Annotated in this window: 48 protein-coding genes; 6 read left to right on the forward strand and 42 right to left on the reverse strand. The window is 57.2% G+C overall.

What is annotated here, in order from left to right; genetic code table 11:
- The first annotated feature begins 173 nt into the window (after positions 1 to 173).
- Positions 174 to 539, forward strand: coding sequence for an Mpo1-like protein (locus PMI23_RS07975; protein WP_007908547.1), 366 nt, complete (start codon positions 174 to 176; stop codon positions 537 to 539).
- A gap of 1 nt (position 540) precedes the next feature.
- Here PMI23_RS07975 and PMI23_RS07980 read toward each other — a convergent pair whose 3' ends face one another.
- The 3 genes from PMI23_RS07980 to PMI23_RS07990 form a co-directional block, all read right to left on the reverse strand.
- On the reverse strand, positions 541 to 1,335 hold the full coding sequence (locus PMI23_RS07980; protein WP_007908545.1) for an acyl-CoA thioesterase: 795 nt from the start codon (positions 1,333 to 1,335) through the stop codon (positions 541 to 543).
- Between the two features lie 234 nt (positions 1,336 to 1,569).
- Positions 1,570 to 2,334 (reverse strand): CHAD domain-containing protein, encoded by a 765-nt coding sequence (locus PMI23_RS07985; protein WP_007908544.1) that lies wholly within the window; start codon positions 2,332 to 2,334, stop codon positions 1,570 to 1,572.
- Positions 2,335 to 2,413: 79 nt separating this feature from the next.
- A complete protein-coding gene (locus PMI23_RS07990) occupies positions 2,414 to 2,692 on the reverse strand; it encodes a hypothetical protein (protein WP_007908543.1) in 279 nt (92 codons plus the stop codon).
- A 215-nt stretch (positions 2,693 to 2,907) separates the two neighbouring features.
- On the opposite strand from PMI23_RS07990, the gene PMI23_RS07995 reads away from it, so the two are divergent.
- On the forward strand, positions 2,908 to 3,957 hold the full coding sequence (locus PMI23_RS07995) for a patatin-like phospholipase family protein (RefSeq protein ID WP_007908542.1): 1,050 nt from the start codon (positions 2,908 to 2,910) through the stop codon (positions 3,955 to 3,957).
- A gap of 141 nt (positions 3,958 to 4,098) precedes the next feature.
- Here PMI23_RS07995 and PMI23_RS08000 read toward each other — a convergent pair whose 3' ends face one another.
- The 6 genes from PMI23_RS08000 to kdpF form a co-directional block, all read right to left on the reverse strand.
- Positions 4,099 to 4,797, reverse strand: a complete 699-nt coding sequence (locus PMI23_RS08000; protein ID WP_007908541.1) for a response regulator — start codon at positions 4,795 to 4,797, stop codon at positions 4,099 to 4,101.
- Positions 4,798 to 4,845: 48 nt separating this feature from the next.
- Positions 4,846 to 7,497, reverse strand: coding sequence for a sensor histidine kinase (locus tag PMI23_RS08005; RefSeq protein ID WP_007908532.1), 2,652 nt, complete (start codon positions 7,495 to 7,497; stop codon positions 4,846 to 4,848).
- A gap of 139 nt (positions 7,498 to 7,636) precedes the next feature.
- The gene (gene kdpC / locus PMI23_RS08010; RefSeq protein ID WP_007908524.1) at positions 7,637 to 8,182 is read right to left on the reverse strand and encodes a potassium-transporting ATPase subunit KdpC; all 546 of its coding nucleotides are present in this window, start codon (positions 8,180 to 8,182) and stop codon (positions 7,637 to 7,639) included.
- 229 nt (positions 8,183 to 8,411) lie between these two features.
- Positions 8,412 to 10,469: a potassium-transporting ATPase subunit KdpB gene (gene kdpB, locus PMI23_RS08015; protein WP_007949740.1), complete on the reverse strand. Its 2,058-nt coding sequence runs from the start codon at positions 10,467 to 10,469 to the stop codon at positions 8,412 to 8,414.
- Positions 10,470 to 10,493: 24 nt separating this feature from the next.
- Complete coding sequence (kdpA, locus tag PMI23_RS08020; protein ID WP_007908510.1) at positions 10,494 to 12,188, reverse strand: potassium-transporting ATPase subunit KdpA; 1,695 nt, start codon at positions 12,186 to 12,188, stop codon at positions 10,494 to 10,496.
- Positions 12,189 to 12,196: 8 nt separating this feature from the next.
- Positions 12,197 to 12,286 (reverse strand): K(+)-transporting ATPase subunit F, encoded by a 90-nt coding sequence (gene kdpF, locus PMI23_RS29220; protein WP_007899818.1) that lies wholly within the window; start codon positions 12,284 to 12,286, stop codon positions 12,197 to 12,199.
- A 384-nt stretch (positions 12,287 to 12,670) separates the two neighbouring features.
- Between kdpF and eat the strand changes: the two genes are divergently transcribed.
- The 3 genes from eat (at position 12,671) to PMI23_RS08030 (ending at position 15,024) form a co-directional block, all read left to right on the forward strand.
- The gene (gene eat / locus PMI23_RS08025) at positions 12,671 to 14,035 is read left to right on the forward strand and encodes an ethanolamine permease (protein ID WP_007908507.1); all 1,365 of its coding nucleotides are present in this window, start codon (positions 12,671 to 12,673) and stop codon (positions 14,033 to 14,035) included.
- Between the two features lie 129 nt (positions 14,036 to 14,164).
- Positions 14,165 to 14,332, forward strand: a complete 168-nt coding sequence (locus PMI23_RS29225) for a DUF2897 family protein (protein ID WP_007908505.1) — start codon at positions 14,165 to 14,167, stop codon at positions 14,330 to 14,332.
- 137 nt (positions 14,333 to 14,469) lie between these two features.
- Positions 14,470 to 15,024 (forward strand): TetR/AcrR family transcriptional regulator, encoded by a 555-nt coding sequence (locus PMI23_RS08030; RefSeq protein ID WP_007908503.1) that lies wholly within the window; start codon positions 14,470 to 14,472, stop codon positions 15,022 to 15,024.
- On the opposite strand, the gene fabF is transcribed toward PMI23_RS08030, so the two are convergent.
- The 4 genes from fabF to PMI23_RS08050 all read right to left on the reverse strand — a co-directional run bounded on the left by fabF (position 15,021) and on the right by PMI23_RS08050 (position 19,778).
- Positions 15,021 to 16,295, reverse strand: coding sequence for a beta-ketoacyl-ACP synthase II (gene fabF / locus PMI23_RS08035; RefSeq protein WP_007949741.1), 1,275 nt, complete (start codon positions 16,293 to 16,295; stop codon positions 15,021 to 15,023). The genes PMI23_RS08030 and fabF overlap by 4 nt on opposite strands.
- A gap of 22 nt (positions 16,296 to 16,317) precedes the next feature.
- Positions 16,318 to 17,121 (reverse strand): SDR family NAD(P)-dependent oxidoreductase, encoded by an 804-nt coding sequence (locus PMI23_RS08040; protein ID WP_007908497.1) that lies wholly within the window; start codon positions 17,119 to 17,121, stop codon positions 16,318 to 16,320.
- Positions 17,122 to 17,337: 216 nt separating this feature from the next.
- Positions 17,338 to 17,673, reverse strand: a complete 336-nt coding sequence (locus PMI23_RS08045) for a ComEA family DNA-binding protein (protein ID WP_007908495.1) — start codon at positions 17,671 to 17,673, stop codon at positions 17,338 to 17,340.
- Positions 17,674 to 17,783: 110 nt separating this feature from the next.
- Complete coding sequence (locus PMI23_RS08050; RefSeq protein WP_007908494.1) at positions 17,784 to 19,778, reverse strand: polysaccharide biosynthesis protein; 1,995 nt, start codon at positions 19,776 to 19,778, stop codon at positions 17,784 to 17,786.
- A gap of 188 nt (positions 19,779 to 19,966) precedes the next feature.
- Between PMI23_RS08050 and PMI23_RS08055 the strand changes: the two genes are divergently transcribed.
- Positions 19,967 to 20,731 (forward strand): SGNH/GDSL hydrolase family protein, encoded by a 765-nt coding sequence (locus PMI23_RS08055; RefSeq protein WP_007908493.1) that lies wholly within the window; start codon positions 19,967 to 19,969, stop codon positions 20,729 to 20,731.
- A 10-nt stretch (positions 20,732 to 20,741) separates the two neighbouring features.
- On the opposite strand, the gene PMI23_RS08060 is transcribed toward PMI23_RS08055, so the two are convergent.
- The 29 genes from PMI23_RS08060 to gyrA all read right to left on the reverse strand — a co-directional run bounded on the left by PMI23_RS08060 (position 20,742) and on the right by gyrA (position 55,454).
- Complete coding sequence (locus PMI23_RS08060) at positions 20,742 to 22,349, reverse strand: glycosyltransferase (RefSeq protein ID WP_007908492.1); 1,608 nt, start codon at positions 22,347 to 22,349, stop codon at positions 20,742 to 20,744.
- Positions 22,350 to 22,756: 407 nt separating this feature from the next.
- Positions 22,757 to 23,773 carry an MraY family glycosyltransferase gene (locus tag PMI23_RS08065; RefSeq protein WP_007908490.1) on the reverse strand — a complete coding sequence of 339 codons (1,017 nt, stop codon included), beginning with the start codon at positions 23,771 to 23,773 and terminating at the stop codon, positions 22,757 to 22,759.
- Positions 23,770 to 24,741, reverse strand: coding sequence for a UDP-glucose 4-epimerase family protein (locus PMI23_RS08070; protein WP_007908488.1), 972 nt, complete (start codon positions 24,739 to 24,741; stop codon positions 23,770 to 23,772). Before PMI23_RS08070 ends, PMI23_RS08065 begins: the two co-directional genes overlap by 4 nt.
- 173 nt (positions 24,742 to 24,914) lie before the next feature.
- Complete coding sequence (locus PMI23_RS08075) at positions 24,915 to 26,291, reverse strand: FAD/NAD(P)-binding protein (protein WP_007908486.1); 1,377 nt, start codon at positions 26,289 to 26,291, stop codon at positions 24,915 to 24,917.
- Complete coding sequence (gene cysC, locus PMI23_RS08080; protein WP_007908485.1) at positions 26,288 to 26,881, reverse strand: adenylyl-sulfate kinase; 594 nt, start codon at positions 26,879 to 26,881, stop codon at positions 26,288 to 26,290. The genes PMI23_RS08075 and cysC overlap by 4 nt, the downstream gene beginning before the upstream one ends.
- 169 nt (positions 26,882 to 27,050) lie before the next feature.
- The gene (locus tag PMI23_RS08085; RefSeq protein ID WP_007908484.1) at positions 27,051 to 28,397 is read right to left on the reverse strand and encodes a glycosyltransferase; all 1,347 of its coding nucleotides are present in this window, start codon (positions 28,395 to 28,397) and stop codon (positions 27,051 to 27,053) included.
- 48 nt (positions 28,398 to 28,445) lie between these two features.
- Positions 28,446 to 29,378 (reverse strand): NAD-dependent epimerase/dehydratase family protein, encoded by a 933-nt coding sequence (locus tag PMI23_RS08090; protein WP_007908483.1) that lies wholly within the window; start codon positions 29,376 to 29,378, stop codon positions 28,446 to 28,448.
- 95 nt (positions 29,379 to 29,473) lie between these two features.
- A complete protein-coding gene (locus tag PMI23_RS08095) occupies positions 29,474 to 31,687 on the reverse strand; it encodes a glycosyltransferase (RefSeq protein ID WP_238539522.1) in 2,214 nt (737 codons plus the stop codon).
- Between the two features lie 7 nt (positions 31,688 to 31,694).
- A complete protein-coding gene (locus tag PMI23_RS08100; RefSeq protein ID WP_177321048.1) occupies positions 31,695 to 32,858 on the reverse strand; it encodes an acyltransferase family protein in 1,164 nt (387 codons plus the stop codon).
- A complete protein-coding gene (locus PMI23_RS29975; protein ID WP_238539523.1) occupies positions 32,851 to 33,369 on the reverse strand; it encodes a hypothetical protein in 519 nt (172 codons plus the stop codon). The genes PMI23_RS08100 and PMI23_RS29975 overlap by 8 nt, the downstream gene beginning before the upstream one ends.
- Positions 33,370 to 33,426: 57 nt before the next feature.
- Complete coding sequence (locus PMI23_RS08110) at positions 33,427 to 34,488, reverse strand: glycosyltransferase family 2 protein (RefSeq protein ID WP_007908467.1); 1,062 nt, start codon at positions 34,486 to 34,488, stop codon at positions 33,427 to 33,429.
- A 1-nt stretch (position 34,489) separates the two neighbouring features.
- Positions 34,490 to 35,737: a sulfotransferase family 2 domain-containing protein gene (locus PMI23_RS08115; protein WP_007908465.1), complete on the reverse strand. Its 1,248-nt coding sequence runs from the start codon at positions 35,735 to 35,737 to the stop codon at positions 34,490 to 34,492.
- Between the two features lie 152 nt (positions 35,738 to 35,889).
- Positions 35,890 to 37,215 (reverse strand): ABC transporter ATP-binding protein, encoded by a 1,326-nt coding sequence (locus PMI23_RS08120; protein ID WP_007908462.1) that lies wholly within the window; start codon positions 37,213 to 37,215, stop codon positions 35,890 to 35,892.
- Positions 37,205 to 38,023, reverse strand: coding sequence for an ABC transporter permease (locus tag PMI23_RS08125; RefSeq protein ID WP_007908460.1), 819 nt, complete (start codon positions 38,021 to 38,023; stop codon positions 37,205 to 37,207). The genes PMI23_RS08120 and PMI23_RS08125 overlap by 11 nt, the downstream gene beginning before the upstream one ends.
- A gap of 54 nt (positions 38,024 to 38,077) precedes the next feature.
- Positions 38,078 to 39,067, reverse strand: coding sequence for a glycosyltransferase family 2 protein (locus tag PMI23_RS08130; protein ID WP_007908457.1), 990 nt, complete (start codon positions 39,065 to 39,067; stop codon positions 38,078 to 38,080).
- Positions 39,068 to 39,245: 178 nt separating this feature from the next.
- A complete protein-coding gene (locus PMI23_RS08135; RefSeq protein ID WP_007908455.1) occupies positions 39,246 to 40,166 on the reverse strand; it encodes a glycosyltransferase in 921 nt (306 codons plus the stop codon).
- A gap of 55 nt (positions 40,167 to 40,221) precedes the next feature.
- Positions 40,222 to 41,112, reverse strand: coding sequence for a glucose-1-phosphate thymidylyltransferase RfbA (rfbA, locus tag PMI23_RS08140; RefSeq protein WP_007908453.1), 891 nt, complete (start codon positions 41,110 to 41,112; stop codon positions 40,222 to 40,224).
- Positions 41,109 to 42,002: a dTDP-4-dehydrorhamnose reductase gene (rfbD, locus tag PMI23_RS08145; protein ID WP_007908452.1), complete on the reverse strand. Its 894-nt coding sequence runs from the start codon at positions 42,000 to 42,002 to the stop codon at positions 41,109 to 41,111. The genes rfbA and rfbD overlap by 4 nt, the downstream gene beginning before the upstream one ends.
- Positions 41,999 to 43,075, reverse strand: a complete 1,077-nt coding sequence (rfbB, locus tag PMI23_RS08150) for a dTDP-glucose 4,6-dehydratase (RefSeq protein ID WP_176472320.1) — start codon at positions 43,073 to 43,075, stop codon at positions 41,999 to 42,001. The genes rfbD and rfbB overlap by 4 nt, the downstream gene beginning before the upstream one ends.
- Positions 43,076 to 43,299: 224 nt before the next feature.
- Positions 43,300 to 43,539 (reverse strand): LapA family protein, encoded by a 240-nt coding sequence (locus tag PMI23_RS08155; protein WP_007908448.1) that lies wholly within the window; start codon positions 43,537 to 43,539, stop codon positions 43,300 to 43,302.
- Between the two features lie 27 nt (positions 43,540 to 43,566).
- The gene (gene ihfB / locus PMI23_RS08160; RefSeq protein ID WP_003189779.1) at positions 43,567 to 43,863 is read right to left on the reverse strand and encodes an integration host factor subunit beta; all 297 of its coding nucleotides are present in this window, start codon (positions 43,861 to 43,863) and stop codon (positions 43,567 to 43,569) included.
- A gap of 152 nt (positions 43,864 to 44,015) precedes the next feature.
- The gene (locus tag PMI23_RS08165; protein ID WP_007908433.1) at positions 44,016 to 44,294 is read right to left on the reverse strand and encodes a hypothetical protein; all 279 of its coding nucleotides are present in this window, start codon (positions 44,292 to 44,294) and stop codon (positions 44,016 to 44,018) included.
- A gap of 204 nt (positions 44,295 to 44,498) precedes the next feature.
- A complete protein-coding gene (gene rpsA, locus PMI23_RS08170) occupies positions 44,499 to 46,181 on the reverse strand; it encodes a 30S ribosomal protein S1 (protein WP_007908431.1) in 1,683 nt (560 codons plus the stop codon).
- A 119-nt stretch (positions 46,182 to 46,300) separates the two neighbouring features.
- Complete coding sequence (gene cmk, locus PMI23_RS08175) at positions 46,301 to 46,990, reverse strand: (d)CMP kinase (RefSeq protein ID WP_007908422.1); 690 nt, start codon at positions 46,988 to 46,990, stop codon at positions 46,301 to 46,303.
- Positions 46,987 to 49,194, reverse strand: a complete 2,208-nt coding sequence (locus PMI23_RS08180; protein WP_007908420.1) for a bifunctional prephenate dehydrogenase/3-phosphoshikimate 1-carboxyvinyltransferase — start codon at positions 49,192 to 49,194, stop codon at positions 46,987 to 46,989. The genes cmk and PMI23_RS08180 overlap by 4 nt, the downstream gene beginning before the upstream one ends.
- Positions 49,195 to 49,222: 28 nt before the next feature.
- Entirely contained in the window at positions 49,223 to 50,335 is a 1,113-nt protein-coding gene (gene hisC / locus PMI23_RS08185) for a histidinol-phosphate transaminase (RefSeq protein WP_007908418.1), read from the reverse strand.
- Positions 50,336 to 50,348: 13 nt separating this feature from the next.
- Positions 50,349 to 51,443 (reverse strand): prephenate dehydratase, encoded by a 1,095-nt coding sequence (pheA, locus tag PMI23_RS08190; protein WP_007908404.1) that lies wholly within the window; start codon positions 51,441 to 51,443, stop codon positions 50,349 to 50,351.
- On the reverse strand, positions 51,443 to 52,528 hold the full coding sequence (gene serC / locus PMI23_RS08195) for a 3-phosphoserine/phosphohydroxythreonine transaminase (protein ID WP_007908403.1): 1,086 nt from the start codon (positions 52,526 to 52,528) through the stop codon (positions 51,443 to 51,445). The genes pheA and serC overlap by 1 nt, the downstream gene beginning before the upstream one ends.
- A gap of 151 nt (positions 52,529 to 52,679) precedes the next feature.
- Positions 52,680 to 55,454 carry a DNA gyrase subunit A gene (gyrA, locus tag PMI23_RS08200; protein ID WP_007908402.1) on the reverse strand — a complete coding sequence of 925 codons (2,775 nt, stop codon included), beginning with the start codon at positions 55,452 to 55,454 and terminating at the stop codon, positions 52,680 to 52,682.
- Positions 55,455 to 55,853 lie beyond the last annotated feature (399 nt).

Genomic DNA, 55,853 nt, shown 5'->3' on the forward strand with positions numbered 1-55,853 from the left:
CAGCCTTCGGCAGCTCCTACAGGTGTACGCATTTAAATGCAGGAGCTGCCGAAGGCTGCGATCTTTTTTGTCCATCATGACTATGATGCCAATAGCCAACCTTGATTCGCCGCCCTCCACGCCCGGGCCTATTCTTCAAGCATGTGTTCAACATGGATCGAGGAGTAGAAAACATGGGCAAACGTCACCCCAATCTTCCCGCGTGGCAATGGCGCGCGTACCCGGGTAATCACCAGCACCCGACCAATCTGGTGCTGCACCTGATTGCCGTGCCGTTGTTTATCGTCGCGTTTCTGCTGATCGTGTCCGGGGTGTTCAGCCTGAGTCTGGCCAGCGTCGCCATCGGCGTGATCGGTATCGTTGCGGCGCTGGGTTTGCAGCGCCACGGCCACAGCCTGGAGGCGCAAGCCTCCGAGCCGTTCAGTGATCGTAAAGATGCCGTGTCGCGCTTATTGGTCGAGCAGTTTCTGACCTTTCCGCGCTTCTTTCTCAGCGGCGGCTGGTGGCGCGCTTGGCGTGAACGCCACCGTCGGCACTGACTCAGGCGAAGATCGTGACGGTCTGGCGACTCATCGCAATCAGTTCACCTTCTGCGCTCCACAGCTTGGCGGCGACATGGCCGTAGCCATCGGCGGCGTACTCGATGTCGGCCAGGTATTGGCACCAGTCCAGCGTGCTCAAATCGTGTAGCGGCTGCACAAATTCGATGGTCCAGGTCAGCGTACTGCCCGGTGCAGGCTTCTTCAGATACGGCAACAGCGCGGGCGGCCACGCATCGACCAAGGCCAGCAGATGCGCCTCGTTGACCGGTTCTTCTTTGACATCTCCACGCAAGCGCACCCAGCCGCCCATCAGCCGCGATTGAGTGCCGGTGAACGGCATGCCGCCGACGCTCCAGCGCATTGCCAGATGACGCATGAACTCCGGGGTCACGCCTTTGATATAGGGTAATTCCTGGCATTCATCCCAGTGTTTCATTGACGGCGCCGGATACGCTTCGACTGCCACCTCCGACGGCCGAGAGGCACCGAAACTACCCTGAACGATGGTCACCACCTGACCATTCTGGATCGCCCGGCCCATGACCTGGCTGACGGCCTTGCCTTCGCGCAGTACATCCACTTCGAAACTCACCGGGACTTCAGGCTCGACCGGGCCGACAAAGGTGATCGCCAGCGAACGTACCGGGCGATCCGCCGGGACCTTCGCGCGTATGGCTTCGTATTGCAGCGCAGCCACCAGACCACCGAAGCTCGCACGCCCCTGGCCCCATTCGGCAGGAATGGTCAGTTCTGGTTGGCGGCGGACCGCCTCGAGCAGATCGCTAAAGCGCATGGCAACCTCAAAAAACGAAAAAGGAATGCAGGGATCTTAACCAGACCTGCACAGCGCCGCAGCGTCTATTCCGGTCAAATGGGCTGACAGAAAGGCCTTAGCGTATTTCAAATACAGACACAAAACCCTGTAGGAGCTGCCGAAGGCTGCGATCTTTTGATTTTGATTTTTAACAACAAGATCAAAAGATCGCAGCCTTCGGCAGCTCCTGCAGGCGATATCGCGGGGCTCAGGTTATTTGAAACAGGCTGAACTGAGTTTTTCCAGCACACGATCAGCTTTGCTTTCGGCTTTGATCATGGTCGCCTGCCAAGTGGCGACACAGGGCTGAAGATCCGCCTCCAGTTCGGCTTTCGCCAGCCACTGCCAGCAATCGTGCCAGTCACCCAACGCGCCTTGGGCCGACTTCAATCGCGCCAGCGCCGCCTCGGGCAAGCGGTCCAGTTCGGGATAGGCTTCGATGCCGTAGCGCACGCGCTTGATCAGCAAACGTAAGCGGTGACGATCGTGAGCGGGATCGTGCAGCGCCTCGTCGAGTTTCTGCCATTGCTTGCCGAGGCGTTTCTCGATGCGCTTGTCCAAACCTTTGAGCAAGCCCTGACGCTGTGAGGCGCGCAGAAATCGCGGGAACGCGTCGAGAATCATCAGCAGCGAGGCCACTTCGGCACTCGCCGCCAGCGCCGGATAAGCCTCGGCCATCTGCGCCATGCGGCGTTGCGCGGCTTCAGGCTGATCATGCGCGAGCAGGTACGCCGCCAACACCTCGCGATCACGCCACGGGGTGGTCAATTGGCCGACCGCCGAGGCGGCATCTTCCAGTTGCTCGACACCGGGCAAGCCGCGCAATGGCCGCAACAGGCTGCGCAAGCGCCGCACCGTAGTGCGCAGATCGTGCAGCGCCTCGGGGTCGGTACGTGCCGTCAATCGCGCCTGACAGGCCAGCAGCCGCACCTCCAGACTCAGGACATGAGCCACCAACCGGTCAACCAACGCAGACATCACTTGCTCCTGATTCAAATGGCTCTGACGATCATTCTGCTGCCCAGCGAACGCAGCCTCCTTGCTTCACGTCAGCAGCTTAGCGGCCGGCGCGGGATTCGCGAATGTAGAAACGCGCTTTCTCGGCTTTCTTGCTGCAGCCTTCGAAACCCTCGAATTGTTGCTGAGTCTTCGCGGCAGTCAGCAGCGACAACGCTTTGGAGTAGCTGACGGTGCCGGCAAAGCCTTCGGCCTTGGCCAGATCCAGCTCATGCCAGGCCGCGTCGAGCTGGCTGCCGCAGCTGTCGCGGTAAGCGGTTTTACCGGCGCAACCGGCCAATGCCAGAGCCATCAACGGCACACAGATCCAGGCTTTCATCACTCACACCTCAAATAGGTCAACAATCGTGCAGGTAAGACGGCCTGGCTGCGAAAAAGTGCCTTGCCGGCGGGTGAAACCGCGCAACTGAGAAGGATAGCGCTGAAGGGTCATGCAGGAGCGAAAAAACGACGTCACTGGCGCACTGAACGACTTCGGCGATTGAGCCGGTCCGGCGATGGGTGCATTGTGGAACCTTGTCGGGAGGACGCTGGATGAAAAAAAAACGTGTCGCGCTGGTACTGGGCTCCGGTGGCGCCCGGGGCTATGCCCATATCGGGGTCATTGAAGAGATCGAGAAACGCGGGTACGAAATCGCCTGCATTGCCGGCTGTTCGATGGGCGCCGTGGTCGGCGGGATCTACGCCGCCGGCAAGCTCGATGAATACCGCAACTGGATCGAAAGTCTCGACTATCTGGACGTACTGCGCCTGGTCGACGTGAGTTTCCGCCTCGGCGCGATTCGCGGCGAAAAAGTCTTCGGCCAGATCCGCAAGATCGTCGGCGAAATCAACATCGAAGACTTGCGCATCCCCTACACCGCGGTCGCTGCCGACCTCACCAACCAACAGGAGATCTGGTTTCAGGAAGGCTGCCTGCATCAGGCGATGCGCGCCTCGGCGGCGATTCCTAGTCTGTTCACGCCAGTGATGCAAGGCAATCGCATGCTGGTCGACGGCGGCATTCTCAACCCGTTGCCGATCGTGCCGGTGGTGTCGAGTCACTGTGATCTGATCATTGCGGTCAACCTCAACTCGACCAACCAGCGTCACTACAAACTGCCGGTGATCCAGCGCCCCGCCGCGTTCCGCTCACGCTTCGACAACCTGATCAGATCACTGGGATCGAAGATGCCGTTCCGCCGTACACAGGCCGAGCAACTGTTGCGTCTCGAGCAGGAAGCGTTGCGTGCCGAAGCAGCAGACATCAACCCCTGGCTGGACGGCGCCGAGCCGGAGAGCCAGCAACCGGCCGCCGCGCCAGAGCGTGAAGGCGCGCCGAAATCGGCGACCGGTTCATTCATCATCGATAACGTCGGGCCGGCGTCGCTGCTGGATTTGATCAACCAGAGTTTCGAGGTGATGCAGACCTCGTTGGCGCAGTACAAGATCGCTGGGTATCCGCCGGACATCCTGATCAACGTGCCGAAGCGGGTGTGCCGGTTTTTCGAGTTTTACAAGGCGCCGGAGCTGATCGCGTTGGGGCGCGAGATTGCGCGGGATACGCTGGATCGGTATGACAGTGAGCAGAGCAGAGAGCCCTGAAGTTTTCCGCAGTCTTTAAGGGCCTCATCGCTGGCAAGCCAGCTCCCACAGTGATCGAGGTGATACACAGATTTCAATCACAGCTGAAAAACCTGTGGGAGCTGGCTTGCCAGCGATGGCGTCTGCCGGGACAACAAATGGCTAAAGAGTGTTGTCACTCAACAGCCGATAGCCAACCCCCGCCTCAGTCACGATAAACCGCGGCCGCGTCGGATCATCCGCGAGTTTCTGGCGCAAATGCCCCACCACAATCCGCAGATAATGGCTGTCCTCGGTGTGGGTCGGCCCCCAGATATCCTTGAGCAATTGCTGCTGGGTAATCACTCGCCCCGGATGCCGCGCCAGTTGCGCCAGCACTGCGTACTCCTTACGAGTCAGCGCCACTTCGACACCGTCGAGCAGCACCCGCCGATAGGCCAGATCCACGGTCAACGGGCCGAAACTCAACGCCGCCTGCTGCGCCTCCCCCGTCGGCGCCTGACGCAACAAGGCGCGGACCCGGGCGAGAAACTCCTGGATGCCGAACGGCTTGGTCACGTAGTCATTGGCGCCGCCATCCAACGCCTGGACTTTCTGCCCTTCGCTGGCGCGCACCGACAACACCAACACCGGCGCCGTGGCCCACTCGCGAAATTCGCGCAGCACTTGCTGGCCGTCCATGTCCGGCAGGCCGAGGTCGAGCACCAGCAAATCCGGTTTGTTCAGCGCCGCCTGCGCCAGGCCTTCGGCACCGGTGCCGGCCTCAAGCACTTTGTAGCCCTGGGAAGCGAGGCTGATGCGCAGGAACTTGCGGATCTGCGGTTCGTCGTCGATGACCAAAATGGTCGCGGTCTGGCTCATGAATTCACATCAACACAAAAGAGTGGCAAGAGATTAGCGCAGTCCGCATCAGGCTTCATTGTCCATCCCCGGTTGCGCTTGCAACGGCAAGTGCAAAGTGATGCAGGTGCCGCGTCCGTCGATGCCGTCGGCGACACTGATGCGACCGCCGTGCGCGCCGACCATGCCCTGACAGATTGCCAGGCCGAGGCCAGTGCCCTGCCCCCCGCGATCACCACGGGCTGCGGTGTAGAACATGTCGAAAATCTTCGCCCGTTCATCCTCGGGAATCCCCGGCCCCTCGTCGCTGACCGAGAAGAAAATCTCCTCGTCATTCGCTCCCGCGCTGAGTTGTAAACGACCGTGAACAGGTGAGAAACGCGCTGCGTTTTCCATCACATTGACCAATGCCTGTTCAATCAACGCGGCATGGACGAACAATAGCGGCAACTCACTCGGCACATCGGTACTGACCTGGAGCGGCGCCAATACCGCGCGCAGGCGATTGAGTGAGCTGCCGACGATATCGGCGGGCGACACCCAGTCCCGCGCAAGTTTCAACGCACCGTGGCCGAGCCGGGTCATGTCGAGCAGGTTCTGGATGTAGCGGTCGAGGCGTTCGGCTTCATCACGGGTGCCTTCGAGCAGTTCACGACGATCCTCCAGCGGGATCGCTTCGCCGAGGGCCAACAGGCTGTCGATGCTGCCGCGCATGGCGGTCAGCGGCGTGCGCAAGTCGTGAGACACCGACGCCAATAGCGCACTGCGCAATTGTTCGGTCTCGCCGTGCAGGCGCGCGGCTTCCAGGTCATCGGCCAACTGCGCGCGCGCCAGCGCTTGGGCGAGCGGCTGACTCAACGCGGTGAGCAAGCGGCGACGCTGGCCACTCAAGGTCTGGCCTTCCTTGGCACACACGCCAAGCAACGCCAGCGGCCCATCCTCGACCGACAGCGGCCACCACCACCAGCGTCCGAACGGCAACGTGCCGGTGCCCATGCCCGCCGGTTGATCGTGCTGCCAGGCCCAATCGGCGGCGGCGCGTTCGGACTCGGTAAATTCCAGCGGCCCGCCGGTCTCGATTTTCCAGCCGCCCTGGCCGTCGCGATTAAGCAGGCACAACTGCAGATCGCTCCAGCCATTGAGGTGTTGCGCGGCAGCGCTGACCACAGCCTGGCGATCGGTGGCGGCGGTGAGTTTGCGCGACAGGTCAAGCAGTTCGGTGGTTTCTTCCTGGGTGTCACGCAAGGCTTGCAATTGCCGACGCTGACGCGCCGCAAGATTACCGGTGAGCGCCGCCATCAACAGGAAAAACAATAAAGTCAGGACGTCTTCTTCGCGCTGGATGGCGAAGGAAAAATTCGGCGGGATGAACAGAAAGTCATAGGTCAGAAACGACAACGCCGCACAGGCCAGCGCCGGACCGAGACTGCTGCGCACCGCCACCAGCAACACTGCCGCGAGGAACACCAGCGAGATATTCGGCAGCGGCAACACACTCGACACCGCCCACGCCAGCGCACTGGCCAACACCGTGGCAACCAGCGCCAGCGCATAGTCGAACCACACCAGTGTCAGCGGGTTTCGCGGGCGCGACTGCGGGTGTTCATGATCGTTGTCGAGGACGTTGATTTCCAGCCCATGGGCCTGACGCAACAGACGCGCCGCCAAGCCACCGCCGAACAGTCGACGACGCCAACTGGGCCGAGACTGGCCGACCAACACCAGACTCGCACGGCGCTCGGCAGCATGCTGGACCAAGGTTTTCGCCACTTCACCGGCGCGCAGCAACACCACTTCACCACCGAGGCGTTCGGCCAGTTGCTGAGCGCTTTGCAGGCGCAGGCGCGATTGCTCGTCGCGTACGCTGCCGTTATCGACATGCACCAGACTCCACGGTAAATGCCGGCGCTGGGCGACACGACTGGCATGCCGTACCAGGCGTTCGGCTTGCGCATCACCATCGACGCCGACCAGCAATCGCCCGCGCACTGCCGGGGCGGCCTGACCGAGCTGGCGATAGCCTTGAGCGAGATCGTTATCGACCTGCGCAGCGGCGGTTTGCATCGCCAGTTCGCGCAACGCGGTGAGGTTGGTCTGGGTGAAAAACGCATCGATCGCTGCGCGGGCCTGTTCCGGCACGTAGACCTTGCCTTCACGCAGACGCTCGAGCAGTTCACGCGGCGGCAGGTCGATCAACAGCAGTTCGTAGGCTTCTTGCAGCACCCAGTCCGGCAGGGTTTCGCGCACTTGCACACCGGTGATGCCGCGCACCTGATCGTTGAGGCTTTCCAGGTGCTGGACGTTGACCGTGGTGAATACGTCGATACCGGCGGCGAGCAGTTCCTGAATGTCTTGCCAGCGTTTCGCGTGGCGGCTGCCGGGGGCGTTGCTGTGGGCCAGTTCATCGACCAGCACCAACTTCGGCCTGGCCGCGAGAATGCCGTCGAGGTCCATTTCTTCGAGCATCACGCCACGGTATTCCGAGCGCACCAGCGGTTGCTGCGGCAGGCCGCCAAGCAACGCTTCGGTTTCGGCGCGGCCGTGGGTTTCAACGACCCCAGCGAGGACTTTCACGCCTTGGCGCAATTGCGTGTGGGCAGCCTGAAGCATGGCGTAGGTCTTGCCGACACCGGGGGCGGCGCCGAGGAAAACCTTGAGCCGGCCACGGCCGTCACGGGGCAGGTCTGCTAACAGCGCGTCGGCGCGGCCGGAGTCGCTCATGCTTGATGTTCTCTCTTCCTGATGATCTCGTTCCCACGCTTTGCGTGGGAATGCAGCCCGGGACGCTCTGCGTCCCACCAAAGCGGACGCGGAGCGTCCATTGATGCATTCCCACGCAGAGCGTGGGAACGATCATCTTCTACAGTTTTTCCAGGGCCATGTTCAGCTCCAGCACATTGACCACCGGCGGCCCCACCAGCGGCTGTTCGATATGCGCATCGAGCAGTTGCTGAAGAGTCGATACCGGCACATTTCGCGCTGCTGCGACACGCGCCAGTTGATAGGCAATCGCTGCCGGTGGCAAGTGCGGATCAAGGCCGCTGCCGGAGGTGGTCAGCAAGGCCAATGGCACCGGGCCCTGACCAGGAACCTGCAATTTGTTGGCATCGTCGATCACCCGCGTGGCGAGTGCCGGATTGCTCGGCGCCAGGTTGCTCGCGCTGCTGGAAACGGTGGCAAACGCACCGGCGGAGGGACGTGGATGGAACCACGCATCGCCGACAAAATCCTGGGCAATCAGTGACGAGCCACGGACTTTACCGTCGGCGTCGTGCACCAGGCTGCCGTTGGCTTGAGCGGGGAATGCGACTTGCGCGACGCCGGTCACCACCAGTGGATAGGCGACGCCGGTGACCAGGGTCATCAGCACCAGCAGGCTCAGGGCCGGACGTATCATTGTGGACATTTCAAAATCCTCGAATTCGTTGGGCAAACTTTGGTGGGGTGTCAGGGAGATCTTTTCCCCCTCACCCCAGCCCTCTCCCCAAGGGGGCGAGGGGGAAAGGGAGCCGATCTTTGTGCTTTTCAAAACCTGAGTTCGACTCGGTATTTCAGGTCGATGTACCTCTTTTGAACCACTCGGTCAGTCCCCTCTCCCTCTGGGAGAGGGTTAGGGTGAGGGGCTTTTTCCAGCCTCACACCAAATGCAGCGCCGTGAGCAACATGTCGATCGCCTTGATCCCCACAAACGGCACCAGAATCCCGCCCAATCCGTAGATCAGCAGATTGCGCCGCAGCAACGCTGCCGCACTCGCCGCCTGCACCCGCACACCACGCAGCGCCAGTGGAATCAGCACGACGATGATCAAGGCGTTGAAGACGATGGCCGAGAGAATCGCGCTCTGCGGACTGGTCAGTTGCATGATGTTCAGCACACCCAGCTGCGGATAAATCGAGGCAAACAGCGCCGGCAGGATCGCGAAGTATTTGGCCACGTCGTTGGCGATGGAAAACGTCGTCAGCGCGCCACGGGTCACCAGCAATTCCTTGCCGATCTGCACCACGTCGAGCAGCTTGGTCGGATCGCTGTCGAGGTCGACCATGTTCGCCGCTTCGCGGGCAGCCTGGGTGCCGTCGTTCATCGCCATGCCGACGTCAGCCTGAGCCAGCGCCGGGGCATCGTTGGCGCCGTCGCCGCACATCGCGACCAGGCGACCGTCGTTTTGCTCATGACGAATGCGCGCGAGTTTTTTCTCCGGGGTGGCCTCGGCGAGAACGTCATCGACACCCGCCTCAGCGGCGATGGCGGCGGCAGTCAGCGGGTTATCACCGGTGACCATCACGGTGCGAATGCCCAGTTTGCGCAGTTCGGCGAAACGTTCGCGGATGCCTGGTTTGACCACGTCCTTGAGGTGGATCGCGCCCAGCAATTTGCCGTCGGCACACACCAGCAATGGCGTGCCACCGCTCTGCGCGATCTTGTCGATTTCCCGCGACAGTGCCGGAGCCAGATCCGAGCGTTTCTGGCCGAGGAAACTCAGCAGCGAGTCCACCGCACCTTTGCGATAGACGCGGCCCTGATAGTCGACACCGGACAAACGGGTTTCCGCGCTGAACGGCACAGCGGTCAAGGTTTCCAGCGCCGGCTCAGGCTGCGGGTGCAGACCGCGCAGGTATTCGACGATGGATTTACCTTCAGCGGTTTCGTCGGCCAAGGATGCGAACAACGCACCTTCAGCCAGTTCGCGACCGCTCACACCCGGCGCGGCATACACCGCGCTGCAACGACGGTTACCGAAGGTGATGGTGCCGGTCTTGTCGAGCAGCAGCACATGCACGTCCCCCGCCGCTTCCACCGCACGACCGGACTTGGCAATCACATTGAGGCGCACCAGACGATCCATCCCGGCAATACCGATGGCCGACAGCAAACCGCCAATGGTGGTCGGGATCAGCGTGACCAGCAGCGCCACAAGGAATACCAGCGGCAGGCTGCCGTTGGCGAAATGGGCGAACGGTTGCAGGGTCACGACTACCAACAGGAAGATCAGGGTCAGGCCGATCAGCAGGATGTCCAGCGCCACTTCGTTTGGCGTCTTCTGACGCTTGGCGCCTTCGACCAGTGCGATCATGCGGTCCAGAGTCGACTCACCGGGGTTGACGGTGATCTTCACCAGCAACCAGTCGGACACCAGACGGGTGTTGCCGGTGACGGCCGAACGATCGCCACCGGATTCACGAATCACCGGCGCCGATTCACCGGTGATCGCCGCTTCGTTGACCGCCGCGATGCCTTCGATGACTTCGCCGTCACCGGGGATCATTTCCCCGGCTTCGACACGCACCACATCGCCTTTGCGCAGACTTGCCGCTGGCACTACCTGAAAGCTGCCGTTAGCCTGTTTACGCCGTGCGCTGAGGCCTTCGCTGCCAGCCTTGAGGCTGTCGGCGCGGGCCTTGCCGCGACCTTCGGCCAAGGCTTCGGCGAAGTTGGCAAACAGCACGGTGAACCACAGCCACAGGGCGATTTGCGCAGCGACGAAGGTCGGCACGTCGGCGTCGGGAATAAAGCACAGCACCGTGGTGAAAATTGCGGTCAGTTCGACCACCAGCATCACCGGCGAACGTTTCAGTTGCCGAGGGTCGAGCTTGACGAAGGCTTGCACCAGCGCCGGCCGCCACAGGGCCGAGATCGCGGTTTTCGCTTGTTCCGGCGCCTTGACGACGGCGGGTTTGATTGCGGGCATATTCATCATCCAGCTCCTAAAATGAAAGGCTTAGAAGCCCATGCTCAGGTGTTCCGCGATTGGGCCGAGCGCCAGGGTTGGCAGGAAGGTCAGGCCGCCCACCAGCAAAATGGTCACGGTCAACAGGGTCACGAACAGCGGGCCGTGGGTCGGGAAGCTGTTCTGCCCGATCGGCGCGGTTTTCTTCATCGCCAGGCTGCCGGCCAAGGCCAGAACCGGCAGGATGTAACCGAAGCGACCGATCAACATGCCCAGACCGAGCATCAGGTTGTGGAACGGTGTGTTGGCGCTCAGGCCACCGAACGCCGAACCGTTGTTGGCACTGGCAGAGGTGTAGGCGTAGAGCAACTGGCTGAACCCATGCGGGCCGGGGTTGCTGATGGTCGCCGCAGCACTGGGAACCGCTGCGGCAATCGCACCGAGCACCAGCACGCCGACCGGCATGACCAGCAGGGTCACCACCAGTAATTGCACCTCACGCGCCTGGAGTTTCTTGCCGAGGTATTCCGGGGTGCGACCGATCATCAAACCGGCGAGGAACACCGCGATCAGCACGTTGAGCAACATGCCGTAGAGCCCGGCACCAACGCCGCCGAAGATCACTTCGCCGACCATCATGTTGACCAGCGCGACCATGCCGCTGAGCGGGTTGAGGCTGTCGTGCATGCCGTTGACCGAACCGTTCGACGCGGCCGTCGTCGTCACCGACCACAGCACCGTGGCGGTGGTGCCGAAGCGCGCTTCTTTACCTTCCAGCGGTGCAGTCTGTTCGACGGCGGCGTTGTTCAGGGTCGGATTCGGTTGGTACTCAGCCCACAGCGAAGTCGCGCCACCGATCAGGAACAGCGCGAGCATGCAGGCGATAATCGCGCGGCTCTGGCGCAGGTCTTTGACGTAGTGGCCGAAGGTGAACACCAGCGCCACCGGAATCAGAATGATCGAAGCGACTTCGAACAGGTTGCTCCACGCGGTCGGGTTCTCGAACGGATGCGCCGAGTTGACGCCGAAGAAGCCGCCGCCGTTGGTGCCCAGTTGCTTGATCGCAATCTGGCTGGCGGCCGGGCCGAGCGGGATCACTTGATCAACGCCTTGCATCGTCACCGCGTTCACATACTGCGCAAAGGTCTGCGGCACGCCCTGCCAGACCAGATACAGCGCCAACAGCAAGCACAACGGCAACAGGCCGTAGAGGGTGGCGCGGGTCATGTCGACCCAGAAGTTGCCGAGAGTTTTCGTCGATTTGCGGCCGATGCCACGGCACAGCGCAACCAGCACGGCCAGGCCGGTGGCGGCGCTGACGAAGTTCTGCACGGTGAGACCGACCATCTGGCTCAGGTAGCTGAGGGTCGCTTCGCCGCTGTAGGACTGCCAGTTGGTGTTGGTCATGAAACTGACCGCGGTGTTGAACGCCTGCGTCCACTCCTGGCCCGGCAGATTTTGCGGGTTCAGTGGCAAGTGATCCTGGAACAACAGAATCGCGAACAGCAGCAGGAAACCGGCGAGGTTGAACGCCAGCAGCGCCAGCGTGTACTTCTGCCAGCTCTGCTCAGCCTGCGGATCGACCCCGGCGATGCGATAGCAACCGCGCTCGACCGGGCCGAGAACCGGCGTCAGCCAAGTGCGCTGACCTTCCATCACTTTGTAGTAGAAGCGCCCGAGCAGCGGCGCCGGCAGCAGGACCACCGCGAAAAACGCGAGGATCAGCCAATAGTCATAACTGTGCATAGCCGCTCCTAGTTCCGATCCGCGCGCAACAGCGCAACCAACAGATAAATGAACAGCCCCACTGCCAATAGCAGTGACACCCCGTCCAGAACGCTCATGGAAGATCTCCGTGTTACGGCGTATTGCCGCGTGTGGAGGCATTGTCGGAAAGGAGGCTGTAAAGGAACGAGAGCGAGGGGTCTGGCTGGGCATAAAGAAAGCGTAAAGAGTGGGTTTATGCCGGCGTTACAGCAGGTTTTTGCGCCGTCAGGCGGGCCTCTTCGCGAGCAGGCTCGCTCCCACATTTTGAAATGCACTCACCTGCTCGCGAAGACGGCATCAACGCCGACATCGCACCCAACTGGCGCACAAAAAGCAGCTATCCCACCGCGAACATCCCCGATACGACAGCTTTCAACTCATTACGACTTGTTTCAACGCAATGGCACGCCCACTGCAAACGCCCTCTCCCGAGCTTTTCAAACCGTTCAGGGAGCAAACGCATGAACACACAACTCAAACCCACGCTGGGCACGCTGCACCTGTGGGGCATTGCGGTAGGGCTGGTGATTTCCGGAGAGTACTTCGGCTGGAGTTACGGCTGGGGTGTGGCCGGGACCCTGGGGTTCCTGGTGACCTCGTTCATGGTCGCGACCATGTACACCTGTTTTATCTTCAGTTTCACCGAACTCACGACCGCAATTCCCCATGCGGGTGGGCCGTTCGCCTACAGCCGTCGCGCCTTCGGTGAAAAGGGTGGCTTGATTGCCGGGTTGGCAACGCTGATCGAGTTCGTCTTCGCCCCACCGGCAATCGCCCTAGCCATTGGCGCCTACCTTAATGTGCAGTTTCCGGCGCTCGATCCGAAACACGCGGCGGTCGGTGCGTACATCGTGTTCATGGGGCTGAATATTCTTGGGGTGAAACTGGCGGCTACTTTCGAACTGATTGTTTGCGTGCTGGCCGTGGCTGAATTGCTGGTGTTCATGGGCGTGGTCGCCCCTGCGTTCAGCTTCAGCAACTTTGCCTTGAATGGCTGGGCCGGCTCCGACGTGTTTGGCGCGCCGGCGATTGCCGGGATGTTCGCGGCCATTCCGTTTGCGATCTGGTTCTTCCTGGCCATCGAAGGCGCGGCGATGGCTGCCGAAGAAGCCAAGGATCCGAAACGCACGATTCCCAAGGCTTATATAAGCGGCATTCTGACCCTGGTGTTGCTGGCGATGGGTGTGATGTTCTTTGCCGGCGGCGTCGGCGACTGGCGCACCTTGGCCAACATCAACGACCCACTACCGCAGGCGATGAAAACCGTGGTCGGCGACAACTCCGGCTGGCTGCACATGCTGGTGTGGATCGGTCTGTTCGGTCTGGTCGCCAGTTTCCACGGCATCATCCTCGGCTATTCACGGCAGTTCTTCGCTCTGGCTCGCGCGGGTTATCTCCCAGCCTCGCTGGCGAAACTCTCACGCTTCCAGACGCCACACCGCGCCATCATTGTCGGCGGCATCATCGGCATCGCGGCGATTTACAGCGACGGTCTGATCAACCTCGGCGGCATGACCCTCACCGCCGCGATGATCACCATGGCGGTATTCGGCGCGATCGTGATGTACATCATGAGCATGCTCAGTCTGTTCAAACTGCGTAAATCGGAACCGAATCTGGAACGTACCTTCCGCGCGCCGTGCTACCCGTTGATTCCGCTGATTGCCTTGGTGCTGGCGGTGGTGTGTCTGGTGGCGATGGCGTGGTTCAACGCGTTGATCGGGCTGATCTTCCTCGGCTTCATGGCAGTCGGTTTCGGCTACTTCCTGCTCACCGGACAACTGCGTGCCAACGCACCGGCCGATGCGATGCTGACGGGCAATTGAGGGATTTCGGGTGTACCGGGTGCAAGCGGCCTAGAATGGAACCACTGCGAGTTCACTTCGCTCAAACGTGGTATGCAGCGTCGCACGGCGAAATCCTCGTCCGTCGACCTGCCCTTAAGGAGAGCCGTTATGCCTTGGTATGCCTGGTTGATTCTAGTCGTTGCAATCGGCTCGATCGTCGGCGGATTGATGATGTTGCGCGACACCGCCAACAAGGTCGATCTGACCGATGAAGAACGCCGACGCGTTGCCCAACGCAATGCCGAAGCGGACGCCAAAGATGCGCAGGACCGCTGAACACAACCCCGCCTGATCGGCGGGGTTTGTGCTTTTTATAGCCATTGGACCTATCTGCACGCTTTTAAGAAGTAGAAGTACAGTCACCATCTAATTTTCCTTGGTTAAGATGGGGACATTGTTGCGGAGAGTTCCACATGCGTTATTCGCAGGATCATAAAGCCCAGACCCATCAGCGCATCATCAAGGAGGCTTCGGCTCGCTTTCGCAAGGACGGAATCGGCGCTACAGGCCTGCAACCCCTGATGAAAGCGCTGGGTCTGACCCATGGCGGTTTCTACTCACATTTCAAGTCCAAGGACGAATTGGTCGAGAAAGCCTTGCAAGAGGCCGGCAACCAGGTCGACGGTTTGTGCGCCGAGATTTTTTCCCAGGACAATCCGCTCGATGTCTTCATCGAAACGTATCTGTCCGAATGGCACCAGACATCGCCGCATGAAGGTTGTCCGTTGCTGACCATTTCTTCCGAGCTGGGCCTGCGTGGCCAACCTAGCCCCACCAGCGACGTGGTCCTCAACGCGCGGCTGGAGCAGATCGAAAACAGCCTCGAAGGAGAGAACAGCGCTGACCGCGCCATCGTCATCATGTCGACACTGGTCGGCGCGCTGCTGCTGTCACGCAGCGTCGCGGATGCCGAGTTTGCGCAACGCATCCTCGATGTCACCCGCGATCATCTCAAGAACCGCGACTAAGCCTGCCAGCGCTTGAACAGCACGCTGGCATTGACCCCGCCAAACCCGAAACCATTGGACAGTGCATATTCGATCGACATCGGCCGCGCTTGGCCATGGACGATGTCCACCCCTGCGCTCGCCGGATCGGGATTGTCGAAATTCAGCGTCGGCGGAACGACCTGATCACGAATGGCCAACAGTGTGAAAATGGCTTCAAGCCCGCCGGCAGCGCCGAGCAAATGACCGGTGGCTGACTTGGTCGAGGTCACGGCGATTTTATTTTGCGTGCCGAACAACGCTTTGATCGCCGCCAGTTCGCCGAGGTCGCCCACCGGGGTCGAAGTCGCATGAGCGTTGAGGTGTTGCACCTGTTCCGGCTCGATACCCGCCTGCGCCAGTGCCAACGTCATCGCCCGCCTGGCACCGCTGCCATCTTCCGGCCCGGCCGTCAGGTGATAGGCGTCGGCGCTGGTGCCATAACCGACCAGCTCAGCCAAAGGCTTGGCCCCCCGGGCCAAGGCATGCTCCAGAGATTCGATCACCAGCAGCCCCGCGCCCTCGCCCATCACGAAACCGTCGCGACCGCTGTCGAATGGTCGAGATGCGCGCTCCGGGGTGTCGTTGTAACCGCTCGACAGTGCCCGTGCTGCCGCAAAACCGGCAAGACTGACGCGGTCGATGCAAGCTTCCGCGCCACCGCACACGGCAATATCCGCTTCGCCGGCGCGAATCAAGCGCGCCGCATCGCCAATCGCTTGAACACCCGCAGCGCACGCCGTCACCGGCGCCCCCAAAGGCCCCTTGAGGCCGTGCTGAATGGACACGTGCCCTGCCGCGAGATTGACCAGAAACGACGGAATGGTAAATGGTGACAAACGCCGAGGACCGCGACTGTCGGTGGTGCGCACGGCGTCGGCAATCGCGCCGAAACCACCGACACCGGAACCGATGATCGTTGCGGTACGCTCCTGGCTTTTGCTCTCCGACGGATGCCAGTCAGCCTGCTCCAGCGCCTGCCGGGCAGCCTCCATGGCGAACAGAATAAAGCGGTCCATCTTCTTCTGTTCCTTGGGTGACGTGGCGCGATCCGGATCAAAACCTGCTTCAGCATCCTCTTCCAGCGTCGGCACCGCGCCGCCGACTCGCGTGGGCAAATCAGCGACCGTTGCCTCAGGCAAGTTACGCAGACCAGAACGCCCGGCCAGCAAGCGCTGCCATACGACTTCAAGATCGCTGCCCAAGGGTGAAACCAGGCCCATGCCCGTGACGACTATTCGACGCGAATCCATACCGTGATGACCTCTGATCAATTCAATTGCCGGACTTGTAGCGTTGGGCTGCAGCACTGCGGGAAAGGTTCGGTGCCATGACATGACGAGCCGCTACAAAGGCATGCCATTCGCCTGCGTCAGGTAGCGAAGGAATGGTGATCAACTCGCCCTGATCCAGACCGGCCAGCGCCGCATCGACCATCTCGCCTGCGTCCATGACCATTTCTGCCGGAATGCCACTGGCATCGATACCCGAGCGCTCCCAGATTTCGGTGCGGGTCACGCCCGGCAGCACGGCCTGGATCTGCACGCCGGTGCCTTCGAGTTCAGTGTTAAGCGATTGAGTCAGGCTCAGTACATAAGCTTTGCTGGCGCTGTAGGTAGCGTTGAAGCGTTCCGGAAACAACGCCACCACCGAGGCGATATTGATGATCGTGCCACGACCGGCCTTGGCGAAACTGGCAGCAGCAGCCGATGCCAGGCGGGTGACTGCGGTGATGTTCAACTGGATCAGGCGCTCCAATTGGTCCATATCGGCGTTGGCCAGCAGTCCGTCCGCTGCCACACCGGCGTTATTGACCAGCAGGCTGATGCTCGAATCACTGCGCAAGCGCTGTTCGAGTTTGAGCACGTCGTCCTTCTGTGTCAGATCGGCCTTGAGAACTTCAACCTGAACGCCATGGGCGTCACGCAACCGGCTCGCAGCACTTTCCAGACGGTCCTTGTCACGGGCAACCAGCAGCAGATCAAAACCACGCGCCGCCAGGCGCTGAGCGTAAATCGCACCGATACCGGACGATGCGCCGGTAACGAGAGCAGTACCTTGGGATTGGGCGGAACTCATGAGAATGCTCCTGGAACGCTTGATGGAGGAAGTTGCCGATGAGCCACGTTGGCTCGACGCACCGGCAAATTATTATAGGCATAATCCAAACGCAATATGATAGCCGTAATTTTAAAGTGGCCGACGGCTGCCCTCTCCACCAACACTAGCGGCCATACGCTGCGCAAGTAAAAAAGGCCGGTCAATGACCGGCCCCCTTGGCGTTGAACACTTAGCTTAGTTGACTTCCAGCTTGTCGCGATTGCGATCCAGAATCGCCTTGCCAATACCCTTCACTTCCAGCAACTCATCCACCGATGCAAAAGGCCCGTTTGTTTCACGATAAGCAACAATCGCTTTGGCCTTGGCCTCACCAACTCCCGCCAGCTCCTTTTGCAGCGTTGCCGCGTCGGCATCGTTAAGATCGATTTTTGCACTCAGGGAAGGTGCCGCGGTATCCATCACCAAAGGCGCCTTGGGCGACTCCGCTGGCGCAACAGGTGCGGCAATAGCGGCGATCGAGGCGCTGGTAAGGAAAGCGAAAATCAGAGAGTAGAAGTAACCGGTACGCATTAGTGACGCTCCATCATCGTTTGAGAAAGCAGCTTTTCCGAAGCTGCTCTCCAAACGTAGGTCATGCTGGAGCTATGTCAAAAATGCGTGCGTTACAGGATGTGAAACAATCAGGGTTCGAGACGGCGTTGCTGATAGATCCAATCGACGATCTCGCCGTCCGGCATATAGCCGCTGACCGTTTCGCGCAGCAGTTGACGGACCCGCGCATAATCATCGCGTTCCACGGCCAGAAGCAATTCGCTCAAGCGGGTTTTCAGCACATCCCACGGCAGGTGGTCTTCGCTCGCCGTCATGATCATCGGGTGCTGGGTGGCGGCCACGTTGTCGCCGATCAACAGCTCTTCGTAGAGCTTTTCGCCGGGGCGCAGCCCGGTGAACTCGATGGAAATATCGCCCTGCGGATTGCGTTCGGAGCGAATGCTCAAGCCGGACAGGTGGATCATTTTTTCTGCCAGCTCGACGATTTTCACCGGTTCGCCCATGTCCAGCACAAACACATCCCCGCCCTGCCCCATGGAGCCGGCCTGGATCACCAATTGGGCGGCCTCGGGGATGGTCATGAAATAGCGGGTGATTTTCGGGTGAGTGACCGTCAGCGGGCCACCGGACTTGATCTGACTGTGGAACAGCGGAATCACTGAACCCGAGGAACCGAGAACATTGCCGAAACGCACCATGGTGAACCGGGTCTTGTTGACCCGCGACACGTTGGCACTGTCACCAAACAATACCGGTGCACTTTCACAGCTGAGGGCCTGCAGCGTCAACTCGGCCAGACGCTTGGTACTGCCCATGATGTTCGTCGGGCGCACGGCTTTATCGGTGGAGATAAGCACGAAATTCGACACGCCCGACTGCAATGCCGCCTGCGCTGTATTGAGCGTGCCGATCACGTTGTTCAGTACACCTTCAGCAATATTGTGCTCAACCATCGGCACATGCTTATAGGCTGCTGCGTGATACACGGTGTCGACTTTCCAGGTTTTCATCACATCGAGCAGTTTGTCTTGATGACGAATGGAACCGAGGATAGGCAACAGACGTACCGGAACCGACTGCCGGCAACCCCGTTGTTCGAGTTCGGAGAGAATGCTGTAGAGATTGAATTCGCTATGTTCGAACAACACGAGCGTGGTCGGCCCCAGAGTGAAGATCTGTCGGCACAACTCCGAGCCGATCGAACCACCAGCGCCTGTGACCATCACCACTTTGCCATTGATGCAACGCGCCAACAGGTCCGGTTGGGCCGGTACGGCGTCACGCCCGAGCAAGTCGGCGATATCCACTTCCTGGATATCCTCGACCTTGACGCGACCACTGGCCAGATCGGTGAAATTCGGCACACTGCGCACGTGCAGCGGAAAACCCTCGAGCAGGTTGAGGATTTCCCGGCGCCTGGCGCGGGTCGACGACGGCAGCGCGAGGAGTATCTCCTGGGCACCGGTGACATCGATCATATGTTGAATGTGCTTGGGTTTGTAGACCTGAAGCCCGGAAATCGAACGATCGGAAATGCCCGGATCATCATCGATAAAGGCCACCGGACGCATCACGCGCCCCATGCGCAAAGCGGCAACCAGCTGATTGCCGGCGACACCGGCACCGTACACGGCGACCTTGGTCAAACCGTCATCGCGGCTGGTAAACGGTACGTGTTGAGCTGCGGTAAACCAGTCGCCCATGAAAAACTGGCGCATGCACAGGCGCAGGCCGCCGATGATCATCATGCTCAACCACCAGTAGTTGAAGATGATCGAGCGCGGCACTACGGCTTCGTGATTGCTGTACCAGTAAACGACGACCGCCAGAATCAGCGAGGACAGGCTGACCGCCTTGACGATGGCAATCAGGGCGTCGTTACCAAAGTAACGCATCACGGCCCGGTACATGCCAAAGCGAATAAAGAGTGGAATGGCGATGACAGGGGCGAATGCAAAGAGCCAGATGTGAGCCTTCAAGGGGTTGTACATGTCATCGATGCCGAGGCGCACGATGAACGACATCCAGAGAGCAACCCAGACCAGGACGACGTCGGTAGCCACCTGCAGCAAACGTTTTTGCTTACGAGGCAAGCCCAGCAAGACAGTCCGCACTTTATCCATTCAGCCGCTCGAGCACGTGGCTCCCTCCTTAAACAGTCGACGACCAGCATTGTAACCTCATGCTGGCGTCTTCATCTGAATAATTGGCCCCAGAAAAGGTGAATTGGTTCTCGGAGTAAACGCGGCGACCCTATAGAATTTCACCATTGCCTTTTCGCAACCCCGATGAATCAGGAATTAATCAGACAATGATCCCAGTAGTTGTACTCGGCGACTCTCACGCATCGGTATTCAACTCCGAAATACTGAAAGCACTGCTTCCCGAATACACGTTCGAAGTGACTTCGGTAGGAGGGGCAACCGTTTCTGGATTAAAAAATCCAAACGCCCTAACTCAGGCCATGCCACAGTTCAAAGCAGCGCTGGAGGCGACAACGGCCAAAACGGCGATCGTAATGCTGGGCGAGGTCGACACCGGTTTTGTGATTTGGTATCGAGCGCAAAAGCACGGCAACGCTGTATCGCAAATGTTGCAATTGGCAGTTGATAACTATCAGAAACTTCTTCAGGACATTAAACAGACCCATCATGTGATCTGCATCAGCACTCCCCTCCCCACCATTCGAGATGGAATGGATTGGGGCGAAGTTGCCAACTTGCGTAAGGAGGTGCAGGCCACTCTCGCTGAAAGAACCCGGTTGACTATTGAGTTCAATAGTCTGATGGAGGTTTTTTGCGTCCATCAGGGCATCAGTCATATAAACATGGACAGTCTGTCGCTGGACGCAACGGGAAGTCTCAAAGAAACGCTTCGAAACACCGATCCGAGCGACCATCACTACGATCCCTCTGCCCACTCGCTAATGATTGCACCGCTGCTGGCGCCGGTGCTCGAACGTTACGCGCATTCGGATCAATCAAGCGGTGTAACCCAGCCTGTCGAAGAACATCTCGCAAAGAGCAAACCGACGCTCTTGGGCAGGCTGGTGGAGCGTTACTTTCGCCGCAGGTGAGGTGACCCTGTCAGGCGTTGTTCCATACGCCTTGCGGAGAACCCGTGCGAATGTAATCGGCAAATGGGTCGCTGCCCGGGATTTCCACACCATGTTGTTCGGCATATACATCGGGCTGGAAGTCTGAGCGAGGCGACTGCGGGTTTATGCCGCTGGCCCATGCGCGAACATACAATCGCGCGTCTCGCTGACTGCTGTCGAGCAAGCCCGAGTCCGAAATCAATTGAACATCACGTTTTTCCTGTTGAGCGCGTACAGCGGCTTTAACACCGACAGACTCAAGTTCCGCAACATACCTGTCCATATCGAAGTAGATTTTCGATGCTGCATGACTCTTGGCGACTGCCTCTTCATACAGTTCACTGGAGTCGGCCAATGCGAAAATTTTTCGCACGGCGCTGTCAACATCAAGATAATCAGCGATACAGGAATCGCGCAGGCCGCCAAATGAAAGGAAGTCAGATATGCCTGTCGCTTTGTCGAAGCAGAGCACTGGCAATCGCGCATCGAAAGCATCAATGGCGACGTTCGGCAACGGGTCCAATCGAGACGAGATAAACAACAGGTCAGCTTCTTCATAAGCCGTTGCAATAGCGGACGTCTCGTCCAGCATCACGAAGCGATCCCCCAGCCCCGAACGCTTGATCTGATCGGCGAGATAAACCGAATAGCCATCTTCTACATCGGGGTTAAAGCCTTTACCGATCCAGACAAAACGAAACTTCTCCCCACCGGGAGTCAGCATGGCTTTGATCGCGCATTGAATGAAGATGTCGGCGCCTTTTCGGAAATTGACATAGCCAGCGCCGAGAATTACGAACTTCCTCTCAGTATCGGTGGCAGGCCGCATCTTGCCGCGCAAGTAATCAGACTCCAATTGCTGCCTTTCCTGTTCGACAACTGGTGCGGGCAGCGCACAATGTCCCTGAGGAATAATGTGGGCGCTCAGAGGTTTCAGGGCCGGACATAAATCTTTGGCACTCTCCCAAGTAATATCCGCGGAAAACACCAGGTCGCTAGACCACAACTTGGCATCTGAAAACAGAGCGGCGGAATTGGGGTATGCGGACGCAAATTCATGGATCAACGGAATAGCGGGCACGAAATGCCGGGCCAGTGGCTCCAGAACCACGCGGCACTCCATGCTGTTAACCAGTGCGAACTTGAAATTGAAGTCGCTGCACAGTTTTTCAATGGCGAACTGTGTGTAGGGAAGATTGTTTTTCAGTCGCGGGCTCGCCATTGTCGCAACCGCTGCATCTTCGAAGTCCTCAAGAAGCGGGCCATTGCCGAGCAAAAGCGCGACTACGTTGTAACTGGCGGATAAACGCTGCACCAGGTTAAGGGCAAGTATCGGCGCACCTGATCGGGATGCTTCGTGACTGACGACCATGACCGTTTCTCGCGAAGGATCGAACTGACGACTGTCGGACATTTTGATTCTGGGCAGCGTCACGATACGCCAGCTTTCCTGAAAACCATGATTCAGGTAATGGGCAATCGGATCAATTGCCGTACCGAGATCCGGATTCATTTTCAGATAGAGCGCCGCGTCAAAATTGTCTGGCAGCCTGCGCGTGTGATGTTCAATCTGAACGACCGCCGGCGGCTCAACCACAGGGGCTCCAACGATAACTGGCTCAGCGGGTGACTTTGGCTGGGGCAACCTGGAGATCTCAACGCTTTCTGATCGTTGGACAAAGAGCCGGGACAGCTTCGAGAAAAAACTATTGCGAGCCAAAATCTATTCCTTCTAATTAAGCAGTTTCAAGGGATCGAGTGCTTCTCCACCTTTGATGAACGGTGCAGTGTTTCCCAGCCTCTCACCTATCTCGAACCATAAATGTACACAAACCGAAATGTGTCATGCGCCACCTGATTTCGCAGTCCGTGATACAGACGGGCAATAATCTATCTGGGTGGAGCATGATACACATCCTGGCCGGTTTTCCGACACTTGCGCAGCAGCCGTAATCGGCGATGGGCGGCAGGGAGCGCACAGGACGATGCGACCTGCCCAACTACTTAAGATCGCTCAAGTTCGCCCGCTCGATACTTAACCGCCAGCCAGACAAGTGGCAAGTACGCCACAACCAAGCCAAATGCACCGTCCACTTTCCAGTAGCTCACGCAGAGCGCAATCGGCAGCAGCCAGAACACATTGATCAGCCCGACTGCCACAGTCACGGGCAGGTGCTTGCCAAACTGTCGGGACGCAAACTGATAGCCGTGGCTGCGATGCGCTTCGTAGACTTTATCGCCGCGCAACAATCGACGCATCAACGTGAACGTTGCATCAACGATGAACACGCCAAGCAGTATCAGCCAGACCCACAGCAAACCGGGATCAGTCCATGCCGCCTGCAGCGACAACACGCCAAGAATGATACCGAGGAAGCCACTGCCCGCATCGCCCATGAAAATTTTTGCCGGGGGAAAGTTCCAGCACAGAAAACCGGCAGCGCATACCGCCAGTAACGCAGGTGGCCATAACAGTTGCGGGAAGCCACTGAGCCAGTAAATCAGACAGGCACCAGCGCATGTCGTGACGGCTTCGACACCGGCAATACCGTCGATACCATCCATGAAGTTGTAGAGATTCAGCATCCAGACCAGATAAAACAGCGCGAGAAAATGTCCGAGCCATCCCAGATCAACGCTGACACCGGCAATCACCAACGGCGATAGCCCACCCACCCAATAAACGCCCCAAGCGGCGGCAGAAAAATGCGCCAGCAGGCGCCAGCGGGCGGCAATGTGACCGTGATCATCCAGAAAACCGATAACCGCCGTGATACTGCCGGCGCCGACCAAGGCAATCAACGCATCCTTGGTCGTCAGCCCGACAGCGAACAAAACGCACATGGCGAAGATAAAGGTCAGGACGATGGCCACACCGCCACCACGCGGTGTTGGGATCGAGTGGGAACTGCGCTGATTGGGAATATCGATCAGGCTGCGCGAAATTGCATAACGACGTAAAAAACCCGTGAGTGCGAACGACAGGATCGCAACAATCAGAACTAGCCACCAGTCATTCATTTTTTTCGAGCATCCAGGAATGGTTTTACTGTGGCGTCAAGAGCCCGCGGAAAACTGACCGGCGGAACCCAGCCCAACAGACGTTGATTCTTACTGATATCGACTTCCAGAGAACCAAAGATGCGCTGTGCGACGGCCTCTTTACCCAATAGTTTCGCCGCAGCGCTCATCAGGCTCACCGGCAACGGTATTAACAGAGAGGGCTTATGCAGCGCAGCAGACAGACTGCGTAACAGCTCGGTTGTCGAGACGTCATGCCCGTCGCTGACCAGAAATGTCTGATTAGCCGCCGAAGGGTGTCTCATACACGTCTCGATCAAATCCACCAGATTATCCAGACTGACCAGGCTGCGCTTGTTATGCACCGCACCAAACGGCAACGGCACTGCGCGTTGTACCCAGCGAATCATGGTGAGGAAGTTGGCTTTGACGCCCGCGCCATACACCAGAACGGGCCGGATGATGACCACTTCCATTCCGGTAGCGATTGCGAGCGCCTTTAAGCCAAGTTCGGCCTCAAGTTTGGAAATGCCATAAGGGTCGAGGGGCGCGGGCGTGTCATCTGCTGTAAACGCAATGCCAGGCGAAGTTGATTCGCCATTGACCTTGATCGAGCTGATGTAGATGAAGCGCTTCACGCCTGCACTTGCAGCCTGCCGGGCCAGATTCAATGTGGCATCGACATTTACCCTGCGAAACTCGGTCAGCGGATCAGCAGCGGATTCATCCATGACGTGAACCCGTGCAGCTGAATGTACCACCACATCAACCTGATCAAGCGCATCTCGCCAATCGACATCAGTCGTCAGATCCGCAAACAGGAAACGTCGAATGGATGGGGGGAGATCGCTACATTCCTTGCGCAACGCGGCAATCAGGGAATACTGCCCGCTGGTATCCAGGTGTCGCAGCAAGGCACCACCCAAAAAGCCTGAACCGCCGGAGACAAGTACCGTTTCAACTTTCATTGTTCAGGCTCGGTAACGAATATTGACGCTTGAAATTGCATCACGACTACTGACCATCAAATTATCCAAAAGAGGATTGGACCCCGCTGCAAACAGCGAGGCCAAACTACACGCCAGTGGAAACCGTGATGCCTGAAAGGACAAGCCCGTGACACTGATCGTCGCGATATGAATCAGCCGAGTTTCGCGGCAACCCGCTGGGCCAGATCTCGCGCATAACGACGAAGCTCTGGAACAGCCGTGGCTTCCCAGAACTGCGCCTTGAGCATTGGCCCGACGTAGCTCAGCCAACTGACAGGGGCGCCGTGCTCATCCTGAACGGAAAGCGCCTCATCGACGCAAACGCCCAGGCCGAGTTTATCCAATCGAATCAGCCCCGACTGCCGCAATTGCACGATCAAGCGATCATCGACACGCGCCAGATTGGAATTCGGCCCGGTGCAATTGATGATATGCGAAACATCCAGAGACTCTACCGCCGCAGTACCACGCAGCCCGACTTGAACGCGCAAACCATTGGGCAACACTTCGATGTCCTGGATTCTGCCCGCCATCGGCTTCAGCCTGCCCAGCTCCAACTGCGCGGAAAACGCCGCATACGAAGCCGGTGCAACTCTGTGGCGATGGGCGTCCCAATACACTTGGACGTGACGCAGGAAACGTCGGCGTTCGGTCTCGCTCAAACGCTCCCACAGTTGTGCAGTGACTGGACGCACGGCGGCAATGACATCACGCCAGTCGACGCCATCCTTAGCGGCAACACGAACCAATGAGCGCATGTGGCGCAGATAGCTGCGCACGCTCGGAGCGGAGGCAAGAAGCGTTTGAACCACCTCACCGGCAATGCTATCGACATGTCCCGAAGTACGATGGGGCAACGGCTGAACGCCTCGCCGCGAAAGCATGTACACCGGCCCGGTGTGCCCTTGTTGATCCAGGGTCAGGGCCACATCCAGCGCAGTCAATCCTGCGCCCAGCAACAGAACCGGAGCCTGCGGGTCGATCGGCACCTCGATTTCTCCCGACCACGGATCAGCGATATAGCGCCCTGCGGCACGGGGAATGGACGTGATAGCCGGGTTGAACGGTGAAAAGTTACCGAACGCGAGAATCACATGATCGGCCAGTATTTCCCGGCCATCAGCAATACGTATCCGGGCTTTTCCGTTCTCCGCTTCGATGCTGTGAGCTTCGGTGGTGATCCGCTCGAAACTGACGCCATCACGGCACTGATGTTCAGCCTCGGCGAGCAGTCCCGAGAGGTATTCGCCGTAGAGCTTGCGAGGAACAAAAGTCCCCGCCGCAGTACCCGGCAAACGGCTTTCGCAAAAACGCAGAAAATGATCAGGCTGATCAACCAGCGCCGTCATGTTCCCCGCTGGCACATTAAGCAAGTGCCGCGAACTGTTGGTTCCGTAAGCCAGACCACGGGCCATTTCACCGGAACGGTTGAGCAACACCACTCGAGTGCCAGGTTTGCACACCTGGAGGAATTGAACAGCGGTTACCGCGCCACTGAATCCGGCACCAATGATGACCAGAGTCTTCAACGTTCGATCCGCCCGACCAGATACTGCATAATCTTCTCGACAGATACGGACACATCTTCTTCAAGTGTGTTGATCGTGATATCCGGGTTCAACGGAGGCTCGTACAACGAGTCGATACCGGTGAAATTCTTGATCATGCCCGAGCGGGCCTTGCCATACAGACCCTTCGGGTCGCGGCGCTCGCACTCAGGTAACGGCGTACTGATGTAGACCTCAACGAAGAACTCGTCACCGATCACTTTCCTGGCCAATGCCCGGTCAAGGCGAAACGGCGAAATGAAGGCGCTGACGACGATCAGGCCAGCGTCAACGAACAGCTTGCCTACTTCAGCGATCCGGCGGATGTTTTCCGCCCGATCATGATCATTGAACCCGAGATCATTGCACAGACCGAGACGCATGTTGTCTCCGTCCAGCAAGTAGGTATGACGATTATTCTCAAGCAGTGCCTGCTCTAGAGCGTTGGCGATCGTCGATTTGCCGGCGCCGCTAAGCCCGGTAAACCAAAGAACCACAGGGCGCTGCTGTTTAAGAGCGCTCCGCTGCTCCCGGTCGACGACCATCTGATGAGCGACAAGATTTTCCGTCATCGAAACTACACCGCAGTTATATACACATTGACTTAAATCAGGCTTTCCAACGCTGTCAGAAATTAGATCTGCGAGCATTGAACCCAAGTTCGTAATTAAGCGTGAAGAATAGACCCAGCGTCTGCCGGCGCCAAGAAAAACCTCTACACCGGAACAATAGCCGACGCTGTTACTTGGATAACGTCCATCTCTGTAACAACTCATTTACATAAACAGCAACGGATTTTGGAGGCGTGGAATTCGACGACAGCTTTGCCAATAAACCCTCCTCGGCAAGCAGACGTTTCAATGCGCTTTCAAGGCTCAACACGCTGCCTGGTTCAAACAGCAATCCATTGAAATCATGGGTCACGGCCTCAGCGATTCCGGGTACATCGGAAGCCACAACCGGGCAACCGGCAGCCTGTGCCGAATAGACGACCAGTGGCGTATTTTCATTCCAGACAGATGGCACTATCAGTGCGTCCAGCCCACCCAATACATCGAATATGTCTTCGTTGGCGAAAGTGCCGCAAAACGTAACGGCTTCATTGCCATCCGCCAGCCGATGCAAGCCGGCTACATAGTCGGGAAATTCCGTCTGCTTGCCGTAAATTCTCAGTCGCACATCGCGTGAAGAAAACTGCTGCAACGCCTCCAAAAGCACATGGCAGCCTTTGTGTGAAGCGAGCGTACCAATGAATCCCAAGACCAATGGGCGCTCACGCCGCGCTCGATCTCGCACCACAACTGGCTGATCAAGATTGATGCCGTAGGACGACTTGACCACGATATCTGGGCGCACGCCATTACGGGTCAGCAGCGTTTCGATCATCTGGTTGGGGGCGATGATGCCCTGGAGCATATTCAGCCGCCCGACATTACGCTCAAGACGACCATGCAATGCGCGCACCTCGCGGACCAGGGAACCCGCTGGCAGCCGAGGCGAGCGAGCAATGCGCACGAGCAAATCGCTGATGACATCCGGAACCGCGGTCGCCAGCCTGCCAATGCGCTCAGGCAACTGACTTGCAGCAAAATGCACGACACAGTTCCCCGCATCCGTACTTGGCCCCGCACATGCCCGCCCGCCACAACGCAGCAACTGCCCGGTAGGACAAATACTCCAGAAGTCGGTTGGCGTGTAATACGCAGGCACACCGGCAGCGACCGCTTTTTCGATCAGGCCGGTGCCGAGACGATTGAGGTGAAAGAAATGCACGACATCCGGCTTGAACTCTTCCAGCAAATGCCCGAAAAAGTCAGCGGCCAGATGGTTGTCATAACCGATCTCGATTTTTGAAGTTTGATCGCCCATGGGCACATAGGCGTGCCGAAAACGATCAACCAGAATCGAGTCGTAACTATATTGATCGAAGCGCTCACTGTCCGCGAGCGCTTCGGTAGCCGGATAGCCCGTAAAAATCCTGACCTCATGGCCAAGGGTTTTCAATACGCGGGCAACGGACAGCGTCAAAACCTCAGTACCCGCAGAAAACTCCGGGAAAAACTGATGAACCGTGAGCAGAACCTTCATTTGCAACCAACGCTGACACCGAGCAGACGGTAACTCACCCGACCACCCTCACTTCTGCTGTTCGTTCTTGGCCCACTCGAAAGTTCGCACGATCCCTTCCTTCATCGAAACCTTGGGCTCCCAGCCCAGTTCGTCGCGCGCCAGATCGTTGCTCAGCACACTCACTGGCACATCGAAAGAACGGCCAGGCTTGTAGTTACGGGCAACCGGCTCACCGCTGACTTCTTCGATCATCGACATGAGACTGTTCAGGCTGGTACCCACGCCGGAACTGATATTGAAGACACTGGCGCTACCCGAGTAGGTAGCCGCCTTGGCGAACGCCTCGGCCACATCGCTGACATGCAGGAAATCGCGCTCGACGCTACCATCACCCCAAATCTCGATCGGCAAGCCCTTCAGAACGTTATGGATGAACACACCCACCGCGCCCTGCGCAGTCTCCACGCGCTGACGCTCGCCGTAAGGGTTGGCGACCCGCAGAACGACAGGCTTGATGCCATACAGATGGTTGTACATTTGCAGATATTTCTCGATGGTCAGCTTGGTGATGCCATAAGAAACTTCTGGATCTGTCGGGTGTTTTTCATCGATCGGCAGGTACTTCGGAGCGCCATAGACAGTGCCTCCGGAAGAAATGAAAACGATTCTGCCAACCTTGTGCGCAACCATTGCATTGAGCAGCTGCAAACTTGCAACGACATTGCTCTGGACATCGTAGACCGGATCTTCATTCGAGCTTTTCGGCAGCGTGGTGGAGACCAGATGAAAAACAACATCGGCACCTTCTACTGCCTTGTTTATATCACTGGTGGACGACAAATCGCCTGTCATCCATTCGACACATTCATGAGATAAAAACTTACGATATTCAACTACGCGAGGACGCTCAAAAACTCGAATTGAATGACCATCTAACAACAAGCGATCAACAATTGTTGATCCGATAAAACCACCACCACCAAATACTGTAATTTTCATAAAAACTCTCGACTGACATCGAAAAAATGACAAAAAAATTGACGTTAATCAGCCAATAAAAATGACAAAAAAATTAACACAAAAGCGACAAAGCGTCAAGAAACCAACACTTTCAACTTTTGCGCAACCTTTTTAATCAATGGGTTTTTCAGCAAGTATTTAGTAAATGGATATTGGCGAACTTGTGAAATTAACAACCGTAGAATTCCGGACTTGACTGGAACCTCGGTCTGCGCATCATTTGTCAGGCAATGCGTAGAGTAGAGATAATCCAGATAAGATGTCACACGACGGTTCTCCAGCGCAGTCGTCGCCAGCTCTCTCGCGAGCCCTGCCGCCATGAACGGTTGGGGTGACTGCGCCCTGTTGGCTTGAGCCTCATCCAAGATCTGCAACCACTGACGATTGGTCGCGGCTGCAGTGTAATGAGCCTCGATCAACTGCCGGCACGCCTGCGCCTTTCGCTCACGCATCGCCGGATCTTTCGACAGCACCTTCAATACGTCAACATAGCGACTGACCTCGTCTTCGCCGTGCGGGACCAGATACCCGGTTTCCTCCCCCACCAGCTCATCCTGTCCACCAACATCGGCGACCACCGGCACAACGCCTGCAGCCATTGACTCAAGAAGAGCGACCGAGATTCCCTCGTATTCCGAAGGCATTAGCAACACATCGGAAATCGCCAGCAATGAGAGCCACTCAGCATGCGGTTTCGCACCAATTACATGAACTTCTGCACCCAAGCCATACTGCTTGATTGATGCCTCGAACGCGGGACGTAATTCGCCCTCACCGATGATCAATGCATTGAAGCGAATGCCAGCCTGTTTCAAACCGTTGAGGATTTCAGCCAGCTTCAGCGGTCGCTTCTGGTCACACATGCGCCCCGCAAAAATGATGGTAAAGGCCTGTTCATCAAGGCCTAGACCACGCTGTTTTTCAGCTCGCTGAGTTTGCGAAAGCGATACCGGGTGCGATTTGATTCCCGTGTACATGACACGAACTTTCCCGGCATCAGCATTGCGCTCCACCATCCACTCGGACAGATGGCGAGTACTGACCACGTTCATGTCCAGCGCATCCTGATAACCGACGCCAAATCGCGGATGCCCGCCGTTGAGCCAATGCATTTCCTCGGTATGACTCAAGTCCAGGAACGTCGTCGCTGGCGCCTGCGTGCGCAAGTAAGGAAGAAGCTGATAACCCAGCGTACTCCCGGCTACCAATACAGTGTCGATCTGTCTGGAGGCAATGAGATACAAGAGGAACCTTGGAAAATCTGACAGCGAAAGAATATTCGGCAGAATGAAGATATCCGCCGTCCACTCCGCAAACTTGTCCTGCCACCGATGATCAGCCTCAAGGGTAGCGCATACCGTTACATCGGCGCCGCCCGCAACGAGCCCTTGAATGAGATCAATATTGACGCGATCAGCCCCGCCCTCAACCATCCACGGCAGTAAAAACATGACCCTTCTACCGCGCACGTTGCCTTTCAGCGGATTATTGAATACAACGCCCTCGGGCAATGTTTCATAGGCAGAGGGATAACGACGCTGAGGGCTAGGAACAGGCTTGAGCGGCAGTGAGGGTGAATCGTCAAGGTCTTGTCGCGACGATACTTTGCTAAAGGTCTGCAGAAACTCTGCAATGGTAAAACCCCAATGACCCGCATCCGCCAGGCGAGCGAGAAACGATGTTGGATCTCTGCCGTCGACGAGAGGCGCTACTTCTTCAGACATCTGCAAGATGACCGACTTGCGAACCACAATGCCTCTGACTTTGGGATGAGGGTGCTCGAGGTAATATTTGCCTTGACTCAAGCTGTGCCGTACTGGCACGCGCTGCTCTCCCGTTATCGTGCCGAAGGAGTTGCAAAAAGCGAACTCAGGGTTGGACTCTAGAAACCAGATACCCTTCTCGATAAATGTCGGATCAAACGCTGTTGCTGCATCAGCCAGAACTACATATTCAGGAAATGCCCAAACGTCATTCGCATAAGAGCACTCTGTACGATCAAGTACCTGCACACGCTTATCAACGGCTATAGCTTGCAAGAACTCATCGGCAAATTGCGGCGCCGTGCCACCTTCAAAGCAAATCAGCCATTTCCAGGACTGGAATGTCTGCCCCAGAAGGGATCGATACAGATTCGAAAAATCGGTGAGCGTAGCGCTCGCACTGCTGACGACAAGGACGTCAGCTTGCTGAGGACCACCACTCGATCCATTTATCGGTTCGTATCGATTCGCCATTTCAACCGGATCGGCGCTTGGAAGAGCATCAATCTGCGCAGAGTTCGACATAATATAATTACTTCCCTGCGCCAAAACGCTGAAGACTTTTGAAAAACTTGAATACCGACAAGCTATTAACATCACGCAACCGCAAGAACGGCTTCTCAACGAATGTGTATGTCAGATGAGCGAGCGCGTAAACGCATACAATGAAAATCGGGTAGGCCAGCCACGGATTATCGTAAATACGCTCGTGCAACCCATATCGATTCAAAACATTTATTACCAATATAAAAGCGAAAATATGGCCGAGATAAATTGAATAGGAAATCAGGCTGGTATATTTCACGAAGCGATTTACAATATTAAGGCGCGAAGCACTCAGACTGAAAAATGCAGGTATTAACGTGGCGAAAAATATCGCTGACCACGTGAAAAACAATGATTGCTCCAGCTTGCTACCAGCAGTCCATGGCATCCCTTGTCTAGTCAGGACAATCAATCCGACAGCGAATGTAAATGGCACATACCAAAATTTGGCCAGACATTCAAAGATCGGGCGGTGCCAAGTGTAGAGATAAGCGATCAATACCCCGAAACCAATGGCATCAAGGCGGTACAACACTACATAACGTGCATCGTCATATCGCACTGACTGAATTGGCAATCCGATACGCGCAAGAAAAGGCGCCACTATAAAGACCAGAATAACGATCGCTGCTGCGCTCTTTACGCCTGCGCCCAGCCCGATCATCAACAACATAACAAGCGGAAAGGTGTAGTAAAACCACTCTTCAACTGCCAGGCTCCAGGATAGACGGTAGAAATCCGTCATGCTCCATGCAAAGTTCTGCGCAAACACCAAGTAGTGAAACTGCTCGGCGAATGTCGTGGCGCCCGCCCAGTCAAATCGCAACGAAACAAAAAAGAAGAAAATATAGAGCGGTAAAGTCCTCATCCAGCGGCGATACCAAAACTCTGTCAATCCCGCAATCTTTTGTTCGCGCCAATGCGCCGCCTCTTTTAGCAGAATCCTGCCGATAAGAAAACCACTCAGACAAAAGAACAAGTCCACACCGAAAGTCGCCAGAAATGCAAATCCGGCCAATACTGGATGCGGTGCCGAGTGCCCGAGCATATGTCCGAAAACAACAAGCAGGCAGGCAATGGTCCGACAAACATCCAGGCCAAAGGAACGATGGACATTCTGTACAGCGCCTGTTGCTTGAGGGTTATTCATCAAGTTTCACTTCTTTAGTCCACAATATGTCACAGCAACGTCCTTCCGGTGCCCTGAACTGACCTAGCGCGACGCGTGTAATGGCCATCGGCGCGAACTCTATGCGGTAATGACAAGAGCCGGGACCTTCCTGCTTTTTGGTTTGGACTGGCGTCAAGGCCTTCAGATTGAACTGCTGATTGATGAATCCTTCCGGGCCTGCGCTCGCGGCATTCGCTGGATAAAGATGCAGGAAAAACTCATCCCCCAACTTGTCGATGTCACACGCTTGTACTTCCAGGGTGACCCCCGCGCTCGTCACGGCCACATCCACCCCTTGCGGAAGAACGACCGGAGGTTCGACCGGTACGGGCAATTCAACTACCTTGCCGACTCCTGTCCAGCGAGCGAAGGACAACACTCCTATCGCAATCAAGGCGAAAAAAAGGACACCACTCAATATCTTCAGATCGACCTTCACTCTCACTGCCCAATCATCACTGATTACTTTTGCGTACCATAAAACCAGCACTCCGCCCCATTCAGAAGCGAAACACTGGCTCGGTCAGTTATCCTGGCAGATGCCCTGTTACCAGCTGCTTAGCCTGCGCACTACCTTACCGGCAAAGCGCCGCAGTGGATTGCTGACGATGCGACTCGGCACTAGGGGCGCCAATGCTGCCGGGTTGAAAAATTCTTCCTGACCCGTGAGCGCGATGAAATCCAGGTAGTTGAAGCCGTGAATAGCTTCGATCTCCGCCCTCTCCTCGCTACTGTTCATCAACTGATACAGTAGTTCGACACCAAACAGCCGGGTGCCAGGGCAACCGCCGATCTGGATTGCGAACATTGCCAGCAAGTATCCACTATTAGCCCCTTTTGGCGTTACCCACTTTACACTTTCGGGAAACGCTTCAAGTATGTCGGTCAGCGACATGCCAATGTAGTTTTTCTTTTGAAAGTACCATTCCAGCCACATCCGGGCCCGCCTGTCCGGCCGATCCCCACTCTCGTTGGATTGATCCGAGAAGATACGGTGTAGAGTCAGTCGCTCTTGAACAACATGGATATCGAAAATCTTCAGTAACCGTGTCCACATTTCGGCATCGTCTGTTTGCGCATGCGCGCTTCTATAGAGACCCGCCTGTTCATAGGCACTGCGTCTGACCAACGCACTTGGGTGACACAACTGGTTTTCGTTGAAGAACAGCGAACGCAACCAGGCCGTCCGCGGCTTGTTCGGCTGATTGAACCATTCGACGACGAGTGGCTGGTTATTCTCGTCAATGCATTGAACATGCGAAAATACCGCACCTATGCCGGGATTTGCTTCCAGCACGGCCACTTGCTTTTCCAGCTTGTCCAGTTCCCAAGCATCATCCGAGTGGTGAATGGCAATATATTCACCGGTACTTTGCGATTCGATAGCACGATTAATGTTATAGATATAACGGCGAGTTCTATCGTTCTGAACCTTGATGATTCTTGGGTCATTGTAGCTTTCGATAACGGCCCACGAACCATCTGGCGAAACGTCATCTACAATAATCAGCTCCCAATCAGTAAACGTCTGATTGATCACAGAATCGATTGCCTGCCCTATAAACTTTTCATGGTTATAGGAGGTAAGAACAACTGAAACTTTCGCCACTTTACGCTCCGTTACGCTCATTAGTTACACGCAATGCCTTGCGCAACTCCGCTTGGGAAAGTTCGAGATCCACCTTCAACTGGCTCGCTTCTTTCTTCGACTGGTCCAGCTCAATTACGAGATTTTCGCATTCAGAGCGCAACGCTTCAAGTTGAGCTTGTTGAGCGAGCCTGTGGACCTCCAGGTCATTATATTGTGCCTCTTTAGCGACCATTTTGGCCTCTAGATCACCATATTGTGCGTCTCTGGCAATCCTATCGGCCTCTTGAGCACTACAGTGCGCCTCAATAGCATATATCTGCTCTTCTTTGCTCTTGGCGAAAGCAGCCCAAGTGTCGCGATCTCCGACAAGCCACTCTTTATCCTTCAGCAGGTCAGCCATCTGTTCGTTCAAACATTGGCGCATTTCACCCATGCGTTGATGCCTGCCGCGTAAAAGCTCAATCCCCTTCAGCGCCACCGTCAACTGCTCTTGCGAGAAACTTTCCTTCGCAGGCGGAATGACTTTTGAATAGCCATATTCCTCAAAATCCCTGGAATAAAGTTCTTTAATCAGCTCCTCGGATCGCGGGCTGATGAATTCCGGCAGATAGGGAATCATGCTCTCGTTCGCGCGAGCAGTCGTAAACGGACTTACATATGCCTCTGCGAGGTGAGCGCGCAGCGCAGCATCAAGCGCCGCAGTATCTTCTATTTTTGAGACGGCGCTGTAGGGGAAAAGTGCAGGCTGGAGCAAATCGTACTGAGGCGTCCAATGACAATCCTTGAAATCGTCGCGCTCGTGGACGTACAGATATTCGAGAAAACACTCGAAAGCCCCCGCCACATCTGACATGAGTTCAATCGGGTACTCGACGAAATCCTGCCCTTCATAAGGAACAATCTGCAACGGCTCGCGCAGCAGTATTTTCGATTGCCAGGCAGAAAAAATCCGTTTGTAGGGATTTCTCACCAGCGCAAAGCTGAAGTACCCATCGGCCTTTATCTGAGCAAGTCGCTCGGGGGATCTGACGAACAATCCTGGGGCGACGGCGAGCAACGTGTCATGAATGGCCAATTCCGGATCTGTTTCCGAACTGCTTTTCGCTTGCTGGACGGCCTGAACAACGCCCTCAAGCTCTGCAAACCACCATTTCACGGAGGTGCACGCCACCTTTGGAGTGGCCACGTAGAACAACTTCCGCTCATCCGAGACGCAGCTATTCCAGGAAAAATAGTCCAGCAAGCGCTGGTCATCACTACTCGTCATTACTTTTTTCTCAATTCTCATTGATTTTTATGCAAAGGGAAATCTTGCCGATATTCACGCTATATCGGGGCCCATACCCGGCCTCCTCATCCATTCGAACATCCCTGTCCCGAGGCATCTGAACGACTGATTCTCCCTCAGCAGATCAAGTTTTAGAGCAGTTCAAGCGCCGGTTCGTCTACGGAAACATCCATATAACCAAACGACCTCAACCCCTGATCCGACACCACCCTGAACATCGAAGCATCCAGAATCCGATGGCACAGGGTTGGCTCGCTCTCCGACCACACGCCCCCACCGACGAAGTATACGCCGGGGAGCATCACCATCTTGCAGCTGAACGTGACTCGAAACTCGCGCTCAGCGCCTTCACAGTCAAAATATTTCCCTTCATCGGGGAAACGCTGACCGGTAATCACGACGCCCGACACCGTGCGGATATGCATCGCAAAGAAAACCCGCGAAACCGCGTCAGTGAGGTTGCCCCGCATGACGATATCGTATTCGCCGCCGGCCTTCAGGACATTACAACGACGTCCTTCTTTGTCGAACACCTCGAACGCGTCGATTCGAGCACCTTGTTCGGGGTAGACCGTAGTCGACTCAGGCACCATTCCGGCATCGAAGTACTGGTCTTGCGCCGGAGCATCCTGCTCAGCTTCCAGCGGGGTCGTTTCGACAGCAATCTTGTCCGTACCAATTGCGCGGAATTCCTCGATCAATCGAGGCTGCTCTTCGGCTGGTGCGTAGATCAGCTTTTGATAAGCCCGCACCACCTCCATCGGCGATCCGGTACAGACGCGCTCACCGCGCTCCATCAAAATCGCCCGATCACACAGCTCGACAACCTGCGGTCCCGAGTGGGAGACGAACAGAATCGAAGTGCCCTTCGCCTTCAACTCATCGAGCCTGGCGAAACACTTGCGCTGGAAGCGCTCATCACCGACCGCCAGCGCCTCATCGACAATCAGGATGTCCGGGTCGACCATCGCCTGAACGGCAAACGCCAGACGCACGATCATGCCGCTGGAATACGTCTTGACCGGCTGATGGATGAACTCGCCAATGTCGGCAAATGCCGCAATGTCGTCGTAGCGCTCATCCACTTCCGCACGACTGAGGCCGAGAATCGCGGCGTTCATGTAGACGTTCTCGTGCCCGGTGAACTCCGGGTTGAATCCGGAGCCGAGCTCAAGCAGTGCGCCGATCCGGCCCAGAGTCTGAACATCACCGACGGTCTGGTTCAACGTACCGCAGATGACCTGGAGCAATGTCGACTTGCCGCTGCCGTTACGGCCGACAATACCGACAGTCTCGCCTTTCTTGATTTCGAACGAGACGTTCCTGAGTGCCCAGAACTCTCGATAGTATTGTTTGCGCTGACCAGCGACCATCTGCATGAGGCGATCGCGTGGCTTGTCGTAAATGTGATAACACTTGCTGACATTCTGCAGCTTGATCGCGATTTCAGAGGACATCGGCGAACCCCTTTCTAGTCTTCTGGAAGAAGGCAAACCCCAGGTAAGCCACTGCAATCGCTATGCATGCGTAGATGCCGAGCGCCTGCCAATCAGGCTGCTGCCCGAAAAACAGTACGGCCCTCACGTTCTCCACGGCCACGGTGAGCGGGTTGAGCAAAAGCAGATGCCGATACTCCTCCGGCACTGCCGTCGCAGGGTAGAAAATCGGCGCGAGAAACATCAGACCGCTGGTCACCAGGCCAATGAAATGCGCGACATCTCGCATGTAAACACCGATGGCGGCCAACCCCCATGACAGACCCAGGATGATCAGCACCAGAGGCGCTATGACCAGCGGCAGGTAAAACAATGTGAGCGGCGGCATGCCAAAAAACACGCAGTAAGCCAGCAACCACACAATCAGGCTGACCAACGCATGGAACAAGGAAGAGCCGGCGATTACGCACGGCAGTATTTCCAGCGGAAACACGACCTTCTTCACGTAGTTGGCATTTGAAATGATCAGATTGGGCGCGCGGGTGACACACTCTGCGAACAGGTTGAAAACCATCAGGCCGGCGAACAGGATCAACGCGAACTCGGCTTTTGAATCACCAGCCCCCGCCCAGCGTGAATTGAAGATGAAGCTGAACACGAATGTGTAGATCGCCAGCATCACGATCGGATTGAAGAACGACCAGAGAATGCCCATAAAGGAGCCGCGGTAGCGACCGATGACTTCGCGCTTGATCAAAGCAACGATAAGTGCGCGATTGCGCCAGACACTGGAGAACATGACGCCAGGCGCCGCTGAAAACTTCTGCATTAACCTGCGACCTCAAAAAAAATCATTTTCAAACCCTTTTCACAACATTCATCATCAAATTCCTTTGAAAATGATCGCTACTGCAAGCCCCAGATTTCCAAGGAGCGTCTGGCGGTAAATACCCGAGCGCCATATCCCGGTGATGCGTCCAGCCAAGCCCCGATTGCGAGCGCTCTTGAACCGGCTCAACACCTTGCGGTTCTGTTCGGTCAGAAGATGTTCAACCACCTCCAGGTGGTCGATGTTCTGATCGATCCAGCGCCGCAAACGTCCCTGAAACATTTTTCGGATACGCGTCAGGGCGGCCATGAACCCCGCATTGGCGCCTATCGAATTCGTTTCGTGCTGCCGATAGAAAAGATGCGGCACCTGATCGAAATGAAACTGCCCGCCGGCACCGGTCACCAGCATATAGGCCCACCAGTCATGGGCGACAATGCCCCGAGCCGGCCCCGCCTTCAATAGCTCATGCGCCGCGCGATTGAAAACCATCGTGTTTCCGGCGGCGACATTCTGTACGAGCGCATTGGGGAAGCTGAAGTCGCGGCAATATCCGGGGGTCATCCCCACTTCGACACCGGACTCATTGACCACCGTCGTCCGGGAGGCATACAGCGCAGGAACGCCAACGGGTACCTGACGTAGCCGCGTCAACGCAGCGCTGAGCTTATCGGCCGCCCAGACATCATCCTGGTCGGACCATGCGTAAAAATCAGCACTGATATTTTCCAGACAGGTCACCGACATGAAGTTGTCGGCGAACCCCGTTCGAGGGCCGGAAAGCAACGTCACTTTCTGCTCCCCCATACGCGCCTGAAACGACTTGAGAATCTCCAGTGTTGAGTCGGACGATCCGTCATCTGAGACGAACAGACGCCACTGCGCATGTTGCTGCTGCTCAATGGAGCTCAATTGCTCGGAAAGAAATCGCTCTCCGTTATACGAGCACAGCAATATCGCGACAGACTCATCCAGCTCCGGCACTTCGACTGTATCGACACTCAGGCCGGAGTTCGCGGAATCCGCTGATAAGGGGCTTGACACTGTATGCTCCACTGCAATTAAAACGCCGGTCGGAAGCCTGAGGAATCATATCCAGTGCTTCGGCGGTATCGGCTCCATTCGTTCCCTTCATGAAGCGGGCGATTATAGAGAACTTTCATCTCCGGTTGTTGGGCTTCGAGCAGGCGAAGCAAAATCGCAAAACCCGCTCCAGCCTCGATCAGGACTTCCTGCCAACGACAGCAGTCAGCCAGCAGACGAAAAAAAACAGAAACTTGTCACGCGGCCGCCGACGGCACTGCCCGCCCCTGACGGATAACCGCAGCAAGTCACGCCGCCGCAGAGGCAGCCAGCTGCTGACGAAGGGATTTTTATCCGCCCCGACAAGCAGAGCGATGGCCTGAACTTGCTTGAACCACCAGCCTTCATGGATGGTGACATAGCGTTGAAACAGTGATGTCAACCCGGTATTGGCGCCTACCTGGTTACTCTCATGCTGCCGATAACGCATGCTCGGCCGCGAATCGATGAACCATTTGAAGCCATGGCTGCGAGCGAACGCATAGCAATACCAGTCATGCAAACTGACTTGCTGCAGTTGCTCCCAATCCTGAATGACCTGTTGGCGCAGTGACCGGGCAAGCGCGGGGCTCAACACGTAAGTACAGCCAGGCCCCGCCGCCTCGAACAGAAAGTCCCAGGCAACTTGTGGCTGACTCTTGTCGAGCAGGATCGTCTTGCCATCCGGCCAGAAAGCCGTGACATTGCTGGAGTAGGCATCGACTCCGTGCGAGGTAATGGCTTGTGTAGCGCGCAGCAGCTTGTCGGACTCCCAGATATCATCCTGATCTGCAAACGACACAGCATCGTAATCGTGCAGATCAACATCTCGAATCAAACGAAAAAAATTGCGCGCCGCACCACCAAAACGCCCGGCAGGAGGCAAAAGAATCACGCGACTGTCGACCTCTTCGAGAGCTTTGCACCAGGCCTCGGTGCCGTCATCGGACAAATCAACGCTGATATGAATAGTGACATCGACGGACTGCTGACCGAGGATCGAGGCTACCTGCTCCTCGATCCACTGCATGCCATTGTAGGCAGCCAGCAAAACCGCAATCTTGGGATGTTTTACTGGCATGCCATTCCTGCTAGCAGCGATTGAACCCACCGATTGAAAGCGCGAGGCTTTCGAATCAGCGAGAAGGCGAGTCCAGCAGTTTTTGCAGGTACTGACCGTAACCGGTTTTCTTCAAGGCATTTGCCTGAGAACCCAGCTGCTCTGCTGTTATCCAGCCATTGTGGTAAGCAATTTCTTCGAGGCACGCTACTTTCAAGCCTTGACGCTGCTCGATGGTGTGAACGAAGTGACTGGCTTCCAACAAGGAGTCATGGGTACCGGTATCCAGCCACGCGAAGCCACGGCCGAGCATTTCGACATTCAGCGACTTCTTATTGAGGTAGGCGCTGTTCACATCAGTGATTTCCAGCTCGCCTCGCTCCGACGGCTTGATATTCTTGGCGATTTCCACGACCTCGTTATCGTAGAAATACAGACCGGTCACCGCGTAGTTGGATTTCGGCTTCAACGGCTTTTCTTCGATGCTCAGGGCACGGCCTGTCGCGTCGAACTCGACCACGCCAAAACGCTCCGGATCGGAAACGTGATAACCAAACACAGTGGCGCCACTCTTCTGCTCGTTGGCGGAGCGCAGATTGTCCGAGAAGTGCTGGCCGTAGAAGATGTTGTCACCCAGGATCAGACAGCAAGGGTCCTTGCCGATGAACTCTTCACCGATGATGAACGCTTGTGCAAGTCCATCCGGGCTCGGCTGCTCGGCATAAGTCAGCTCGATACCGTAAAGGCTGCCATCACCCAGCAATTTGCGGAAGTTCGGCAGATCTTCCGGCGTGGAGATGATCAGGATCTCGCGCATGCCGGCAAGCATCAGTACCGAAAGCGGGTAGAAAATCATCGGTTTGTCGTAAATCGGCAGCATCTGCTTCGACACGCCGAGGGTCAGCGGATGCAGGCGAGTGCCCGAACCGCCGGCGAGGATGATGCCTTTACGATTATTGGTGGTCATTTGTTCAGAACTTCCCTAAGCATTCGAGTTACACCACTTTGCCAATCCGGCAAGTGTAGAGAAAAATTGTCGCGCAGCTTTTGTGTATTCAAGCGCGAGTTCAACGGTCGACGTGCGGCAGTTGGATAAGCCGTTGCCTCAATGGGTTCAATTGCCTGTACGGCAAGCGACTCGCCATTGGCCTTGGCAAAATCCAGCACATGACAAGCATAGCCGTACCATGACACTTCCCCAGCGGCCGCCAGATGATACAAACCGGACAGCTCCGGGCGCTTGAGCGCTTGCTGCAGCGCCAGTGCGGTTATATCCGCAATCAGATCGGCACCTGTCGGCGCTCCTACCTGATCAACGATGACATTGAGCTTTTCGCGCTCTTTACCCAGACGCAGCATGGTCTTGGCGAAGTTGCCGCCACGAGCGCTGTAAACCCAACTGGTACGAAACAGCAAGTAACGGCAACCGGAGGCCTGGACGGCGCGCTCCCCTGCCAACTTGCTTTCGCCGTAGCGATTCAGCGGCTGCGGCTCGTCGCCTTCCAGCCAGGGCACTTGCCCCTGACCGTCAAACACGTAATCAGTCGAGTAGTGGACCAACCAGGCACCCACTTCACGAGCTTCGTCGGCGAGAACCTGGATAGCTTGCGCATTCACCAGATTAGCCTGATCTGGCTCGGACTCGGCAGTGTCGACGGCATTGTAAGCTGCCGCATTGACGATCACGTCAGGCTGGACCTTGCGGATTGTCTCGCGCAAGGCCGCCAGGTCGGTCAAGTCACCAGACAACCCGTCAACGCCATGCCGACCCAGTGCGATCAATTCGCCAAGCGGCCGGAGGGAGCGTTGCAACTCCCATCCCACCTGACCATCCTTTCCTAGAAGAAGGATCTTCATGCCTTGTTCGATCGATCCGCGTAGTTCTGATCGATCCACTGCTGGTAGCTGCCGCTCTTCACGTGCTCTACCCATTCGGTGTTGGTCAGATACCACTCGACGGTCTTGCGAATACCCGTTTCGAAGGTTTCTTCAGGCGTCCAGCCCAGCTCACGCTGGATCTTGCTGGCATCGATTGCGTAACGCTGATCATGGCCCGGGCGATCCTGGACATAGGTGATCAGACTGGCATGCGGGCGATGTGCAGAATCCGGACGCAGTTCGTCAAGCAGGGCGCAAAGTGTATGGACCACTTCGATGTTCTGCTTTTCGTTATGACCACCAATGTTGTAGGTCTCGCCGATAACACCCTCGGTCACGACCTTGTACAGCGCACGAGCATGGTCTTCTACATAAAGCCAGTCGCGAACCTGATTACCTTTGCCGTAAACCGGCAGCGGCTTGCCTTCCAGCGCATTGAGAATGATGAGCGGGATCAGTTTCTCGGGGAAGTGGCAAGGGCCGTAGTTGTTCGAGCAATTGGTGACCAGTGTTGGCAAACCATAGGTGCGAGCCCAGGCACGAACCAGGTGATCGGAACTGGCCTTGCTGGCCGAGTATGGCGAGCTTGGCTGGTAAGGCGTAGTCTCGGTGAACAGATCTTCCGGGCCTTCAAGATCACCATACACTTCGTCAGTGGAGATATGGTGGAAGCGGAAGTTGCTCTTGCGGGTATCGTCCAGCGCCGACCAATAGTGGCGTGCGGACTCGAGCAAAGTGTAAGTACCGATGATATTGGTCTGAATGAACTCGGACGGGCCCGAGATCGAGCGATCAACATGGGACTCAGCGGCAAGATGCATGATCGCATCCGGCTGGTGCTCACGCAGAACACGATCAACCTGCTCGCGATCACAGATATCAACGCGTTCGAATGCGTAACGCTCGTCTTGACTAACCTCGGCCAGCGACTCCAGATTGCCGGCGTAAGTCAGTTTATCGACGTTAACGACAGAATCGGTGGTGTTGGCGATGATGTGACGGATGACTGCCGAGCCGATAAACCCGGCGCCGCCGGTTACTAGAATTTTCACGCGGAACCATACCCTTGAGCTGCGGACAGCGCCATCAACGAGCACTGTCTAATCCATGAATGCAGAAGCCACCAAACATGAGGCTTCCGTCAAAGTCAGTCTGAATCGACGCGCAATAAAGCATTGTCGAACAAGGGCTGCATTTTACAGCTTAACGAACGTTTTACTAATGGATATAAACAGGGAGAGGCGCAATTTCGACAGACGCCCTGCACCTGCCGCTTTCAGACAAGGCGTTTGCGCGCCGCTCTGGAGGAGCGCCCCAAAAACCAACCGAGCACTGGCCCCATCAACATACCAATCAGCAACGCCAAGACTACGATCAGTGAAACTGGCAACTGCGGCCCGCTCAAACCTAGAAACAATAACGATACCGATTGCTGGTTTTCGAGCACAAACGCTAGAACCACCAGGATCAGTAAAAGAATAAAAACGCCAAGAAATATGCGCTTAAGGTTACGCATGAGGAACCCCTTGAGAGATAGCGACTGTCAAACCCCCTCCTCCTCTTCTTCATTCACCCGATCACGCAACTCTTTGCCCGGCTTGAAATGCGGAACGAATTTACCGTCAAGACTGACGGATTGGCCGGTCTTCGGGTTACGACCGACGCGCGGCGCACGGTAGTGCAGGGAGAAACTGCCAAACCCACGGATCTCGATGCGATCACCGGTGGCAAGGCATTGGGACATTTGCTCAAGCATGGTCTTGATGGCCAGCTCCACATCCTTGGATGAGAGCAGCCCTTGATGGGTGACAATTCGTTCGATCAACTCCGACTTCGTCATATTTTTCCCTTCTTTTTCAAGCAGCTAGATCAGCGCTTGAAAGGTTTTAGCACGCCCGGAAGATTTTGAACAGCCCAGGGATTGACATATCTTCCACCGCGTCGAAACGCCCGTTTTCAGGGCATCACAGCAACAAACAGGGCACGGCATGCTTAACGACATATCACCAGCATGGTTCGCGTCACGTAGCCCGCCGGATTGAAGCCAAAAGGAAACTCATCTTCATCCTTGGCATCATCCGATCGGGTGATCACCTTGTACCCCGCCCCCTTGCACTCCTTTGCCGCACGCTTCTGACATTTCTCCCAGCCAGAACCCAACCCAGAGCAGTCGACCTCTATACCACTGACACCACGCACAGCATGGGTCTTGGCACTGGTCGTACAGCCAGCCAGAACCAGTACAGCCATGAGGACAATAAACTTGTTCATCCACTTCCTTATGCCAGGCAACTGCCCGACGACTACACGCTTAAGACCAAGCTTAGACGTGAATAGACGATTGATCCGATTAAAGAAACAGACCGCCCGGAAGCCAGATTGGTTTCACCAAAACCATCATGCAAGCCGCGGACACTAAATCACAGGCACAAAAAAGGGCGACCGAAGTCGCCCTTTTTCATGATCAAGCAGAACTTAGTTCTGTTTGGCCATTGCCTGGCGCAGCAGTGCCGCCATGGTGGTGTCGCCAGCAGGAGCTTCTTCAGCCTTCAGGCTTTGGATAGCTTCTTTCTCTTCAGCATCGTCTTTCGACTTGATGGAGAGCTGGATTACGCGGCTCTTGCGGTCAACGCTGATGATCTTGGCTTCTACTTCCTGGCCTTCTTTCAGAACGTTGCGCGCGTCTTCAACGCGGTCACGGCTGATTTCGGAGGCTTTCAGAGTCGCTTCGATATCGTCGGCCAGAACGATGATGGCGCCTTTGGCGTCAACTTCTTTCACAGTGCCTTTAACGATGGCGCCTTTGTCATTCTCTTGAACGTACTCGGAGAACGGATCGCTTTCCAGTTGCTTGATACCCAGGGAGATACGCTCGCGCTCTGGGTCAACCGACAGGATAACGGTGTCCAACTCGTCGCCCTTCTTGAAACGACGTACGGCTTCTTCGCCCACTTCGTTCCAGGAGATGTCGGACAGGTGAACCAGACCGTCGATGCCGCCGTCCAGACCAATGAAGATACCGAAATCGGTGATCGACTTGATGGTGCCGGAGATTTTATCGCCCTTGTTGAACTGGCCAGAGAAATCTTCCCATGGGTTAGATTTGCACTGCTTGATGCCAAGGGAGATACGACGACGCTCTTCGTCGATGTCCAGAACCATAACTTCCACTTCGTCGCCGACTTGTACGACTTTCGAAGGGTGGATGTTCTTGTTGGTCCAGTCCATTTCCGAAACGTGTACCAGACCTTCAACGCCTTCTTCCAGCTCAGCGAAGCAGCCGTAGTCGGTCAGGTTGGTTACACGAGCGGTAACGCGAGTGCTTTCTGGGTAACGGGCTTTGATAGCAACCCATGGATCTTCGCCCAGTTGCTTCAGGCCCAGGGAAACACGGTTGCGTTCGCGATCGTATTTCAGAACCTTAACGTCGATTTCGTCACCAACGTTGACGATCTCGGAAGGATGCTTGATGCGCTTCCAGGCCATGTCGGTGATGTGCAGCAGGCCGTCCACGCCACCCAGATCGACGAATGCGCCGTAATCGGTGAGGTTTTTGACGATACCTTTGACTTGCTGGCCTTCCTGCAGGGATTCCAGCAGAGCTTCACGCTCGGCGGAGTTCTCGGCTTCCAGGACGCTGCGACGGGAAACGACAACGTTGTTGCGCTTCTGGTCCAGCTTGATGACCTTGAATTCCAGCTCTTTGCCTTCCAGGTGCGTGGTATCGCGCACTGGACGGACGTCAACCAGGGAACCTGGCAGGAACGCACGGATGCCGTTAACGTCGACAGTGAAGCCGCCTTTAACCTTACCGTTGATAACGCCCTTGACCACTTCCTCAGCTGCGAAGGCCGCTTCCAGAACGATCCAGCACTCAGCGCGCTTGGCTTTTTCACGGGACAGCTTGGTTTCACCGAAACCGTCTTCAACCGAGTCCAGAGCAACGTGAACTTCGTCACCGACATTGATAGTCAGATCGCCAGCGTCGTTGTAGAACTGCTCAAGCGGGATGAGTGCTTCAGACTTCAGGCCAGCGTGAACGGTTACCCAGCGAGCCTGGTAATCGATATCAACGATAACACCGGTGATGATGGAGCCTGCCTGAAGGTTCAGGGTTTTTAGGCTTTCTTCAAAGAGTTCCGCAAAGCTTTCGCTCATTTTAATTCCTGTAAATGAGGGCGAAGGATACGCCCATCTCCACACCCCAGACGGTGTGGGTTAGTTTCATTAAAAAGAAGCGCTGCAGGACTATGACTGGTCCCCTGCCGCCTTCTTGGTCACCCGGCGATATCGCGAATGGCGATCTCGCTCATGATGCGTTCAAGCACCTGATCGATGGACAACTCCGTGGAATCCAGCTGTATGGCGTCAGCCGCCGGCTTAAGCGGGGCTACCGCTCGCTGGGTGTCACGCTCGTCGCGTGCACGGATCTCATCTAGCAGACTCGACAGACTAACACCCTCGACTTTGCCCTTCAACTGCAAATATCGACGGCGCGCCCTCTCCTCGGCACTGGCGGTCAGGAAAATCTTCAGCGGCGCATCAGGAAAAACCACCGTGCCCATGTCGCGACCATCGGCCACCAGACCCGGCGCCTCCTGAAAAGCACGCTGGCGCTGCAGCAGTGCCTCGCGTACGGCCGGCAATGCCGCCACTTGCGAAGCGCCGGAACCGACGCTTTCGGTGCGAATGACATCGCTGACTTCGTCGCCTTCCAGAATGATCCGTTGCAACTGACCATCGGTCGCCGCAATGAACTGAACATCCAGATGAGCGGCGAGTTTCTTCAGCAGCTCTTCATTGGTCAGATCCACACCGTGGTTGTGCGCAGCAAATGCCAGCAAGCGGTACAACGCACCGGAATCCAGCAGGTTCCAGCCCAGACGCTTGGCCAGAATCCCGGCTACGGTGCCTTTGCCCGAGCCGCTTGGCCCATCAATGGTGATGACCGGTGCAATGTATTTCACGACTGAGCCTCTTGTGCCACACGAATACCGACCTGCCCGCACAGTGCGAGGAAGTTCGGGAACGACGTCGCGACGTTGGCGCAATCATGGATGCGGATCGGTGCAGTAGCGCGCAGCGACGCCACACTGAATGCCATCGCGATACGGTGATCGCCATGACCATGCACTTCGCCGCCGCCAATCTGGCCGCCGTCGATGATGATGCCGTCCGGGGTCGGCTGGCACTTGACGCCCAGCGCCAGCAAACCGTCTGCCATGACCTGAATGCGATCCGATTCCTTGACCCGCAGCTCTTCGGCACCGGTCAGCACGGTGCGCCCTTCGGCACAGGCTGCGGCGACGAACAACACCGGGAATTCGTCGATCGCCAGTGGAACCAGCGCTTCAGGAATCTCGATACCTTTGAGTTTAGCTGCTCGCACGCGCAGGTCAGCCACCGGCTCGCCGCCGACTTCACGCTGGTTTTCCAGAGTGATGTCCGCGCCCATCAGGCGCAGGATGTCGATCACGCCAGTGCGGGTCGGGTTGATGCCGACGTGCTCAAGCACCAGCTCCGAACCTTCGGCGATCGAGGCCGCGACCAGGAAGAACGCTGACGACGAGATGTCGCCGGGCACTTCAATGTGGGTCGCAGTCAGCTTGCCGCCGGACTCGACCGAGGCCGTAGCGCCATCAACGCTCACCGGATAACCGAAACCACGCAGCATGCGCTCGGTGTGGTCGCGAGTCGGAGCCGGCTCGGTCACGGTGGTCTTGCCTTCAGCGTACAGACCGGCGAGCAGCAGGCAGGACTTCACCTGAGCACTGGCCATCGGCATGGTGTAAGTCAGGCCTTTGAGCTTGTGTCCGCCACGAATGGTCATCGGCGGACGACCTTCAGCAGCAGTTTCAATCACGGCGCCCATTTCGCGCAGTGGATTGGCCACGCGATTCATCGGACGCTTGGACAGCGAGGCGTCGCCAGTCAAAACGCTGTCGAAGTTCTGCGCCGCCAACAGGCCGGACAGCAGACGCATCGAGGTACCGGAGTTGCCCAGATAGATCGGGCCGGGCGCCGGCTTCAAGCCGTGCAGGCCGACACCGTGGATGGTCACGCGGCCGTGGTGCGGGCCTTCGATGACCACGCCCATGTCGCGGAATGCCTGCAAGGTCGCCAGGGCGTCTTCACCCTCAAGGAAGCCTTCGACTTCAGTGACGCCTTCGGCCAGCGAGCCGAGCATGATCGAGCGGTGGGAAATCGATTTGTCACCCGGTACGCGAATCCGACCGGACAGGCGGCCACCAGGTTGAGCCAGGAAGATCAGATCGTTGGAATTCATAGCGTCCACATAGGCCCTGCGGGCCAGGATTTTACTGAAATGCTCGCGGGCAACCCGGGCGCGAGTGAAAACGCCCAACAATTGGTGCCCATCCCCTGCATCGACCGCGTCGCGCAAGGCGTCGAGGTCGCTGCGAAATGTATCGAGTGTGCGCAGGACAGCCTCGCGGTTGGCGAGGAAGATGTCGTGCCACATCACCGGGTCGCTTCCGGCGATTCTTGTGAAATCGCGGAAACCGCCCGCAGCGTAACGGAAGATCTCAAGATTTTCATTGCGCTTGGCCAACGAATCGACCAGACCGAAGGCCAGCAGATGCGGCAGATGACTGGTCGCGGCCAGCACTTCATCGTGACGCTCGACCTGCATGTGCTCGACGTCGGCGCCCAATTCGCGCCACAGACGATCAACCACAGCCAGCGCCGCCGGATCGGTTTGCTCAAGCGGCGTGAGAATCACTTTGTGGCGACGGAACAGTTCGGCATTGGAGGCTTCCACCCCGCTCTGCTCGGAACCGGCAATCGGATGACCCGGTACGAATCGCGGCGGCATAGCGCCAAACGCTTCGGTCGCCGCGCGCACCACATTGCCTTTGGCGCTGCCGACATCGGTCAGAATCGCCGAGCCCAGATCCATGTTCGCCAACCGCGCGAGCACTTTCTCCATGGCCAGAATCGGCACCGCCAACTGAATCACGTCAGCGCCCTGGCATGCGGTTGCCAAGTCATCTTCACAGCGATCCACAACGCCTAACTCAACCGCCAATTTGCGCGACTGCGGGTCGAGATCGACCCCGACCACTTCGCGGCAGATACCGCTTTCACGCAAGCCTTTGGCAAACGAACCACCGATCAACCCCAGACCGACCACCACAAGGCGACCGATCATAGGTGCAGCAGATTGCAGTGCAGTGACATCACCCACGAGCCAGAACCTTGCGCAGCGCTTCGAGGAAGCGGCTGTTTTCCGCCGGCAGACCGATGGTCACCCGCAGGTGGTTCGGCATGCCGTAGTTGGCTACCGGACGCACGATCACGCCTTCGCGCAGCAAGCCCTGGAACACCGGAGCCGCGACCTGACCGAGGTCGACGCAGATGAAATTGCCTTTGGATTCGATCCAGCTCAGCCCCAGCTCACGGAAGCCGGCCTGCAACTGCTGCATACCCGACTCATTGAGCTGACGGCTTTGCGCCAGATATTCCTCATCCTTCAGCGCAGCGCAGGCTGCCGCGAGGGCCAGACTGTTGACGTTGAACGGCTGGCGAACGCGGTTCAGCACGTCAGCCACAACCGCAGTCGACAGACCGTAGCCAACGCGCAATGCCGCCAGGCCATAGGCTTTGGAGAAGGTGCGCGAGACCAGCAGATTCGGGTAAGCGGCGAGGAAATCCAGACCGTCCGGCAGATCGCTGCCTTCGGCGTACTCGATGTAAGCCTCGTCCAGCACCACCAGCACATGCTCCGGAACGTCCTGCAGGAACTCGTCCAGCGCTTCAGCACCGAACCAGGTACCGGTCGGGTTGTTCGGGTTGGCGATAAACACCACGCGGGTGTTGGCATCGATGGCCGCGAGCATCGCAGGCAGGTCATGCCCCCAATCCTTGGCCGGCACCACCTTGGCTTGCGCGCCGACTGCCTGGGTGGCAATCGGGTACACAGCGAAAGCGTGCTCACTGAACACGGCATTCAGGCCCGGCGCCAGATAGGCGCGCGCGACCAGTTCAAGAATGTCGTTGGAACCGTTGCCCAGCGTGACCTGATTCAGCTCGACGCGGCATTGCTCGGCCAGCAGGGATTTCAGCGCGAAACCGTTGCCGTCCGGGTAACGCGTCAACTCGGCCAGCTCTTCGCGGATCGCCGCCAAGGCTTTCGGACTGGCACCCAGCGGGTTTTCGTTGCTCGCCAGTTTGACGATTTTTGCCGGATCCAGGTCCAGCTCGCGCGCCAGTTCGTCCACAGGCTTGCCCGGAACGTACGGCGAAAGTTGTTGCACGCCCGGCTGTGCCAGAGCGAGGAAGTTGCCACTCATTTGCTACCGCCCCTTAGAGAACTGCTTTCGGGTAGGAACCCAGCACTTTGAGTGCTACTGCTTCCTGACTGATCTTTTCCAATACACCTTTGATCAACGGATCACGGTGATGGCCGACGAAGTCGATGAAGAACACGTAGGTCCATTTGCCACTGCGCGACGGACGGGTTTCGATACGGGTCAGGTCGATCCCGTTGTCGTGGAACGGCACCAGCAACTCATGGAGCGCGCCGGGCTTGTTGCTCATCGACACGATGATCGAGGTCTTGTCGTCGCCGGTCGGCGGCACTTCCTGGTTACCGATCATCAGGAAGCGCGTCGAGTTGTCGGGACGGTCTTCGATCTTCTCGGCCAGACGCGTCAGGCCATACAGCCCTGCCGCCATGTCGCCGGCAATCGCCGCCGAATTCCACTCGCCTTTAACCCGCTTGGCCGCTTCGGCGTTGCTCGACACCGCCACGCGCTCGACATTCGGGTAATGCGCGTCCAGCCACTTGCGGCACTGGGCCAGCGATTGCGCGTGGGAATAGATGCGGCTGATGCTGTCGGTCTTGGTATTTTCACCGACCAACAGGTGATGGTGAATGCGCAGCTCGACTTCGCCACAGATGACCATGTCGTGTTCGAGAAAGCTGTCCAGCGTGTGGTTGACCGCGCCTTCGGTGGAGTTTTCCACCGGCACCACGCCAAAGTTCACCGCACCGGCCGCCACTTCACGGAACACTTCATCGATCGCCGCCATTGGCTTGCTGATCACCGCATGACCGAAGTGCTTCATGGCCGCAGCTTGAGTGAAGGTACCTTCAGGGCCGAGGTAAGCCACTTTCAGCGGCTGCTCCAGCGCCAGGCACGACGACATGATTTCGCGGAACAACCGCGCCATCTCTTCGTTGCCCAGCGGCCCCTGGTTGCGCTCCATGACACGCTTGAGCACCTGAGCTTCGCGCTCAGGACGATAGAACACCGGCACTTCGCCTTCGGCCAGCGAGGCCATCTTTACTCGCGCGACTTCCTGGGCGCAACGCGCACGCTCACTGATCAGCTCCATGACTTTGGTGTCCAGAGCGTCAATGCGAACGCGCAGCGCCTTGAGTTCTTGCTCGGACATCAGCCGTGTTCCTTCTCGAATTCAGCCATGTACGCCACCAGCGCATTAACCGCGGTGATGTCGACGGCGTTGTAGATGGAGGCGCGCATGCCGCCCACGGAGCGGTGGCCCTTCAGATTGAGCAAGCCGCGCTCTTCGGCACCGACGAGGAACGGCTTGTCCAGACGATCATCGGCCAGACGGAACGGCACGTTCATCCACGAGCGATCCGATTTGTTGATCGGGTTGCTGTAGAGGCCGCTGGCGTCGATGAAGTCGTACAGCGTGCGCTGTTTGACGTCGTTGAGCTTGGCGATCGCTTCGACACCGCCCTGCTCTTTCAGCCACTGGAACACCAGGCCGGACAGGTACCAGGCCAGGGTCGGCGGGGTGTTGTACATCGAGCCGTTATCCGCTGCGACTTTGTAGTCGAGCATGGTCGGGCACAGCGCGCGCGCCTTGCCGAGCAGGTCTTCGCGGATGATGTTGACCACAATACCGCTCGGGCCGATGTTCTTCTGTGCGCCGGCGTAGATCATGCCGAAACGCGAGATATCGACCGGGCGCGAGAGGATGTCCGAAGACATGTCGGCTACCAGCGGTACATCACCGACTTCAGGAATCCACTGGAATTCCAGACCACCGATGGTTTCGTTCGGCGCGTAGTGAACATAAGCGGCGTCTTTCGACAGCTTCCACTCGTTCTGGCCCGGGATAGCGAAATAGTCGTATGGCTTGGCGGTGGCGGCAACATTGACGTGGCCGTAGCGCGAAGCTTCTTCGATGGCTTTCTGCGACCAGATACCGGTGTCGATATAGTCGGCCGAGCCGCCTTCAGGCAGCAGGTTCAGTGGGATCTGCGCGAATTGCTGGCTGGCGCCACCTTGCAGAAACAGCACTTTATAGTTCGACGGGATATTCAGCAGGTCACGCAGATCCTGCTCGGCCTGGGTGGCGATGGACACGAACTCATCGCTGCGATGGCTCATTTCCATGACCGACAGACCCTTGCCATGCCAATCAAGGAGTTCACCCTGGGCGCGCTGCAGGACAGCTTCAGGAAGCGCCGCAGGACCGGCGCAGAAGTTATAGGCTCGCTTGCTCACATCCAATCTCGCTCTGACTTGGTGATACACAAAAAATCTGTAAATCTGATAGGTCTACCTCTGTAGCAGCCTTCGGCAACTCCTACAGGGGAAATTCATACCGGACAAATAACAAGGGGGCGAATTCTCATCCGCCCCCTCGTTTGTCCGCTTATTCTTGCGGTTCTTCGTCTGCTGCGGCGTCGAGTTGCTGGTCTTCACCGGCATCGTCGTTTACGACAGTGCCTTCGAATTCCTCGCCCTCTTCACCCTCGAGCTCTTCACCCTCAACTTCCGAAGGCTCCTGAACCCGCTCCAGCCCGACCAGGGTTTCATCCTTGGCCAGCTTGATCAGCGTTACACCTTGAGTGTTACGACCCAGGCTCGACACTTCGTCGACACGGGTACGCACCAGGGTGCCCTGATCGGAGATCAGCATGATTTCTTCACCGTCCTGCACCTGAACTGCGCCGACCAGACGGCCGTTACGCTCGTTGCTGACCATGGCGATAACGCCCTGACCGCCACGTTTGTATTCAGGGAACTCAGTGATCGCCGTGCGCTTGCCGTAGCCGCGCTCGGAGGCGGTGAGGATTTCGCTGCCCTCTTCCGGAATCAACATGGAGATCAGCTTCTGCCCTTCCGGCAGACGCATGCCACGCACACCGCGGGCGGTACGGCCCATGGCGCGAACTTCGGATTCCTTGAAGCGCGTCACTTTGCCGCCGTCGGAGAACAGCATGATTTCCTGCTCGCCATCGGTGATGGCTGCGGAGATCAGGATGTCGCCTTCGTCCAGTTCCAGCGCGATCAGACCAACGCTGCGCTGACGGCTGAAGGCCACCAGCGGAGTCTTCTTCACGGTACCGTTGGCAGTCGACATGAAGATGAACGGCGCTTTCTTGCGATCGGCAGCCTTGATGCGAGCGCGACGCTCTTCATCGGTTTCGTTGCTGTTTTCGATCTCTTCTACATCAGCCTCGACGCCTTCGGCTTCTTCTTCATCAGCCTGACGCTTCATGGCTTCGAGATCGACCGGCAGCATGGTGGTGATGTACTCGCCTTCGCTCAATGGCAGAAGGTTGACCAGCGGACGGCCACGGGCGGCGCGGGACGCTTCCGGAATCTCGTAGGTCTTGAGCCAGTACACCTTGCCCTTGCTGGAAAACAGCAGCAGCGTGGTGTGACTGTTGGCAACCAGCAGGTGAGCGATGTAGTCCTCATCCTTGACGCCGGTGGCCGATTTGCCTTTACCGCCACGACGCTGAGCCTGATACGCAGCCAGAGGCTGGGTCTTGGCGTAGCCCCCGTGGGAGATGGTCACGACGCGTTCTTCTTCCGGGATCATGTCACCCAGGGTCAGATCAAGACGGGCATCGAGAATTTCGGTGCGACGCTGGTCGCCGTATTCGGCGCGGATCACTTCCAGCTCTTCGCGGATCACTTCCATCAGGCGCACGGCGCTGTTGAGGATGCGGATCAGCTCGCCGATCTGGTTAAGGATCTCTTGATACTCGGCCAGCAGTTTTTCGTGTTCCAGACCGGTCAGACGGTGCAGACGCAGTTCCAGAATGGCTTGCGCCTGTTCTGGCGACAGGAAGTACTTGCCTTCGCGCAGACCGTATTGCGGGTCGAGGTTTTCCGGACGGCACGAATCGGCACCGGCACGTTCCACCATCGCCACCACTGCCGAGGATTCCCACGGCGTGCTGACCAGGGCTTCTTTTGCTTCCGACGGCGTCGGCGAAGCCTTGATCAGCGCGATAACCGGATCGATGTTCGACAGGGCAACGGCCTGACCTTCGAGGATATGACCACGCTCGCGCGCCTTGCGCAGTTCGAACACGGTACGGCGGGTAACGACTTCGCGACGGTGACGGACGAAGGCTTCCAGCAGATCCTTGAGGTTCAGGATGCGTGGACGACCATCGATCAGCGCAACGATGTTGATGCCGAATACCGATTGCAGCTGGGTCTGGGCGTAGAGGTTGTTGAGGATCACCTCAGGCACTTCGCCGCGACGCAGTTCGATCACGACGCGCATACCGTCCTTGTCGGACTCGTCGCGCAGTTCAGTGATGCCTTCCAGCTTCTTCTCTTTGACCAGCTCGGCGATCTTCTCGATCAGACGCGCCTTGTTCAACTGGTAAGGGAGTTCGGTGATGACGATCTGCTGACGGCCACCGACCTTGTCGATGTCTTCGATGATCGAGCGGGCGCGCATATAAATGCGCCCGCGACCGGTGCGGTAGGCTTCGATGATGCCGGCGCGACCATTGATGATCGCGGCGGTCGGGAAGTCCGGACCGGGGATGTACTGCATCAACTCGTCGACGGTCAGCTCAGGGTTGTCGATGAGTGCCAGGCAACCGTCGATGACTTCACCGAGGTTGTGTGGCGGAATGTTGGTCGCCATGCCCACGGCGATACCGCTGGAGCCGTTGACCAGCAGGTTGGGGATACGGGTCGGCATGACCGCCGGGATCATTTCGGTGCCGTCGTAGTTCGGCACCCAGTCCACGGTTTCTTTGTGCAGGTCAGCCAGCAGCTCGTGCGCCAGCTTGGTCATGCGCACTTCGGTGTATCGCATCGCCGCGGCGTTATCGCCGTCGACCGAACCGAAGTTGCCCTGACCGTCTACCAGCAGGTAGCGCAGGGAGAAAGGCTGAGCCATACGAACGATGGTGTCGTACACGGCAGTGTCACCGTGCGGGTGATACTTACCGATCACGTCGCCGACAACACGGGCAGATTTCTTGTACGGCTTGTTGAAGTCGTTGCCCAGCTCGCTCATCGCGAACAGTACGCGACGGTGCACGGGCTTGAGGCCATCGCGCGCATCCGGCAGTGCACGGCCGACGATTACGCTCATCGCGTAGTCGAGGTAGGACTGTTTCAGCTCGTCTTCGATATTGACCGGGAGGATTTCTTTGGCCAGTTCGCCCATGAGAAGCCTGATTCCTTTTTCTGGTGAAACTTCGTCATATCCATGTGGGAGCAACGAAGCTCGCCGGGGCAGGCCGAGTGCCATGCGCCGACTTACGACAAATCAACATTGGATCGCGGATTTGCGCAGTAAAGACAGCTCCGTGGAGCTGCCTCGGAAAACGCCGGATGTTATCACAAAGGCCGCCACGCACCTATCCCCCAGATGCGCATGGAGCATAGTTAGTTGACCGGTGACAGGCTTAACGGGGACGAGAGAAGCTCAGAGCTTCTTTGAATGCAGATTTGAGGGCTGATTTGCGGATGTTTATTGACATTTAGGGGTACAAACACCTGTAGGAGCTGCCGAAGGCTGCGATCTTTTGATCCTGCCCTCTAAAAAGCAAGATCAAAAGATCGC

It is taken from the genome of Pseudomonas sp. GM24 (assembly GCF_000282235.1).
GTDB lineage: Bacteria > Pseudomonadota > Gammaproteobacteria > Pseudomonadales > Pseudomonadaceae > Aquipseudomonas.

What these genes read in the sequence shown, in the direction of transcription:
- PMI23_RS07975 (WP_007908547.1), top strand. Translation starts at nt 174, where the DNA reads ATGGGCAAACGTCACCCCAATCTTCCCGCGTGGCAATGGCGCGCGTAC.
- PMI23_RS07980 (WP_007908545.1), bottom strand. Translation starts at nt 1,335, where the DNA reads ATGCGCTTTAGCGATCTGCTCGAGGCGGTCCGCCGCCAACCAGAACTG.
- PMI23_RS07985 (WP_007908544.1), bottom strand. Translation starts at nt 2,334, where the DNA reads ATGTCTGCGTTGGTTGACCGGTTGGTGGCTCATGTCCTGAGTCTGGAG.
- PMI23_RS07990 (WP_007908543.1), bottom strand. Translation starts at nt 2,692, where the DNA reads ATGAAAGCCTGGATCTGTGTGCCGTTGATGGCTCTGGCATTGGCCGGT.
- PMI23_RS07995 (WP_007908542.1), top strand. Translation starts at nt 2,908, where the DNA reads ATGAAAAAAAAACGTGTCGCGCTGGTACTGGGCTCCGGTGGCGCCCGG.
- PMI23_RS08000 (WP_007908541.1), bottom strand. Translation starts at nt 4,797, where the DNA reads ATGAGCCAGACCGCGACCATTTTGGTCATCGACGACGAACCGCAGATC.
- PMI23_RS08005 (WP_007908532.1), bottom strand. Translation starts at nt 7,497, where the DNA reads ATGAGCGACTCCGGCCGCGCCGACGCGCTGTTAGCAGACCTGCCCCGT.
- kdpC (WP_007908524.1), bottom strand. Translation starts at nt 8,182, where the DNA reads ATGTCCACAATGATACGTCCGGCCCTGAGCCTGCTGGTGCTGATGACC.
- kdpB (WP_007949740.1), bottom strand. Translation starts at nt 10,469, where the DNA reads ATGAATATGCCCGCAATCAAACCCGCCGTCGTCAAGGCGCCGGAACAA.
- kdpA (WP_007908510.1), bottom strand. Translation starts at nt 12,188, where the DNA reads ATGCACAGTTATGACTATTGGCTGATCCTCGCGTTTTTCGCGGTGGTC.
- kdpF (WP_007899818.1), bottom strand. Translation starts at nt 12,286, where the DNA reads ATGAGCGTTCTGGACGGGGTGTCACTGCTATTGGCAGTGGGGCTGTTC.
- eat (WP_007908507.1), top strand. Translation starts at nt 12,671, where the DNA reads ATGAACACACAACTCAAACCCACGCTGGGCACGCTGCACCTGTGGGGC.
- PMI23_RS29225 (WP_007908505.1), top strand. Translation starts at nt 14,165, where the DNA reads ATGCCTTGGTATGCCTGGTTGATTCTAGTCGTTGCAATCGGCTCGATC.
- PMI23_RS08030 (WP_007908503.1), top strand. Translation starts at nt 14,470, where the DNA reads ATGCGTTATTCGCAGGATCATAAAGCCCAGACCCATCAGCGCATCATC.
- fabF (WP_007949741.1), bottom strand. Translation starts at nt 16,295, where the DNA reads ATGGATTCGCGTCGAATAGTCGTCACGGGCATGGGCCTGGTTTCACCC.
- PMI23_RS08040 (WP_007908497.1), bottom strand. Translation starts at nt 17,121, where the DNA reads ATGAGTTCCGCCCAATCCCAAGGTACTGCTCTCGTTACCGGCGCATCG.
- PMI23_RS08045 (WP_007908495.1), bottom strand. Translation starts at nt 17,673, where the DNA reads ATGCGTACCGGTTACTTCTACTCTCTGATTTTCGCTTTCCTTACCAGC.
- PMI23_RS08050 (WP_007908494.1), bottom strand. Translation starts at nt 19,778, where the DNA reads ATGGATAAAGTGCGGACTGTCTTGCTGGGCTTGCCTCGTAAGCAAAAA.
- PMI23_RS08055 (WP_007908493.1), top strand. Translation starts at nt 19,967, where the DNA reads ATGATCCCAGTAGTTGTACTCGGCGACTCTCACGCATCGGTATTCAAC.
- PMI23_RS08065 (WP_007908490.1), bottom strand. Translation starts at nt 23,773, where the DNA reads ATGAATGACTGGTGGCTAGTTCTGATTGTTGCGATCCTGTCGTTCGCA.
- PMI23_RS08070 (WP_007908488.1), bottom strand. Translation starts at nt 24,741, where the DNA reads ATGAAAGTTGAAACGGTACTTGTCTCCGGCGGTTCAGGCTTTTTGGGT.
- cysC (WP_007908485.1), bottom strand. Translation starts at nt 26,881, where the DNA reads ATGACGGAAAATCTTGTCGCTCATCAGATGGTCGTCGACCGGGAGCAG.
- PMI23_RS08085 (WP_007908484.1), bottom strand. Translation starts at nt 28,397, where the DNA reads ATGAAGGTTCTGCTCACGGTTCATCAGTTTTTCCCGGAGTTTTCTGCG.
- PMI23_RS08090 (WP_007908483.1), bottom strand. Translation starts at nt 29,378, where the DNA reads ATGAAAATTACAGTATTTGGTGGTGGTGGTTTTATCGGATCAACAATT.
- PMI23_RS08095 (WP_238539522.1), bottom strand. Translation starts at nt 31,687, where the DNA reads ATGTCGAACTCTGCGCAGATTGATGCTCTTCCAAGCGCCGATCCGGTT.
- PMI23_RS08100 (WP_177321048.1), bottom strand. Translation starts at nt 32,858, where the DNA reads ATGAATAACCCTCAAGCAACAGGCGCTGTACAGAATGTCCATCGTTCC.
- PMI23_RS08115 (WP_007908465.1), bottom strand. Translation starts at nt 35,737, where the DNA reads ATGACGAGTAGTGATGACCAGCGCTTGCTGGACTATTTTTCCTGGAAT.
- PMI23_RS08120 (WP_007908462.1), bottom strand. Translation starts at nt 37,215, where the DNA reads ATGTCCTCTGAAATCGCGATCAAGCTGCAGAATGTCAGCAAGTGTTAT.
- PMI23_RS08125 (WP_007908460.1), bottom strand. Translation starts at nt 38,023, where the DNA reads ATGCAGAAGTTTTCAGCGGCGCCTGGCGTCATGTTCTCCAGTGTCTGG.
- PMI23_RS08135 (WP_007908455.1), bottom strand. Translation starts at nt 40,166, where the DNA reads ATGCCAGTAAAACATCCCAAGATTGCGGTTTTGCTGGCTGCCTACAAT.
- rfbA (WP_007908453.1), bottom strand. Translation starts at nt 41,112, where the DNA reads ATGACCACCAATAATCGTAAAGGCATCATCCTCGCCGGCGGTTCGGGC.
- rfbD (WP_007908452.1), bottom strand. Translation starts at nt 42,002, where the DNA reads ATGAAGATCCTTCTTCTAGGAAAGGATGGTCAGGTGGGATGGGAGTTG.
- PMI23_RS08155 (WP_007908448.1), bottom strand. Translation starts at nt 43,539, where the DNA reads ATGCGTAACCTTAAGCGCATATTTCTTGGCGTTTTTATTCTTTTACTG.
- ihfB (WP_003189779.1), bottom strand. Translation starts at nt 43,863, where the DNA reads ATGACGAAGTCGGAGTTGATCGAACGAATTGTCACCCATCAAGGGCTG.
- PMI23_RS08165 (WP_007908433.1), bottom strand. Translation starts at nt 44,294, where the DNA reads ATGAACAAGTTTATTGTCCTCATGGCTGTACTGGTTCTGGCTGGCTGT.
- rpsA (WP_007908431.1), bottom strand. Translation starts at nt 46,181, where the DNA reads ATGAGCGAAAGCTTTGCGGAACTCTTTGAAGAAAGCCTAAAAACCCTG.
- PMI23_RS08180 (WP_007908420.1), bottom strand. Translation starts at nt 49,194, where the DNA reads ATGATCGGTCGCCTTGTGGTGGTCGGTCTGGGGTTGATCGGTGGTTCG.
- hisC (WP_007908418.1), bottom strand. Translation starts at nt 50,335, where the DNA reads ATGAGTGGCAACTTCCTCGCTCTGGCACAGCCGGGCGTGCAACAACTT.
- pheA (WP_007908404.1), bottom strand. Translation starts at nt 51,443, where the DNA reads ATGTCCGAGCAAGAACTCAAGGCGCTGCGCGTTCGCATTGACGCTCTG.
- gyrA (WP_007908402.1), bottom strand. Translation starts at nt 55,454, where the DNA reads ATGGGCGAACTGGCCAAAGAAATCCTCCCGGTCAATATCGAAGACGAG.